The organism is Mycobacterium sp. 94-17, assembly GCF_035617725.1.
Taxonomy (GTDB): domain Bacteria; phylum Actinomycetota; class Actinomycetes; order Mycobacteriales; family Mycobacteriaceae; genus Mycobacterium.
In genome coordinates this window covers 1-56,717 of the sequence record NZ_JAPIYN010000027.1, presented here as the reverse complement: position 1 = coordinate 56,717, position 56,717 = coordinate 1, and the positions used below count along the sequence as shown (strand labels likewise).

General features: G+C 68.4%; 54 protein-coding genes, 1 tRNA gene and 1 pseudogene (1 of these 56 running past the window's edge). 23 read left to right on the top strand and 33 right to left on the bottom strand.

Annotated features, from left to right (window positions below; genetic code table 11):
• The 3 genes from xseA to OQ789_RS23555 all read left to right on the top strand — a co-directional run.
• Positions 1-1,188 carry the 3' portion of an exodeoxyribonuclease VII large subunit gene (gene xseA / locus OQ789_RS23565; RefSeq protein WP_324688589.1) on the top strand. It extends 72 nt beyond the left edge of the window, so 1,188 of the gene's 1,260 nt are visible here — the last part of the coding sequence; its start codon lies beyond the left edge, outside the window; the stop codon is at positions 1,186-1,188.
• On the top strand, positions 1,178-1,447 hold the full coding sequence (locus OQ789_RS23560; protein ID WP_324688588.1) for an exodeoxyribonuclease VII small subunit: 270 nt from the start codon (positions 1,178-1,180) through the stop codon (positions 1,445-1,447). The genes xseA and OQ789_RS23560 overlap by 11 nt, the downstream gene beginning before the upstream one ends.
• Before the next feature lie 83 nt (positions 1,448-1,530).
• The gene (locus OQ789_RS23555; RefSeq protein WP_324688587.1) at positions 1,531-2,619 is read left to right on the top strand and encodes an NAD-dependent epimerase/dehydratase family protein; all 1,089 of its coding nucleotides are present in this window, start codon (positions 1,531-1,533) and stop codon (positions 2,617-2,619) included.
• Here the strand turns inward: OQ789_RS23555 and OQ789_RS23550 are convergent.
• From OQ789_RS23550 to OQ789_RS23540, 3 genes are read right to left on the bottom strand one after another with little or no spacing between them, the layout of a single operon-like run.
• Positions 2,616-4,160: a carboxylesterase/lipase family protein gene (locus OQ789_RS23550; RefSeq protein WP_324688586.1), complete on the bottom strand. Its 1,545-nt coding sequence runs from the start codon at positions 4,158-4,160 to the stop codon at positions 2,616-2,618. The two genes, OQ789_RS23555 and OQ789_RS23550, sit on opposite strands and share 4 nt — an antisense overlap.
• Positions 4,161-4,186: 26 nt before the next feature.
• The gene (locus OQ789_RS23545) at positions 4,187-4,984 is read right to left on the bottom strand and encodes a dienelactone hydrolase family protein (RefSeq protein ID WP_324688585.1); all 798 of its coding nucleotides are present in this window, start codon (positions 4,982-4,984) and stop codon (positions 4,187-4,189) included.
• 32 nt (positions 4,985-5,016) lie between these two features.
• The gene (locus tag OQ789_RS23540) at positions 5,017-5,715 is read right to left on the bottom strand and encodes a DUF4245 domain-containing protein (protein WP_324688584.1); all 699 of its coding nucleotides are present in this window, start codon (positions 5,713-5,715) and stop codon (positions 5,017-5,019) included.
• Positions 5,716-5,770: 55 nt separating this feature from the next.
• On the opposite strand from OQ789_RS23540, the gene glpX reads away from it, so the two are divergent.
• The 3 genes from glpX to OQ789_RS23525 are packed head-to-tail and all read left to right on the top strand — an operon-like array spanning position 5,771 to position 9,385.
• Positions 5,771-6,850, top strand: coding sequence for a class II fructose-bisphosphatase (gene glpX / locus OQ789_RS23535; protein WP_324688583.1), 1,080 nt, complete (start codon positions 5,771-5,773; stop codon positions 6,848-6,850).
• A gap of 24 nt (positions 6,851-6,874) precedes the next feature.
• On the top strand, positions 6,875-8,287 hold the full coding sequence (locus tag OQ789_RS23530; protein WP_324688582.1) for a class II fumarate hydratase: 1,413 nt from the start codon (positions 6,875-6,877) through the stop codon (positions 8,285-8,287).
• A gap of 54 nt (positions 8,288-8,341) precedes the next feature.
• The gene (locus tag OQ789_RS23525) at positions 8,342-9,385 is read left to right on the top strand and encodes a hypothetical protein (RefSeq protein WP_324688581.1); all 1,044 of its coding nucleotides are present in this window, start codon (positions 8,342-8,344) and stop codon (positions 9,383-9,385) included.
• A gap of 16 nt (positions 9,386-9,401) precedes the next feature.
• On the opposite strand, the gene OQ789_RS23520 is transcribed toward OQ789_RS23525, so the two are convergent.
• From OQ789_RS23520 to OQ789_RS23500, 5 genes are all read right to left on the bottom strand, one after another.
• The gene (locus tag OQ789_RS23520; RefSeq protein ID WP_324688613.1) at positions 9,402-10,844 is read right to left on the bottom strand and encodes an adenylate/guanylate cyclase domain-containing protein; all 1,443 of its coding nucleotides are present in this window, start codon (positions 10,842-10,844) and stop codon (positions 9,402-9,404) included.
• A 156-nt stretch (positions 10,845-11,000) separates the two neighbouring features.
• The gene (locus tag OQ789_RS23515) at positions 11,001-11,876 is read right to left on the bottom strand and encodes a polysaccharide deacetylase family protein (RefSeq protein ID WP_324688580.1); all 876 of its coding nucleotides are present in this window, start codon (positions 11,874-11,876) and stop codon (positions 11,001-11,003) included.
• A gap of 56 nt (positions 11,877-11,932) precedes the next feature.
• Entirely contained in the window at positions 11,933-13,234 is a 1,302-nt protein-coding gene (locus OQ789_RS23510) for a PhoH family protein (protein WP_324688579.1), read from the bottom strand.
• A 212-nt stretch (positions 13,235-13,446) separates the two neighbouring features.
• The gene (locus OQ789_RS23505) at positions 13,447-14,274 is read right to left on the bottom strand and encodes an acyl-ACP desaturase (protein WP_324688578.1); all 828 of its coding nucleotides are present in this window, start codon (positions 14,272-14,274) and stop codon (positions 13,447-13,449) included.
• A 117-nt stretch (positions 14,275-14,391) separates the two neighbouring features.
• Positions 14,392-15,861 (bottom strand): glycine hydroxymethyltransferase, encoded by a 1,470-nt coding sequence (locus tag OQ789_RS23500; protein WP_324688577.1) that lies wholly within the window; start codon positions 15,859-15,861, stop codon positions 14,392-14,394.
• Positions 15,862-15,974: 113 nt separating this feature from the next.
• On the opposite strand from OQ789_RS23500, the gene coaA reads away from it, so the two are divergent.
• A complete protein-coding gene (coaA, locus tag OQ789_RS23495) occupies positions 15,975-16,913 on the top strand; it encodes a type I pantothenate kinase (RefSeq protein WP_324688576.1) in 939 nt (312 codons plus the stop codon).
• A 17-nt stretch (positions 16,914-16,930) separates the two neighbouring features.
• On the opposite strand, the gene OQ789_RS23490 is transcribed toward coaA, so the two are convergent.
• Together OQ789_RS23490 and OQ789_RS23485 are read right to left on the bottom strand one after the other, a co-directional pair.
• On the bottom strand, positions 16,931-17,353 hold the full coding sequence (locus tag OQ789_RS23490) for a hypothetical protein (protein WP_324688575.1): 423 nt from the start codon (positions 17,351-17,353) through the stop codon (positions 16,931-16,933).
• 183 nt (positions 17,354-17,536) lie between these two features.
• A complete protein-coding gene (locus OQ789_RS23485) occupies positions 17,537-18,907 on the bottom strand; it encodes a hypothetical protein (RefSeq protein ID WP_324688574.1) in 1,371 nt (456 codons plus the stop codon).
• A 127-nt stretch (positions 18,908-19,034) separates the two neighbouring features.
• On the opposite strand from OQ789_RS23485, the gene OQ789_RS23480 reads away from it, so the two are divergent.
• On the top strand, positions 19,035-20,879 hold the full coding sequence (locus OQ789_RS23480; RefSeq protein WP_324688612.1) for a long-chain fatty acid--CoA ligase: 1,845 nt from the start codon (positions 19,035-19,037) through the stop codon (positions 20,877-20,879).
• A 3-nt stretch (positions 20,880-20,882) separates the two neighbouring features.
• Here OQ789_RS23480 and OQ789_RS23475 read toward each other — a convergent pair whose 3' ends face one another.
• The gene (locus OQ789_RS23475) at positions 20,883-21,671 is read right to left on the bottom strand and encodes a (2Z,6E)-farnesyl diphosphate synthase (protein WP_324688573.1); all 789 of its coding nucleotides are present in this window, start codon (positions 21,669-21,671) and stop codon (positions 20,883-20,885) included.
• Between the two features lie 168 nt (positions 21,672-21,839).
• On the opposite strand from OQ789_RS23475, the gene trhA reads away from it, so the two are divergent.
• Positions 21,840-22,613 carry a PAQR family membrane homeostasis protein TrhA gene (gene trhA, locus OQ789_RS23470; protein WP_324688572.1) on the top strand — a complete coding sequence of 258 codons (774 nt, stop codon included), beginning with the start codon at positions 21,840-21,842 and terminating at the stop codon, positions 22,611-22,613.
• Here trhA and OQ789_RS23465 read toward each other — a convergent pair.
• The 4 genes from OQ789_RS23465 to mca are packed head-to-tail and all read right to left on the bottom strand — an operon-like array spanning position 22,610 to position 26,194.
• Positions 22,610-22,993, bottom strand: coding sequence for a nuclear transport factor 2 family protein (locus OQ789_RS23465; protein ID WP_324688571.1), 384 nt, complete (start codon positions 22,991-22,993; stop codon positions 22,610-22,612). The genes trhA and OQ789_RS23465 overlap by 4 nt on opposite strands.
• 21 nt (positions 22,994-23,014) lie before the next feature.
• On the bottom strand, positions 23,015-25,033 hold the full coding sequence (locus OQ789_RS23460; RefSeq protein ID WP_324688570.1) for a thioredoxin domain-containing protein: 2,019 nt from the start codon (positions 25,031-25,033) through the stop codon (positions 23,015-23,017).
• Entirely contained in the window at positions 25,020-25,325 is a 306-nt protein-coding gene (locus OQ789_RS23455) for a hypothetical protein (RefSeq protein ID WP_324688569.1), read from the bottom strand. Before OQ789_RS23455 ends, OQ789_RS23460 begins: the two co-directional genes overlap by 14 nt.
• Complete coding sequence (gene mca / locus OQ789_RS23450) at positions 25,322-26,194, bottom strand: mycothiol conjugate amidase Mca (protein WP_324688568.1); 873 nt, start codon at positions 26,192-26,194, stop codon at positions 25,322-25,324. Before mca ends, OQ789_RS23455 begins: the two co-directional genes overlap by 4 nt.
• A gap of 112 nt (positions 26,195-26,306) precedes the next feature.
• Between mca and OQ789_RS23445 the strand changes: the two genes are divergently transcribed.
• The gene (locus tag OQ789_RS23445) at positions 26,307-26,741 is read left to right on the top strand and encodes a DUF4307 domain-containing protein (protein ID WP_324688567.1); all 435 of its coding nucleotides are present in this window, start codon (positions 26,307-26,309) and stop codon (positions 26,739-26,741) included.
• Between the two features lie 217 nt (positions 26,742-26,958).
• On the top strand, positions 26,959-27,453 hold the full coding sequence (gene greA, locus OQ789_RS23440; protein WP_324688566.1) for a transcription elongation factor GreA: 495 nt from the start codon (positions 26,959-26,961) through the stop codon (positions 27,451-27,453).
• A 96-nt stretch (positions 27,454-27,549) separates the two neighbouring features.
• Here the strand turns inward: greA and OQ789_RS23435 are convergent, their stop codons facing one another.
• The 4 genes from OQ789_RS23435 to OQ789_RS23420 form a co-directional block, all read right to left on the bottom strand.
• Positions 27,550-28,716 (bottom strand): cystathionine gamma-synthase, encoded by a 1,167-nt coding sequence (locus OQ789_RS23435; protein ID WP_324688565.1) that lies wholly within the window; start codon positions 28,714-28,716, stop codon positions 27,550-27,552.
• An 11-nt stretch (positions 28,717-28,727) separates the two neighbouring features.
• Positions 28,728-29,465, bottom strand: a complete 738-nt coding sequence (locus OQ789_RS23430) for an RDD family protein (RefSeq protein WP_324688563.1) — start codon at positions 29,463-29,465, stop codon at positions 28,728-28,730.
• A 101-nt stretch (positions 29,466-29,566) separates the two neighbouring features.
• Positions 29,567-30,973: a cystathionine beta-synthase gene (locus OQ789_RS23425; protein ID WP_324688562.1), complete on the bottom strand. Its 1,407-nt coding sequence runs from the start codon at positions 30,971-30,973 to the stop codon at positions 29,567-29,569.
• A gap of 61 nt (positions 30,974-31,034) precedes the next feature.
• Positions 31,035-32,102 carry an alpha/beta hydrolase gene (locus OQ789_RS23420; protein ID WP_324688561.1) on the bottom strand — a complete coding sequence of 356 codons (1,068 nt, stop codon included), beginning with the start codon at positions 32,100-32,102 and terminating at the stop codon, positions 31,035-31,037.
• A 241-nt stretch (positions 32,103-32,343) separates the two neighbouring features.
• On the opposite strand from OQ789_RS23420, the gene OQ789_RS23415 reads away from it, so the two are divergent.
• Positions 32,344-33,306 carry an SGNH/GDSL hydrolase family protein gene (locus tag OQ789_RS23415; RefSeq protein WP_324688611.1) on the top strand — a complete coding sequence of 321 codons (963 nt, stop codon included), beginning with the start codon at positions 32,344-32,346 and terminating at the stop codon, positions 33,304-33,306.
• 93 nt (positions 33,307-33,399) lie between these two features.
• Positions 33,400-34,617, top strand: coding sequence for an acetyl-CoA C-acetyltransferase (locus OQ789_RS23410; RefSeq protein WP_324688560.1), 1,218 nt, complete (start codon positions 33,400-33,402; stop codon positions 34,615-34,617).
• A gap of 159 nt (positions 34,618-34,776) precedes the next feature.
• Here OQ789_RS23410 and OQ789_RS23405 read toward each other — a convergent pair whose 3' ends face one another.
• Positions 34,777-35,628 (bottom strand): Bax inhibitor-1/YccA family protein, encoded by an 852-nt coding sequence (locus OQ789_RS23405; protein ID WP_324688559.1) that lies wholly within the window; start codon positions 35,626-35,628, stop codon positions 34,777-34,779.
• Positions 35,629-35,853: 225 nt separating this feature from the next.
• Here OQ789_RS23405 and OQ789_RS23400 point away from each other — a divergent pair, with 225 nt between their 5' ends.
• Genes OQ789_RS23400 through OQ789_RS23390 form a run of 3 tightly spaced genes read left to right on the top strand, consistent with a single transcriptional unit; the run spans position 35,854 to position 39,481 of the window.
• The gene (locus OQ789_RS23400) at positions 35,854-36,891 is read left to right on the top strand and encodes an enoyl-CoA hydratase/isomerase family protein (RefSeq protein ID WP_324688558.1); all 1,038 of its coding nucleotides are present in this window, start codon (positions 35,854-35,856) and stop codon (positions 36,889-36,891) included.
• Positions 36,892-36,904: 13 nt separating this feature from the next.
• The gene (locus OQ789_RS23395; RefSeq protein WP_324688557.1) at positions 36,905-37,696 is read left to right on the top strand and encodes an enoyl-CoA hydratase; all 792 of its coding nucleotides are present in this window, start codon (positions 36,905-36,907) and stop codon (positions 37,694-37,696) included.
• Positions 37,697-37,705: 9 nt separating this feature from the next.
• Positions 37,706-39,481 carry an alpha/beta hydrolase gene (locus OQ789_RS23390; RefSeq protein WP_324688555.1) on the top strand — a complete coding sequence of 592 codons (1,776 nt, stop codon included), beginning with the start codon at positions 37,706-37,708 and terminating at the stop codon, positions 39,479-39,481.
• Here the strand turns inward: OQ789_RS23390 and OQ789_RS23385 are convergent.
• Together OQ789_RS23385 and OQ789_RS23380 are read right to left on the bottom strand one after the other, a co-directional pair.
• Positions 39,478-39,906: a rhodanese-like domain-containing protein gene (locus OQ789_RS23385; protein WP_324688554.1), complete on the bottom strand. Its 429-nt coding sequence runs from the start codon at positions 39,904-39,906 to the stop codon at positions 39,478-39,480. The two genes, OQ789_RS23390 and OQ789_RS23385, sit on opposite strands and share 4 nt — an antisense overlap.
• Positions 39,903-40,463 (bottom strand): cysteine dioxygenase, encoded by a 561-nt coding sequence (locus OQ789_RS23380; protein WP_324688610.1) that lies wholly within the window; start codon positions 40,461-40,463, stop codon positions 39,903-39,905. The genes OQ789_RS23385 and OQ789_RS23380 overlap by 4 nt, the downstream gene beginning before the upstream one ends.
• A 167-nt stretch (positions 40,464-40,630) precedes the next feature.
• On the opposite strand from OQ789_RS23380, the gene OQ789_RS23375 reads away from it, so the two are divergent.
• Both OQ789_RS23375 and OQ789_RS23370 read left to right on the top strand, forming a co-directional pair.
• Complete coding sequence (locus tag OQ789_RS23375; RefSeq protein WP_420716187.1) at positions 40,631-41,098, top strand: lipoprotein LpqV; 468 nt, start codon at positions 40,631-40,633, stop codon at positions 41,096-41,098.
• A gap of 102 nt (positions 41,099-41,200) precedes the next feature.
• Positions 41,201-42,271 (top strand): patatin-like phospholipase family protein, encoded by a 1,071-nt coding sequence (locus tag OQ789_RS23370; RefSeq protein WP_324688553.1) that lies wholly within the window; start codon positions 41,201-41,203, stop codon positions 42,269-42,271.
• Between the two features lie 23 nt (positions 42,272-42,294).
• Here OQ789_RS23370 and OQ789_RS23365 read toward each other — a convergent pair whose 3' ends face one another.
• The 9 genes from OQ789_RS23365 to OQ789_RS23325 form a co-directional block, all read right to left on the bottom strand.
• On the bottom strand, positions 42,295-43,161 hold the full coding sequence (locus OQ789_RS23365) for a patatin-like phospholipase family protein (protein WP_324688551.1): 867 nt from the start codon (positions 43,159-43,161) through the stop codon (positions 42,295-42,297).
• A gap of 24 nt (positions 43,162-43,185) precedes the next feature.
• Positions 43,186-44,076 carry a class II glutamine amidotransferase gene (locus OQ789_RS23360; RefSeq protein ID WP_324688550.1) on the bottom strand — a complete coding sequence of 297 codons (891 nt, stop codon included), beginning with the start codon at positions 44,074-44,076 and terminating at the stop codon, positions 43,186-43,188.
• Between the two features lie 10 nt (positions 44,077-44,086).
• Entirely contained in the window at positions 44,087-44,569 is a 483-nt protein-coding gene (locus OQ789_RS23355; protein ID WP_324688549.1) for an SRPBCC family protein, read from the bottom strand.
• 19 nt (positions 44,570-44,588) lie between these two features.
• Positions 44,589-46,214 (bottom strand): long-chain fatty acid--CoA ligase, encoded by a 1,626-nt coding sequence (locus OQ789_RS23350; RefSeq protein WP_324688548.1) that lies wholly within the window; start codon positions 46,212-46,214, stop codon positions 44,589-44,591.
• Between the two features lie 158 nt (positions 46,215-46,372).
• Complete coding sequence (locus OQ789_RS23345) at positions 46,373-47,491, bottom strand: YncE family protein (RefSeq protein ID WP_324688547.1); 1,119 nt, start codon at positions 47,489-47,491, stop codon at positions 46,373-46,375.
• A gap of 408 nt (positions 47,492-47,899) precedes the next feature.
• Positions 47,900-48,676, bottom strand: coding sequence for a DUF427 domain-containing protein (locus OQ789_RS23340; protein WP_324688546.1), 777 nt, complete (start codon positions 48,674-48,676; stop codon positions 47,900-47,902).
• A 7-nt stretch (positions 48,677-48,683) separates the two neighbouring features.
• Positions 48,684-48,956 (bottom strand): DUF6295 family protein, encoded by a 273-nt coding sequence (locus OQ789_RS23335; protein WP_324688545.1) that lies wholly within the window; start codon positions 48,954-48,956, stop codon positions 48,684-48,686.
• Between the two features lie 9 nt (positions 48,957-48,965).
• Positions 48,966-49,721: a dienelactone hydrolase family protein gene (locus OQ789_RS23330; RefSeq protein WP_324688544.1), complete on the bottom strand. Its 756-nt coding sequence runs from the start codon at positions 49,719-49,721 to the stop codon at positions 48,966-48,968.
• A 58-nt stretch (positions 49,722-49,779) separates the two neighbouring features.
• Positions 49,780-50,589, bottom strand: a complete 810-nt coding sequence (locus tag OQ789_RS23325) for a hypothetical protein (RefSeq protein WP_324688543.1) — start codon at positions 50,587-50,589, stop codon at positions 49,780-49,782.
• 348 nt (positions 50,590-50,937) lie between these two features.
• Here OQ789_RS23325 and OQ789_RS23320 point away from each other — a divergent pair, with 348 nt between their 5' ends.
• The gene (locus OQ789_RS23320; protein WP_324688542.1) at positions 50,938-51,786 is read left to right on the top strand and encodes an alpha/beta hydrolase; all 849 of its coding nucleotides are present in this window, start codon (positions 50,938-50,940) and stop codon (positions 51,784-51,786) included.
• A gap of 146 nt (positions 51,787-51,932) precedes the next feature.
• Here OQ789_RS23320 and OQ789_RS23315 read toward each other — a convergent pair.
• Positions 51,933-52,006: transfer RNA gene (locus OQ789_RS23315), tRNA-Leu, on the bottom strand.
• Between the two features lie 31 nt (positions 52,007-52,037).
• Positions 52,038-53,264: a methyltransferase domain-containing protein gene (locus OQ789_RS23310; RefSeq protein ID WP_324688541.1), complete on the bottom strand. Its 1,227-nt coding sequence runs from the start codon at positions 53,262-53,264 to the stop codon at positions 52,038-52,040.
• A 34-nt stretch (positions 53,265-53,298) separates the two neighbouring features.
• On the opposite strand from OQ789_RS23310, the gene OQ789_RS23305 reads away from it, so the two are divergent.
• The 4 genes and pseudogenes from OQ789_RS23305 to OQ789_RS23290 form a co-directional block, all read left to right on the top strand.
• Positions 53,299-53,781 (top strand): DUF732 domain-containing protein, encoded by a 483-nt coding sequence (locus OQ789_RS23305; RefSeq protein ID WP_324688540.1) that lies wholly within the window; start codon positions 53,299-53,301, stop codon positions 53,779-53,781.
• Between the two features lie 566 nt (positions 53,782-54,347).
• The gene (locus tag OQ789_RS23300) at positions 54,348-55,265 is read left to right on the top strand and encodes a PPE family protein, SVP subgroup (RefSeq protein ID WP_324688539.1); all 918 of its coding nucleotides are present in this window, start codon (positions 54,348-54,350) and stop codon (positions 55,263-55,265) included.
• Between the two features lie 63 nt (positions 55,266-55,328).
• Positions 55,329-56,495 (top strand): PPE family protein, encoded by a 1,167-nt coding sequence (locus OQ789_RS23295; protein WP_324688538.1) that lies wholly within the window; start codon positions 55,329-55,331, stop codon positions 56,493-56,495.
• Between the two features lie 159 nt (positions 56,496-56,654).
• A pseudogene (locus tag OQ789_RS23290) lies at positions 56,655-56,717 on the top strand (WXG100 family type VII secretion target); the annotation flags it as partial.

Here is a 56,717-nt window from a genome sequence, read left to right as displayed (position 1 = left end):
GTTGCGGGCTGGATCGACAAGCTGGGCACCGTCTGGGTCGAGGGCCAGCTCGCGCAGATCTCGATGCGGCAGGACGCCAAAACCGTGTTCATGGTGCTGCGTGACCCGGCCGCCGACATGTCGCTGAGTGTGACGTGCCCGCGCGATCTGGTGCTGAGCGCGCCGGTGCAGCTGGCCGAAGGCACCCAGGTGGTGGTGCGTGGCAAGCCGTCGTTCTATACAGGTCGGGGCACATTCTCGTTGCGGCTCAGCGAAATTCGCGCTGTCGGGGTGGGTGAGCTGCTGGCCCGCATCGACCGGCTGCGCCGGCTGCTGGATGCCGAGGGCCTGTTCGATCCTCGGCTCAAGCGACCGATCCCCTTCTTGCCCAACATGATCGGGTTGATCACCGGCCGGGCCAGCGCCGCCGAACGCGACGTGACAACCGTGGCGGCCGCTCGCTGGCCCGGGGTGCGGTTCGCGGTGCGCAACACCGCGGTCCAGGGCCCGGGCGCGGTCGCCCAGATCGTCGAGGCGCTGGGCGATCTCGATCGCGACGCCGAGGTCGACGTCATCGTGATCGCCCGCGGCGGGGGCAGCGTGGAGGACCTGCTGCCGTTTTCCGACGAGACGCTGTGCCGCGCCATCGTTGCGTGCCGCACCCCGGTGATCAGCGCGGTCGGCCACGAACCCGACAACCCGCTGTGCGATCTCGTCGCCGACGTCCGCGCGGCGACTCCCACCGACGCGGCGAAGAAAGTGGTGCCCGATACCGGCGCCGAGCAGCGGGGGGTCGACGACCTGCGCCGGCGCAGCGCGCAGGCGTTGCGCAACTGGGTGGCCCGCGAGCAACGGGCGCTGGCCCAGGTCCGCAGCCGTCCGGTGCTGGCCGAGCCGCTGGCGGCGTTGACGGCGCGCGCCGAGGAGGTGCACCGCGCGCGGTCGGCGATTCGCCGCGACATCGCCCGGCTGGCCGCTAGCGAGAGTGAGCGTGTCGGCCACCTGAGCGCGCGGTTGGCCACGTTGGGGCCGGCGGCCACGCTGGCGCGCGGTTACGCCATCGTGCAAATCACCGTGCAAGCCGTCGGGGCGATCAGCAACCGGGTGCTCCGGTCGGTCGACGACGCCCCGGCGGGCACGCGCCTGCGGGTACGCGTGGCCGACGGCGCGGTGGCCGCCGTCAGCGAGGGAGGGACGGATGGCGGGTAAAGCGAATGGCGGCGGCGACCCTGCCGCCCCGCACGAGGGCGAGTCGATTACACCCATTAGTCATTTGGGTTATGAAGCGTGCCGGGATGAACTGATCGAAGTCGTGCGGCTGCTGGAGCAGGGTGGCCTGGATTTGGACGAGTCGCTGAAATTGTGGGAAAGAGGAGAGCAGCTGGCTAAACGCTGCGAACAACACTTAGCTGGCGCACGCAAGAGAATCGAAGACGCGCTCGCCGCCGGCGGCGCCGAGGACGCCTGAAATCGGAAACCCGGAGGTCGCTGGTGGAAAAATTGATGGCAAACTGGAACACGTTACATTTCTTCGGCTAAGCTAGCCGGACTATGGGTGATGTATCGCTGACGGCCGAACTGGGCCGTGTCCTGGTCACCGGGGGCTCCGGATTCGTCGGCGCCAACCTGGTGTCCACCTTGCTCGACCGCGGGCATCAGGTCCGCTCCTTCGACAGAGTGCCCTCGCCGCTGCCACCACACCCGCAGCTCGAGGTGTTGCAGGGCGACATCACGGACACGGCCGTGTGCGCCCAGGCGGTCGACGGCATCGACACCGTCTTCCACACCGCGGCGATCATCGATCTGATGGGCGGCGCGTCCGTGACCGACGAATACCGGCAGCGCAGTTTCGGGGTCAACGTCGGGGGCACCGAGAACCTGGTCCGCGCCGGGCAGGCGGCCGCGGTGCAGCGCTTCGTCTACACCTCGTCCAACAGCGTCGTGATGGGCGGCCAGAACATCGCCGGCGGCGACGAGACGCTGCCCTACACCAACCGGTTCAACGACCTGTACACCGAGACCAAGGTGGTCGCCGAGCGATTCGTCTTGGGGCAGAACGGGGTCGACGGCCTGTTGACGTGTGCGATCCGGCCCAGCGGGATCTGGGGCCGCGGCGACCAGACCATGTTCCGCAAGCTCTTCGAAAGCGTGATCGCCGGCCACGTCAAGGTGCTGATCGGGCGCAAATCGGCCCGGTTGGATAACTCGTACGTGCACAACCTGATTCACGGTTTCATCCTGGCCGCCCAGCACCTGACGCCCGGCGGCACCGCGCCCGGGCAGGCGTACTTCATCAACGACGCCGAACCGATCAACATGTTCGAGTTCGCCAGGCCGGTGGTCGAGGCCTGCGGGGAGAAATGGCCCCGCGTGCGGGTGAACGGCCCCATGGTACGCGCGGCGATGACAGGTTGGCAGCGGCTGCATTTCCGGTTCGGGATACCCGCACCGCTGCTCGAGCCGCTCGCCGTCGAGCGACTGTATTTGGACAACTTCTTCTCGATCGCGAAGGCGTCGCGGGATCTCGGGTATCAGCCCCTGTTCACCACCGAGCAGGCGCTGTCGGAATGCCAGTCCTACTACGTGGAGATGTTCGACCAGATGAAGCGGAAAGCTTTGACGGACAAGGCATCCGTCTAGCGGAAGCTCACCATCTCGCTGCCCCAGGCCGCGCGGATGTCGGCGTCGACGTCGTGCGCGAGGGCGTCACCGCGGCCGATGATCAGGCAGGAACGGTCGTCGTGTGTGTACGGCGTCCATTCCGGCTCGCCGGGGGGACCCGCGGGCGTGGCGTGCGCGGCGAAGTTGATCCATCGGGTGCGCACCCGCTTGGATACCGCCTTGGCGGTCTTGGCGCCGCCGAGCTTCAGCGTGGGATCCTTGGGCCCGCCGAGATTGCCCCAGACGAACGGCAATTCGGTGGCGTGCGCCGCGCCGACCATCAACAGCCGCAGCAGCGGGGTCGCGTAGTCGAACCGGTACAGATACACCGGCGCCACGCGGGAGTGCCCCTCGGCGAGCCACACCGACGGCATCCGGAAGCCGACGTCGGTCGCGATGCTCAAACTCCTTGCCTTGCGCCGTCTTCGCGAATACGTGGTGCCGATCTGCTCCTCGGTGGGCAACTGCAGATCGGGTTGTTCGGCGGCGATCTGGTCGAACATCGACGTGATCGCGCGCGGAGTGATCGGCACCAGCGCGGACCTCATCAACCGGAAGAGCGCCGCCTCATGCTTGTTGGTACCGATGATCAGCGGGACCGGATGCGAACGGCCCTCTTGGGCCAGCTTGACCGGGTAGTCGCTCAGCACGTCGCCGTCGACTATCGGGACGAACGCCACCCTTCCCGGGTTACGCACCGGCACCTCGTCGAACACCCGTTGTGTCGCGGCCAGAATCGCGGCCATCGGCATCTCGAGCAGTCGACGGGGTTCCGACGGGGCGATGCCGAGCCGGTCGACAAACGCCCGGGCCACCCGGCCGGCGCTTTCGCGGTCGTACACCGAGGTGGCCGGCGAGCTCTGCGCGATCGCCCGGGCGAACAAACCTTCGGCGGCGGGGCTGGCCAGCAGCGTGGTGACGAGCCCGCCCCCGGCGGACTCGCCGAACAGCGTGACCCGCCGCGGATCACCGCCGAAGGCGGCGATGTTGTCGCGCACCCACTCCAGCGCCGCCACCACGTCGCGCAGTCCGACGTTCGAGTCGAAATGCCGCCCCGCGGTGTCGAATGACGACAGGTCGAGAAAGCCGATCACCCCGAGCCGATAGTTGACGGTGACCACGACGACGTCGCCGTGGCCGACCAGCCTGCGGCCGTCATAGAGCGTCTGGCTGCTCGACCCCAGCACGTAGGCGCCGCCGTGCAGCCAGACCAGCACCGGCTTGGCGTCACCGGGCCGGACGTCCGCCGAAGCCCAGACGTTGAGCCGCAAGCAGTCTTCGCCCTGCGGCGCGCCCAAATCCATTGGCATGTTGGGAAATACCGGTTGCGGGCAGGCCGGCCCGAAAGCGGTGGCATCGATGACCTCGGCGCACCGCGCGGGCGGTTGGGGCGCCCGGAACCGCAGCTCGCCCGCGGGGGCCGTCGCGTACCGGATGCCCTTCCACGCCTTAACGCCGCCGTCTTGGATGCCGCGGACCGGGCCGTAGCTGGTTTCGACCACCAGGTCATCGATCGCCATGCGCGCGCACAATCTCCTTCAAGACTCTAGAAAAGGCGTTGCGTGAGGAACTCGACCACTCGCTTACGGGCTTCGTACGCGGGGTGGCCGTCGACTTCGCGGACCTCGTCGGTGAGCACCGAGTGCGCCATCTTGCCGAAACCGTGCTGATTGCCGGCGCCCGAATCGATGTCGATCACCTCGAACGCGTCGCCGAGGCGCTCCTTGAGCGTCACGAACCGCTCGCCGGGCGCCATCTTGTCCTCGCTGAACCGCAAACCCATGGCGCACAGGCCGTCATTGGCGCACCGATCGACCACGGTGGCCAGCTCCGACTCACTCATGCCCGGGTCTCGGCGCCGCGCGGCGCCCAGCGGGAACGGGACCGACGGCTGCGAGAGCACCGGCGCCAGCACGCTGTCGTCGACCGCGGCGGCCAGTGCGAACCCGCCGGTGAAGCACTGGCCGATCACGCCGACGCCTTTGCCCGGCGTCGACGCGTTCAGATCACGCGCCAGCGCGCGCAGGAACAACGCCACCGGCCGCTGCTTGTTCAGCGCGAGCGCCGCGAATTCCCTTGCCACACAGGCCCGCCCGAGGGCAGTCGCAGCGTAACCGGCCGTCTTGGCCTTGCCCGGTTCGCCGAACAGTGACGGCATGGCGACGGTGAGGCCGTTGTCCACCAGGTGATTACCGAGGGCGAGCACGCCGGGATGAATCCCCGGGATCTCGGGAATCAGCACCACCCCGGGGCCGGCGCCCTTGCGGTAGACGTCGTGGGTGTATCCGCCGCCGCTGAACGGTGCCGCCGACCATCCGGACAGATCAGCCTCTGGTGCAGTCACGTTGACAGGGTCCCCTTGGGTGGGCGAGTGGGCTAGCGGCTCGGCAAGGGCGGTTGCGATTGCGTCGCCGCCGCCAGCGTACGGAACTGGTCGGCGTTCCCGGCGCCGGTTACCGCAATCTGGGTGGCGCCGCCCGCAGCGCCCAGGCGGGTCGTCCACACCGGCTCGGCGTCGACGCCGTCCTGGCCGGAACCCTGGTAGACGACCCACCTGGTCCCGTCGACGTCGACCGTTCCGGTCGGGTAGGCCGACGGATGAATCGAGTTGACGAGCTTGTCCTCGTCGGCGTTGCTCTGGGTCAGGCTCAGGTACATGCCGGTCGGACCGATATAGCCGACCACCGAGACCGGCGCGTTCACCCGTTGACCGCTGGCCGGGTCGACCCGCCCACCCTCGATGCCACTGCGGTGGCCGGAGTTGGCCTGCCAGCCGGCGGGCAGCCGCGGCTGGCGGATCGGAAAGCCGAGCGCGGAAGCGTCGGCACGCAGGGCCGCCCCGGCGTCGTAGGACGGGACGGTGCCTCGCTGGCTACCGAGCTGGAACGAGCACATGCCCAGCATGCCCGCCAGCGCAACGCACCCGATCACCAGCGGAATCAGGGACCAGAACATGTCCCGGCCGTCCTGCAGCAGCCGGGGCTTCGCCGGCCTGGGGACCGGGCCGGCCTGCGGAGAGCGCGGGCCGGCTACGTTCCCATCGAGCTGGGCATTCGGCGGCGGCTCCTGCGTCATCCCCCGAGTATCCCAGTTCCAGCGGACCGATCCGCTTCTGGGACAATCACCAACCATGACAGTTGAGGGCGACCGCTCGACCGCCACCACCGGCCGGGCTTCGGCGCAGGGCCGACCGCGCGGTGAGGCACCAGACCGCAACCTGGCCTTGGAACTGGTACGCGTCACCGAGGCCGGCGCCATGGCCGCAGGTCGCTGGGTGGGCCGCGGCGACAAGGAGGGCGGCGACGGGGCGGCCGTCGACGCGATGCGCGAGCTGGTCAACACGGTGTCGATGCGCGGCGTCGTGGTCATCGGCGAGGGCGAGAAGGACCACGCCCCGATGCTCTACAACGGCGAGGAGGTGGGCAACGGCGACGGCGCCGAGTGCGACTTCGCCGTGGACCCGATCGACGGCACCACGCTGATGAGCAAGGGCATGCCCAACGCCATCTCCGTGCTGGCGGTCGCCGACCGCGGCGCGATGTTCGACCCGTCGGCGGTGTTCTACATGAACAAGATCGCCGTGGGGCCCGACGCCGCGCACGTGCTGGACATCACCGCGCCGATCGGCGACAACATTCGCGCGGTCGCCAAAGTCAAAGGGCTGTCCGTGCCGGACATGACGGTGTGCATCCTGGACCGGGCGCGGCACGCGCAGCTGATCCAGGACGTGCGGGACACCGGCGCCCGGATCCGGTTGATCACCGACGGCGACGTGGCCGGCGCGATCTCGGCGTGCCGTCCCGGTTCCGGCACCGACATGCTGGCCGGCATCGGCGGCACCCCGGAGGGCATCATCACCGCCGCGGCCATCCGCTGCATGGGCGGCGAGATCCAGGCCCAGCTGGCCCCCAAGGACGACGAGGAACGCCAGAAGGCGCTCGGCGCCGGCTACGACCTCGACCAGGTGCTGACCACCAGGGACCTGGTGTCCGGCGAGAACGTCTTCTTCTGCGCGACCGGAGTGACCGATGGCGACCTGCTCAAGGGCGTGCAGTACTACCCCGGCGGTTGTACCACGCAGTCGATCGTGATGCGGTCGAAGTCGGGCACCGTCCGGATGATCGAGGCCTATCACCGGCTTTCGAAGCTCAACGAATACTCCGCCATCGACTTCACCGGCGACAGCAAAGCCGCCTACCCGCTCCCCTAACCCAACGAAGAGGAACGCAAATACATGGCCCCGGACGCACAAGACGCCGAATACCGCATCGAGCACGACACCATGGGCGAGGTCCGGGTACCCGCAAAAGCGTTGTGGCGGGCGCAAACCCAGCGCGCGGTCGAAAACTTCCCGATCTCCGGTCGCGGCCTGGAGCGCACTCAGATCCGCGCGCTGGGCCTGCTGAAGGGGGCCTGCGCACAGGTCAACAAGGACCTCGGTTTGCTCGCACCCGAGAAGGCCGACGCGATCATCTCCGCGGCCGCCGAGATCGCCGACGGCAAGCACGACGACCAGTTCCCCATCGACGTCTTCCAGACCGGCTCGGGCACCAGCTCCAACATGAACACCAACGAGGTGATCGCCAGCATCGCGGCCGCCAACGGCGTCACCGTGCACCCCAACGACGACGTCAACATGTCGCAGTCGTCGAATGACACGTTCCCCACCGCGACCCACATCGCGGCCACCGAAGCCGCTGTGCGCCATCTCATCCCGGCGCTAGAGGTGTTGCACGACGCGCTGGCCGGCAAGGCCCGCGAGTGGCACACCGTGGTCAAGTCGGGCCGCACCCACCTCATGGACGCCGTGCCGGTGACGCTCGGCCAGGAATTCAGCGGATACGCCCGGCAGATCCAGGCAGGCATCGAGCGGGTGCGCGCGACGCTGCCCCGGCTGGGCGAGCTGGCCATCGGCGGCACCGCCGTGGGCACCGGCCTCAACGCCCCCGACGGCTTCGGCGCCAAGGTGGTCGAAACGCTGATCGCGTCCACCGGTTTGAGCGAATTACGCACCGCCAGTAACTCTTTCGAGGCTCAGGCCACGCGCGACGGACTGGTCGAGGCTTCCGGCGCGCTGCGCACCATCGCGGTGTCGCTGACCAAGATCGCCAACGACATCCGCTGGATGGGGTCGGGGCCGCTGACCGGCCTGGCCGAGATTCAGCTGCCCGACCTGCAGCCGGGCAGCTCGATCATGCCGGGCAAGGTCAATCCCGTTCTGCCCGAGGCGGTTACCCAGGTCGCCGCGCAGGTGGTCGGCAACGACGCCGCGGTGGCCGTCGGCGGCCTGTCCGGTGCCTTCGAGCTCAACGTCTACATCCCGATGATGGCCCGCAACATCCTCGAATCCTTCAAGCTGCTGAGCAACGTGTCCAAGCTGTTCGCGGAGCGCTGCATCGTCGGGCTCAAGGCCAACGTCGAGCACCTGCGCGAGTTGGCCGAGTCGTCGCCGTCGATCGTGACGCCGCTGAACTCGGCGATCGGTTACGAGGAGGCCGCCGCAGTGGCCAAGCAGGCGCTCAAGGAACGCAAGACGATTCGTCAGACCGTGATCGATCGCGGCCTGATCGGCGAGAAGTTGTCGGTCGAGGAACTCGACCGACGGCTCGACGTCCTGGCGATGGCCAAGGTCAAGCCCGAAGACTGAGCCGGCCGTCATCCGGTGACGGCGGTAGGTCGACGAGAGTAAGGGTGGTTTTCCATGACGGCTCCTCCGAGCGGTCCCTATGGTCAGGGGCCCTACGGCAGCAACCCCTATGGGCAGGAGCCGGATTGGGGTGGCCAGCAGCAGGGTGGCCCCGGCCCTTACCCGCAGGGTGTCCCCTACCCGCCGGGTAGTACGGGTCCCTATCCGCAGGGCGGCCCTTACGCGCCGGGCGGCACCGGCCCGTACCCGCCGGGCGGTACCGGCCCCTACCCGTATCCGCCCCCCGGTGGCGCCCCCTACCCAAATCCGCAGTATCCCCAACCCGCACTGCAGTTTCCGCCTGGCGGCGGCCCGGGCGGGCCCTACCCGCCAGGACCGCCGCCGGGCGGTTCCGGCTCGAAGCTTCCGTGGCTGATCGTGGCCGGTCTGGTCGTGCTGGCGGTCATCGCGCTGGTGGCGACGCTGCTGGTGATGCGAGGCGGCCACGACAACAAGGCGTCCACCGCCCCCGCGACGACGAGCACCTCGGTCGCGCAGCCGAAGAACTCTGCGCAGAACGCGACCGACTGCACCCCGAACGTGTCGGGTGGCGAGATGCCCCGTACCGACTCGATCGCCGCAGGCAAGCTGTCGTTCCCGGCCAGCGCGGCGCCGGGGGGGTGGACGGTGTTCTCCGATGACCAGGGACCGAACCTGATCAGCGGGCTGGGTGTGGCGCAGGACGTGCCCGGCGCCAATCAATGGATGATGACGGCCGAGGTCGGCGTCACCAATTTCGTCTCCAGCATGGACCTTACGGCCCAGGCCACGAAGTTGATGCAATGCATCGTCGCGGGTCCCGGCTACGCGAACGCGCAGCCCACACTCGGGCCGACGAAGACGTCATCGATCACCGTCGACGGCACCAAGGCCGTCCGTGTCGACGCCGACGTGACGATCGCCGATCCCAGTCGCAACGTCAAGGGCGACTCCGTCAGCATCATCGCCGTCGACACCAAGCCGGTCACCGTCTTCATCGGCAGCACACCCATCGGTGACACGGCCTCGGCGGACCTCGTCGGCAAAATCATTGCCGCGCTGAAGGTCTCGAAGTCCTGACGCGCAGCGCGCCCGGCTAACCGGCCGGGCCCGCCGGCGCCGAGATGTGGGTGGCCTCCGACCGCCCGCGCAGCACCGTGGAATAGCACTCGGCCCACTGGCCGCGCTCGGCCTCGCCCGCGGCATCGATAGCGGCCGCCGAGCACAGGATCCGCCGGTCGGAGGTCTTAGCGAGGTCGGCCAGGCGCGCGGCCTCGTTGACGGCGTCACCGATCACGGTGTATTCGTAGCGGTTCTCGGCGCCGATGTTGCCGGCGAACACCCGTCCCGCCGAGACCCCGATGCCGAAATCGACGGGTAGCCGCCGCAGTTGAGAGCCGAGCGCACGGGCGGTCGCCAATGCCGATGAGGCGGGCTCGCTGGTCGGCAATGGCACCCCGAAGACCGCCAGCGCGGCGTCGCCGGCAAACTTGTTGATCAGCCCGTGATGTTCGTCGACGGCGTCCACGACGATCCGGAAGAAGTCGTTGAGCACCTCCGCGACTTCCTGCGGGGGCCGGCTTTCCGCGAGGTGGGTGGATCCCACCAGGTCGATGAAGAGCACCGCCGCCTCGACCACGTCTCCCGACAGGGACGCCCCCTCGGTGAGGGCGCGCTGCGCGACATCGGCCCCGACGTGCCGCCCGAACAGGTCGCGCAGCCGATCCCGCTCGGCGAGCCCGGCCACCATGCGGTTGAATCCCGTTTGCAGACGCCCTATCTGGGACCGTTCGTAGGCCCCCACATACGTCTCCATGCGGCCGTGCTCGATCTCGGCCATCGCGTCGACGACCTCGCCGACCGGATCCGAGATGGACCGCGAGGTCAGCATCATGGTGGGCAGCCCGAGTACCAGCGCCGCAAGCGATACCACAAGAATCGGCCCGTCCAGCGATGCGGACTTCTCGATCAGCCACCCGTAGGAGCGGAGAACGACCAGCGTCGCGATGACGAAGAGGGGGAATGCGCTGCACAGGAACCACAGCAGAACCAGCCGGGCGTATACGCTCGGCACCGCCAGTCGCGGCTCGGCCCCCAGCGTGGCGGCGCGCATGATGGGCCGCAGCGTGCGTTGCGCGAGCAGCATCCCGGTGCCTGCGGCCGCCGATCCGCCGAGGAGCACGCCGAGCACGACGGGCAGCAGCAGCTGCGGCCCGCCAGACAGATTCAGCAGGATGAAGATCCCACCGGTCAATGTCCAGGACGTCACCATGATCGCCGACTGATGCCCGGGCAGCTTCATCACGGCTTCGCGTTGTTGCGGGGAGGGTTCGTCGCCCGCGACGTACCAGCGCGCGGTGGGGGCCAGGCTGACGGCGCCGCCCACCGCGACACTGACGATCCCCAGCACGATGAGCAGCACCACCGTCACCGTGTTCTGCCGCGCGAAATCGGCGTTGGCGCCGACGGATGTGTGGCCCCGCAAGGGAATCAAGATGGCTGCCGCTGCGACGGCGGCCAGAACGTAGGACAGGCTCAGATCCAGCCCGTACTGAAACAGCCACCGTCGGAAAGACTTTGGTTGTTCCTCGGCGGGCTGCCGCGCCGGGCCACGCCATGGTCGCGAAACCCGATCCCGAAGCCAGCTCACGGTGATCACCTTACGAAGGTATCCGCGTGCGGCCCGAAATTTGCTCTAAGCACCGTTGTTAGGCCCGCCGGAGTTCTGCCCGGGGATGTCGGTGATCGGAAAGTTCGGCATCGGTTTCGGCGAGGGCGTGTTGGGCAACGTGGGGATGTCGCCGGGTGGGATGTCGTGCAGGCCGTTGACAGGCGGGCCGTTCTCCCGGCTGCCGTAGCTGCTGCCGGGAGCGCGCGGCCCCAGCAGGTCGCTGACCGTCACCAGCCGGTAACCGTTGGCCTTGAGCACCGGGATGAACTGGTACACCAGGTCGACGGTGCTCGAGTAGGTGCTGTGCAGCAGCACGACGGAGCCCGGCTTGATGTAGGTCATCAGCATGTAGCGCGTCGCCGCCGTGTTGGAGTCGTTCGCCCAATCGAAAGGTATTACATCCCAGAGGATTTCGGCCAGACCAAACTGCCCGGCGGTCTGGCGCACCACCGGGTCTGACAGGCCGCCCGCCGGGCGGTACAGGTTCGGGGTGCGCCCGGTCGCGGCGGTGATCGCGTTGTTGGCCTTGGAGAACTGGGCGGCGATGTCCTCACGCGGGATCGTGGTCATGTTGGGGTGTTCCCAGGTGTGGCTGCCGATCTCCATCCCCGCGTCGGCAATGCGCTTGGCCCCGGCCGGGTTGGCGGCAACCTTGTTGCCGATTAGGAAGAAGGTGGCCTTGGCGTCGTTCTCCTTCAGGATCTGCAGCAACCGCTCGTCGAATGGTCCCGGCCCGTCATCGAAGGTCAGTGCGACGCACTTGACGACCGAGCAGCTCAGGTCGTCGGCACGCGTCACGTGGCCCGTCAGCCCGCCGATCACCAGCACGGCGACGGCCGCCGCCACACCGACCACCGTGCGCCAGTAGCGCCAGGCCTGGGTGTCGGGTCGTTTCGCCACCGTGGAAGTTTATCGAAGTGACGCCCACCCGGGATCGAGCGCGCCGGCCGGCCCCCTCACTGCGGTCCGGCGATCTCCTCGAGCATCTCGGTGACCAGGGCGGCGATCGGCGACCGCTCGCTGCGCAACAGGGTGATGTGGGCGAACAACGGATGGCCCTTGAGCTTCTCGATCACCGCCGCGACCCCGTCGTGGCGACCCACCCGCAAGTTGTCGCGCTGCGCGATGTCGTGCGTCAGCACCACCCGCGATCCGGCACCCAACCTGGACAGCACGGTGAGCAAAACGTTGCGCTCCAGCGACTGCGCCTCGTCGACGATGACGAACGAGTCGTGCAGCGACCGGCCCCGGATGTGGGTCAGCGGCAGCACTTCGAGCATGCCGCGGGACAGCACTTCCTCGAGCACCGCCGGGCTCGCCAGACCCTCGAGGGTGTCGAAGACGGCCTGCGCCCACGGGCCCATCTTTTCGCTCTCGCTGCCGGGCAGATACCCCAGCTCCTGGCCGCCGACGGCGTAGAGCGGGCGGAAGACGACCACCTTGCGCTGGGTGCGCCGCTCCAGCACCGCCTCCAGCCCCGCGCACAACGCGAGCGCCGACTTGCCGGTGCCGGCCTTGCCGCCCAGCGACACGATGCCTACCGACTCGTCGAGCAACAGGTCGAGCGCGACGCGCTGCTCGGCGGAGCGGCCGCGCAGTCCGAACGCCTCGCGGTCGCCGCGCACCAGCTGAACGCGTTTGTCCGCGTTGACCCGGCCCAGCGCGTGTGAGCTGCCGCCGAGTAGCCGAACACCGGTGTGGCAGGGCAGGTCTCGTGCCTCCGCCAGATCGATCTCGCCATCGGTGAACAGCGCGTCGATGTCCTCGGTGGCGGTCTCGATCTCGCGCATCCCCGACCATCCCGAGACGACGACGTCCTGTGCGTGGTATTCGTCGGCGGCCAGCCCCACTGCGGCGGCCTTGACCCGAAGCGGAATGTCCTTGCTGACCAACGTAACTCGCTTGCCTTCGGCCGCGAGGTTGGCGGCGCAGCTCAGGATCCGCGAGTCGTTGCTGTCGCCGCGGAAGCCCGCCGGCAGCACCGAGGGGTCCGTGTGGTTGAGCTCGACGTGCAGCGAACCACCTTGTGTCCCAACGGGAATAGGCTGATCCAGCCGTCCGTGTTCCAGGCGCAGGTCGTCGAACAGACGCAGCGCCTGGCGGGCGAACCAGCCCAGCTCGTGGTGATGGCGTTTGGCCTCCAGCTCGCTGATCACCACCAACGGAACCACCACCTCGTGCTCGGCGAACCGGCTGCACGCCCAGGGGTCGGACAGCAGCACGGAAGTGTCGATCACGTAGGTCCGGATATCGGTCACGTAGCGCTCCTCGAGCGGGATGAGCCCGCGCGGACCCGCACAGGCATGTTGACGGGAACCGCAGCACCAGGACCGGGGCCGGTCCTTCCGTGACGGGAGGTGCCGCCCTGGCAGCAGAGCATGACGCTGACCATCGAGAAACGACGCTACTCCCGTGGCCGCACCCCCGCTGTGCAGGCGCGCCGAGACCCTAACGCGCGCGAAACGACTCCCTAGCTGACGATGAAGCGCCGCAATTCGGGCTCGTCGGCGAGCCCCCATGCGGTGATGCGGTCGGAGATCGCCTGACGCAGCTGCTCCGGGCCGAAAATGCCTGCCTTCTCAACGTTGCGCACCTTGTCCCGGTACGCGTCGATATCGGCGCCCGGCACCTGCAGGTCGGCCGCACGGGCCGCGATCGCCGCGATCGTCTCGTCGCGGGTGTACTCGAGGCAGTGCGCGACGAGGTTGGAGAAGAACAGCTCGTGGCGGCGCTCGTCGCGGGCGATCCGGTCGACGAGGCCGGCCAGGATCGGCTCCTCGAGCTGTGCGGCCAGGTTTTCGCAGAACACGGCGTGGGTGCGTTCGACCAGCGCCATATGCACCAGGATCTCCACCTGCGAGTAGGTGTCGGCGCGGTAGCCCTTCATGACGTACTGGACGCGTGCCTCTTCGTTGGCGGTCGGGTCGACCTCGCGGGTCACCACCAGATACTCGCGCAGCGCGATCGCGTGCAGGTGCTCCTCGGCGGTCCAGCGGCCCAGCCAGCGGCCCCAGTAGTCCTCCAAGATGAAGTGCTCGACCAGCTCGCGGTGGTGCGCGGCGAGGTTGTCCTTGAGCAGCAGCATGATCTCGCAGGCGTCGGTCAACGGCCTCGGCAGCGTCATCGACGACGGGTCCCAGTCGCGTCCACCGAGGAAGGCGAAGTTCTCGCCCCGTTCGAACGGCACGTAGTCGTGCGCGAACCAGAGTTCTTCGGTGGACAGGTGGCGGTCGACGTTCGCTTCGACCACCGGCTCGAGTTCCAGGGTCAGCGCGTTAGCGACAGGTCTTTCAGCCATGAAGTAACTGTAACCGACGGACACAGACGTATGAAACTGCCCGGGTCGTGTCGCGGCCCTCGGCCGGATTAGCGGGCGGCCGGGCTCCACTCCCAGAGCCCCTCGTACGGCGGAGACCTAGAGCGCGAGGCCCGGGTAGAGCGGGTTGGCGTCCAACAGTTCGGCCGCGGCCGCGCTGACCCGTTCGGCGGTGCCATCGACCAGCGAGTACTTGGCCTTGGAGGTACCTTCCGGCTTCGTGTTGGCCAGAACATCGACTATCAGCTCGGCCACCCGGTCGAAGTCCGCCGGACCGAAGCCGCGGGTCGTGAGCGCCGGGCTGCCGAGCCGGATGCCGCTGGTGTACCAGGCGCCGTTGGGGTCGGCGGGGATGGCGTTGCGGTTGGTGACGACGCCGGCGTCCAACAGGGCCGACTCAGCCTGGCGCCCGGTCAAGCCGAACGATCTGACGTCGAGCAGCACGATGTGGTTGTCGGTGCCCCCGGTGACCAGCTGGGCATCGCGCTTGAGGAAGCCGTCGGCCAGGGCCTGGGCGTTGTCCGCAACCCGCTGCGCGTAGGCCTGGAACGAGGGCTGCCTCGCCTCGGCGAGCGCGACCGCCTTGGCCGCCATCACATGCGACAGTGGCCCGCCGAGCACCATCGGGCAGCCCTTGTCGACGGCGTCGGCGTACTCGGGTTGGCACAGGATGAGGCCGCCGCGCGGACCGCGCAGCGACTTGTGCGTCGTCGTGGTCGTGACGTGGGCATGCGGCACCGGATCCTCGTCGCCGGTGAACACCTTGCCCGCCACCAGGCCGGCGAAATGCGCCATGTCCACCATCAGGGTGGCACCGACCTCGTCGGCGATCTCACGCATCGTCGCGAAGTTGACCCGGCGCGGGTAGGCGGAGTAGCCGGCCACGATGACGAGCGGCTTGAATTCACGCGCGGCGGCCGCGACGGCGCCGTAGTCGATGAACCCGGTGTCGCGGTCGGTGCCGTAACTGCGCTGGTGAAACATCTTGCCGGAGATGTTGGGCCGGAAGCCGTGGGTGAGGTGGCCGCCGGCATCCAGCGACATGCCCAGCAACCGCTGGTTGCCCAGCTTGCCGCGCAGCTCCTCCCAGTCGGCCTCGGACAGGTCGTTGACGTGCTTGGCTCCGGCCTCGGCCAGACCGGGCGCCTCGACCCGCGTTGCCAGGATCGCCCAGTACGCGACCAGGTTGGCGTCGATGCCCGAGTGGGGTTGCACGTACGCATGGGGCGCGCCGAACAGCTCGCGGGCGTGCTCGGCGGCGATTCGTTCGACGGTGTCGACGTTCTGACATCCGGCGTAGAACCGATGTCCGATGGTGCCCTCGGCGTACTTATCCGAGAGCCAGGTGCCCATGGTCAGCAGCACGGCCGGCGACGCGTAGTTCTCACTGGCGATCAGCTTCAGCGAACCACGTTGGTCGGCAAGCTCTTTGCGCGTCGCCTCGGCGATGCGAGGTTCGACGGACTCGACGACCTGCAGTGCCGCCTGGTATGCGGCGCTCGCGGTATCCGCGTATTCGGCGCCTGGTGATGTGGTCGAGTTGGCGGTGCGGGTCAAGTCGGCTGACATGAGGACGAGACTAGTCGGCCGACTAACCGACAGCGAGGGCGCTCGCGCTATCCAGCGCCACTTTTAGCCAGCCCAGCCGCCGGGCTCCTGCGCGCTCCTGCGACACTTGCACCATGCCGCGGCTTAGCGAGCCGAGCCCTTACGTAGAGTTCGACCGGAAGCAATGGCGCGCGCTTCGCATGTCGACGCCGCTGGCCCTCACCGAGGACGAGCTCGTCGGCCTGCGGGGCCTGGGTGAACAGATCGACCTGCTGGAAGTAGAAGAGGTCTACCTGCCGCTGGCCCGGCTCATCCACCTGCAGGTCGCCGCGCGCCAGGGCCTGTTCGCGGCCACCGCCGAATTCCTCGGTGAACCCCAGCAAAACCCGGACCGGCCCGTGCCGTTCATCATCGGGGTGGCCGGCAGCGTCGCGGTCGGCAAGTCGACGACCGCCCGCGTGCTGCAGGCGCTTTTGGCACGCTGGGACCATCACCCCCGGGTGGACCTGGTCACCACCGACGGTTTCCTGTACCCGAATGCCGAGCTGGATCGGCGAAACCTGATGCACCGCAAGGGCTTTCCGGAAAGCTACAATCGTCGGGCGTTGATGCGGTTCGTGACCTCGGTCAAGTCCGGTTCGGACTACGCGTGCGCGCCGGTGTACTCGCACCTGAAATACGACATCATCCCCGGGGCCAAGCATGTGGTCCGCCACCCCGACATCCTGATCCTGGAGGGCCTCAACGTTCTGCAGACAGGTCCGACCCTGATGGTGTCGGACCTGTTCGACTTCGGCGTCTACGTCGACGCCCGAATCGAAGACATCGAGCAGTGGTACGTCTCGCGATTCCTGGCCATGCGCAGCACCGCCTTCGCGGATCCCGAATCGCACTTCCACCACTACTCGGCGTTGAACGACACCAAGGCGGTGGCCGCCGCTCGCGAGATCTGGCGGTCGATCAACCGCCCCAACCTGGTCGAGAACATCCTTCCGACCCGGCCGCGCGCCACCTTGGTGCTGCGCAAGGACGCCGACCATTCCATCAACCGGCTGCGGCTGCGCAAGCTTTAGCGAACCGCGTGGGCCGGTCACGCCTCGAGGCGGCGCAATCCCAGGTACTGCAGGGCCGCGAACGCCGCGGTGTACCCGCCGGCGGCCAGCGTCAATGCGACGCCGGTCAGCGTCAGCGGCAGTGCTGCCGCGGCCACGATCGAAACGAGCGTGAACGCGACGTTGGCCACCATGACGCTGACACCGACGCGGCGCAGCTGCGGCAACGCTCCGAGGCTGAACACCAGCAGGCCCGCCAGCACGAAGAAGGCGCCCACGCCGTATTCCTGGAAGGACGTCAGGCCGGTCAGCGACGCGATCGGGTCGGCGAAAAACGCGATGACCAACCCGCACAACCCCGTCAGGGTCGCGTCGGCACGCACGGCAAAACGCAACAGCGAGTCCGTCGAGTCGTAGAGGGGCCGGGTGGGAATGCTTGATACGCCGGTAATCGAGCTCATGTGCTTACTCCTCGCGATGGCGGGTTGGGTCGAACAGCCTTCAGGGTGCCGCCGGTGCACTGCCAGATCGACTCGTGGCGCTGCCAACTGATGCCACGGATTAGAAGACGAGGCAATTCGCCCGACTATTCCCGCCGGACGGATAAATATTTGACACGCGCCAGTCTGGCGGCCGGTGCCGTCCTAGTCGCTGGGGACCGGGACCCGGCCGCGAAGGTCCGTGGCGATCAGCCGGGCCGCGGCGTTCTGCCAATTGTGCAGCGATCGCTGCGGCACCTCGGTGACGAACCACTGCCACGCCTGCCGCGCCGTCGGATCCAGGCCCGAGGCGGTGGCGTTCTGCGCGTAGGCGCGCACCCCGACGACGTAGGGGAAGTACAGCGAGTTGTAGTGCCGCCACTCTTCGGTGGTGCCGAAGTCGCCGCCGTCGCGCGGTTTGAGCCGCGCTATGCCGTCGGCCAGCACGGCCTTGAGTTCGTTGGCGCGCTCGATCGGATGATCGGGGGCTCCCCGGGCGGCCAGCCGCTCGTCGATCACCGGCAGCGCGGTCAGCGGGCTGGCGACCAGCTTGGTCAGGTCGCCGTAGTGGCCCAGGGCCCGCCGGGTGAGCCTGGCGAAGGTGACGTCGTCGACGCCGGCAAGCGGATGCTCCTGGCGCAGCGGCAGCGCCGCCCCGGTATGCCGCAGCGCGGCCCGATCTGCCCGCAGCGCAGGCGATTTCGAGAACGCCAGCCGGTCGAGCACGCCGGCGAACGGATCGGCGAGCACCTGTACGGCGATCGCGATCGCCAGGCTGGTGAACAGCAGTACCGTCAGCACCGTCCGCGCGCCGGAATCACCGCGGGTCACCGCCAGACCGATCAGCGCCTGGCCGCCGAACAGCACCGCGACCGCCGCCGATCCGGCGAACGAGCGGAGCATGTCGTTGCGCAACGCGTGACCCTCGTCGAACGCGTCCCACAACGCGACGGCGACGCCGAGCCCCAGGACGTCGCAACTGGTCGACGCCAGCGCAACCCAGCTGGGCACCAGGCCCAGCGGAATGATCAGAATCGCGTTACTCAGCGCGAAAAACAGGGTGGCGGTGACGGCGAGTCCGACGGCCGGCCGCGGCCGCCGCGGGCGGCGCAACGCGACGGCCATCGCGCCGAGGGTGGACGCGGAGATCACCACGAACATCAGCCAGTGGCCCGGCCGCAGCGGCCCGTCGACACTCCCGGCCCACGCCGCCCCGGCCAGGGCCAGCGCGGCCACCCCGGCCACGAGCGACAACTCGCGGGCGCGCGACCGCCCGCCGTCACCGGGCCGGGACAGCTCGACGAGCACCGCGAACCACGCGACGCCGGGGACGGTCGCCAGGTACACCTCGACACGGCTCAACGCCTGGGCATACGCGGGACTGGCGGTCCTCACCGCGTCCAGCCCCACCACGAGCGCGAATCCACACAGACCCACCGCCGCCAGCGTCAGGACGGGCTTGCGCGGATCGCGGGCCGCCAGATAAAGGCCCAGCCAGGCGCTCAGCGTGAACACCACCGCCGACAGCGCAGCCATGCACCCAGTGTGGCATGCGGGTGGGCTCCCCCTTAAGACCGTTGCGCCGCCCGATCGCCGGATTACGATCCACCTCGTGGACGATCCGGCCATCCCGTCGGGACGGAACGAAAAGGGCGGAAAAATCATGAGCCAAGACGACCTGACGGTGGTGCGGCATCAAAGCGGAGCGCGGGTATCCACGCTGCCGCAGGCCTTTCAGGAGACCGCGGCCTTACGACCGGACGCGGTGGCCATCCGGACGGTCGGCAACGAGGTCGCCATCACCTGGCGCCAATACCGCGACCGGGTGCGCAAGATCGCCACCGGGCTGGCCGCGCTCGGTGTCGAACGCGGGCATACGGTCGGTCTGATGCTGCGCAACCGGCCCGAGTTCCACCTGGCGGACGCCGCCGTCATGCATCTCGGCGCGATACCGTTCTCGGTCTACAACACGTCGGCGCCGGACCAGATCCGGTACCTGTTCTGCAATGCCGGAAACACGATCGTCTTCACCGAGAAGGACTTCCTGCCCGCCGTCAAGGCGGCCGGAACCGGCCTCGCCCACGTCATCGTCGTCGACGCCCATGCCGACGACGCGGACGACTACCTCACCCTCGACGACCTCGAATCCCGTTGCGCCGAAGCCGGGTTCGATTTCGACGCGGCGTGGCGGGCGGTGCGGCCGGACGACGTCGCGACGCTGATCTACACCTCGGGAACCACCGGGCCGCCCAAGGGCGTCGAGCTCACCCACAGCAACGTGATCGCCGAGTTCTCCGCCATCGTCGACCTGGTCGACATGCGGCCCGACGATCGGATCACTTCATACCTGCCGCATGCACACATCGCCGACCGGGTCAGCGGTCACTACGCCAACATGGTGCTCGGAGTGCTGCTGACCGACGTCGACGACCCCTCCGCGATCGCGCAGGCGCTGCCCGATGCCCGCCCGACGCTGTGGTTGGGCGTGCCGCGGGTCTGGCACAAGATCAAAGCGGGCATCGAGGCCAAGCTCGGTGCGGCGAGCGGGGCCAAGGGGCGGTTGGCGCGCTGGGCCATCGACACCGGTGTCCGCGCCGCCCGCCAAACATTGGCGGGCGAGCCACTGTCCGCCTCGCTCGCGTTGCGCCGCGCGATCGCCGACCGCCTGGTGCTGGCCAAACTGCGTTACGCGCTCGGCCTGGACCAGTTGCGCTGGGGAGTGACCGGCGCGGCACCCATACCGGCCGAAACGGTCGAATTCTTCTGGGGCCTCGGCATTCCCGTCTATGAAGTGTGGGGGATGTCGGAGAACACCGGAGGCGCGACGGCCAACGGGCCCGGCGCGAACAAGGTCGGTTCGGTTGGCAAGGCGCTGCCCGGGGTCGAGGTCACGCTGGCCGGCGACGGCGAACTGCTGGTGCGCGGGCCCGTGGTGATGCCGGGCTATCGACGTCAGCCGGAGAAGACCGCGGAAGCGATCGACGCCGAGGGCTGGCTGCACACCGGCGACATCGGCACCATCGACGCCGACGGCTTCGTCAAGATCGTCGACCGGAAGAAGGACCTGATCGTCAACGAAGCCGGCAAAAACCTTTCACCGGTCAACATCGAGATGGCGATCCAGGCCGCGTCGCCGTTGATCGGTCAGGTGGTGGCCCTCGGCGAGGCCCGCCCGTACGTGACGGCACTGCTCGTCCTCGACCCGGACGCCGCGGCGGCGCAGGCGGCCGCGCTCGGCATTCCCGAACCGACGGCCGCTGCGTTCGCCCAACGAGCCGAGGCGCGGGAGACGCTGACGGCCGCCGTCCGCGAGGGGAACTCGAAGCTTTCCCGCGTCGAACAGGTCAAGCGTTTCCTCATCGTCGGCACCCCGTGGGAACCGGGCGGAGACGAACTCACCCCAACGATGAAACTCAAGCGCAAGCCGATCACCGAGAAGTACTCCGCCGAAATCGACAAGCTCTACGCCGCGACGCCCGGGCCGGACATCGTCGACCTGTCCGCCTGAGCGTTACTTGCCGTGCCGGCGATCCCGCCGGGTGTAGTCGCGCAGCGCGCGCAAGAAGTCGACGCGCCGGAACGCGGGCCAGTGCGTTTCGCAGAACCACATCTCCGAATACGCGCTCTGCCACAGCAGAAATCCCGACAGCCGCTGCTCGCCCGAGGTGCGGATGACCAGGTCGGGGTCGGGTTGCCCTGAGGTGTAGAGGTTTTCGGAGATGGCGTCGACGGTGACCGCGTCAACGAGGTCTTCGCCGGTGACGCCATTGGCGAGTGCCTTATTGAGCAACGCGCGCACCGCACCGACGATCTCCTGCCGCCCGCCATAGCCGACGGCCACGTTGACGTGAAAGGACGCGACGCTGGGGGTGGACTCGACGGCGCCGCGCAACCGGCGGGCCGGCTCGTCGCCGAGCAGTTCGAGGTCCCCCACCGTGCGCACGCTCCAGCGGTTGGCCGGTGCGCAGATCTCCTCGACGACGTCGGTGATGATTTCGATCAGCCCGGCCAACTCGTCGGGATCGCGTTGCAGATTTTCCGTGGACAACAGGTACACGGTGGTCATTTCGACGCCCGATTCCTGGCACCAGCGCAGCATCTCGGCGATCTTGGATGCGCCCATCCGGTAGCCGTAGCTGACGTCGTCGTATCCCGCGTCGCGGGCCCACCGCCGGTTCCCGTCGCACAGCACGGCGATATGCCGCGGCAGCTGGGACTTCGAGGCGGCCAGGCCCTGCCGCAGGCGCAACTCGTAGACGCGATAGAGCGGGTCTTTGAGGCGCGGCGGGATAATTTCCACGAACGTCTACCCTACTGCCAGCGGTGATCTATTCACCCTGTTCGTTTGGCGTTCGTTTGGCGCTCGTCGAGATTGTGTGGCAACCATTCCTGGCTACTGTGGATCGTGAACAACGCCGGGTGACTTTTTCGTTGGCATCCCTCGTTGCGAGAACAAGACACAGGAGACATGAGCAACCAGACGAGCACCGTCCCCAACTCAGAGCCCGAACCCGAGTCGATCGTTCCGGGCAATACAGTCGGGCAGATCGTCGAGGGCGCCGCCCAATTGTTGGGCAAGCCCCGCATGCGAGGCTGGATCCACTTCGTATCGGCGTGGCTGGCCATCATCACAGGCGCCACGCTGGTGTCGGTGTCATGGGCGGTCGCCTCGCCGCGGGCCGGCCACTCGACGCTGGTCTACGCCGCGGCGACGGTGGCGATGTTCGCGGTCAGCGCCACCTACCACCGGGTGCACTGGAAGTCGGATGCCGCGCGCAACCGGATGAAGCGGCTCGACCATTCGATGATCTTCGTCTTCATCGCCGGTAGCTACACGCCGTTCGCGCGACTGGTCATGCCGCAGCGGACCGGCGTGCTGGTGGAGTGCATCGTCTGGGGCGGCGCCGCCGCCGGCATCGCGCTGAAGATGTGCTGGCCGAGCGCGCCGCGCTGGGTCGGCGTGCCGCTGTACCTCCTGCTGGGCTGGGTGGCCGTCTGGTTCGCCCCCACGATCCTGCACCAGGCCGGGGTGGCCGCGATGGTGCTGCTGGCGGTGGGCGGAGTGTTTTACAGCGTGGGCGGCATCTTCTACGGACTGCGCTGGCCCGATCCGTGGCCGAACACGTTCGGCTATCACGAGTTCTTCCACGCCTTCACCGCGATCGCGGCCATTCTGCACTACATCGCCATGTGGTTCGCCGTGTTCTACACGGCCGACCAGGCCTGGCTGGCGGTCCGCTAAGCCGGGGTGACGTCGTCCTCCGGCGACCAGTAGGCCTTCATCGAGGCGATCTTGCCCTGGCCGTCGAAGACCATGACGTCGATCGGCTCGATCACCATCCGATGCTCGCCCGCGGTGACGGTCAGCCGGAACTGGAAAGCCGCCTCGTTGCCGGCGACGCGGAGCGTCACCAGTTCGCATTCGCGCTGCACGTCGTTGACCGCGGAGTAGAAGCCGTGGATCGCCTGCCGGCCGATGTGCACCTCGCCGCCCACCGGGTCTTCGACGGTGGCGTCGTCGGCGTACAACTCGACCAGGTCATCGGCACTGCCCTCGGCGACCAGTGCGATATAGCGGTTGACCGTGTCTTTGATCGCTTCGGTCTTGGCGGCGTTTGGCATGGGACGCAGGGTAACCCCGTACTAGTGACCCGCGACACCCAGGGCGGCGGCCAGTTCGGTCCCGCCGGTCACCGGCAGGTCGCACACCTGGCCGCGGCACACGTAGGCGGTGTCGGCGCCGCCCACTCGGGGCCGGCCGGCCAGCAGCGCCGACGAATCCACCTCGCCGCCCACCACGATGGCCCCGCCCGGCGCCAGCCGTCGCGCGTCGGCCAGCAGCGTCGAGGCCGACGGGTCGCAGGCGACCGCGATCTGCAGCGGTCCGCGCACGGCCGCTTCCGCGACGGCCAGCCAATGCCCGGCCGAGCGCGGCGCGCGGTCCAGCAGCACCGAGTGCGCGGCGAGCGTTTCGGTGGCCGCGCGCAGATACCGCTCGGCGCGGTCACCGTCGACCAGATGCGCGGCGGTCAGCAGAGCCTCGCTGATCGACGACCCTCCCGACGGCGTGGCGCCGTCCAGTGGGTCCGCCGGCCGCAACACCAACCGCTCGGCGTCGTCGGCGGTGTCGAACCAGCGGCCGGGCCGTGACCGATCGGCGAAGTGCTCCACCGCGGTGTCCAGCAGGTCGGTTGCCGCCGACAACCAGATCGCCTCGCCGGTCAGTTGATACAGCGCGAGGAGCCCGGTGGCCAGCATCGCGTGGTCCTCGAGGATGGCCGCGCCGTCGCCGACCACGCCGCCCAGGCTGGCGCGGCGCAACCGACCGTCCACGACATGCAAATCCAGCAGCGAACGCGCGCAACGCCCGGCGGCCTGAACCAACGCGGGCTCGTCGAGCGCCACAGCGGCCTCGGTCAGCGCGGTGATCGCCAACCCGTTCCAGGAGGTGATCACCTTGTCGTCGCGCCCGGGCTGGGCCCGGGTGCGCCGGGCCGCCAGCAGTGCCGACCGCACGCGATCCAGCCGCTGCGGATCCTGCGGGTCGGCGGGAAGCTGCAGCACCGATGTGCCGTGCTCGAACGTGCCGCTGCCGGTCACCGCGAAAACACTTGCCGCCCAAGGGCCGTCGTCGGGTCCGAGCACGTCGCTCAGCTGCTCCGGCGTCCAGACATAGGTCGAGCCCTCGCGGCCGTCGGCGTCGGCGTCCAGCGATGAGGTGAACATGGCGCCGTCGGTCATGTCGTCGAGCAGGAACCCGGCGGTCTGGGCGGCGACCCGTCGCGCCAGTGGGTCCCCGGTGCGTCGAGCCCAGTGCGCGTAGGCGCGCAACAGCAGCGCGTTGTCGTAGAGCATCTTCTCGAAATGCGGTACCACCCAGGCGTTGTCGACGCTGTATCGGGCGAAGCCACCGCCGAGTTGGTCGTAGATGCCGCCGCGGGCCATCGTGTTGCCGGTGTGCTCGACGGCCGCTGACGCCGCCGCCGATCCGGTGCGCTCGAAGTTGCGCAGCAGCGCTTCGAGCAGCGCCGACGGCGGGAATTTGGGCGCACCGCCGAACCCGCCGTGCACCGTGTCCCGGTCGGCCAGCACCGCGGCGACGGCGTGGTCGCACAGCTCGGGTGCGACGTCGGGCCCGCCATGGGCGGGCAGCCCCGAGGCGATCTTGCGCAGCTCGCCGGCGATATGGTCGGACGCCTCCTCCACCTCACCGCGGCGTTCCCGCCAGGTGGCGGACACCGCCGAAAGGAGTTGCAGAAAGCCCTCTTTGGGATAATAGGTGCCGCAGAAGAAAGGGCGGCCGTCCGGCGTGAGGAAACACGTCATCGGCCAACCGCCGTGCCCGTTGAGGGCGACCGTGGCGTTCATGTACACGGCGTCGATGTCCGGGCGTTCCTCGCGATCGACCTTGATGCAGACAAACCCCGCGTTCATCGCGGCGGCCACCTCGTCGTCTTCGAACGATTCGTGGGCCATGACGTGGCACCAGTGACAGGCCGCGTAGCCGACCGACAGCAGGATCGGTACGTCGCGGGCGGCGGCACCGGCCAACGCCTCGGGAGTCCACTGCTGCCAGTGCACCGGATTGTCGGCGTGCTGGCGCAGATACGGGCTGGCAGCCAGCCCAAGGGTATTCGTCGACGCGGGATCAGCCGGGCTCATCGCCGGGCCCAGGCGATCTCGGCGACCCGTCCGTCCGGTCCGGGGCATCCCCCTGCTCGACCGCGTCGGTGCCCTCGTCGGCGGCCTGATCCGGTTCGGGATGTTTGGGATCGAACGATTCCGGCACCTTCTTCAGCTGCCGGTTCATCGACCGCAGCAGAAACATCGTGCTGATCAACAGCAGCACGACGATCAGCAACCCGACCGGGCTGGCCTTGCCGAAGTCGGGGCCGGTGTGGTGCGGCGGCCCGTCGGCGTGCCAGCCCGCGACGGTCAGATACAAACGATTCACTCGTCGCTCTCGATTCCGGCGAACAGGTCGTCCTCGGGCAGCCGGGCCGGGACCCGCGAGCGCGCCAACTCGAATTCCTCAGTGGGCCAAAGCCGTTGCTGCCACGCGATGGGAGCGGCGAAGAAGTCGTGGTCGGGGTCGATTTGTGTGGTGTGCGCCCGCAGCGCGTCGTCGCGCTGACTGAAATACGCCGAGCACTCGACCCGCGTGGTGACCCGGGACTCGAACGGATCGTGCTTGGCGTCCCAGTGCTCGAGCCACTTCTTGAACGGGGGCTGCTGACCGTGCTTGATGGCCTCGTCGTGCAGCAACTGCATCCGGGCGCGCAAGAAGCCGTGGTTGTAGTAGAGCTTGGGCACCGTCCACGGCTCGCCGGCGTCGGCGAAACGCCGGTAATCGCCGGCCGCCTCGAACGCCCCGACCGAAACCTGGTGGCAGCGAATGTGATCGGGATGTGGATAGCCGCCGTTTTCGTCGTAGGTGGTCATCACGTGCGGGCGGAACTCGCGGACCACGCGGACCAGCGCCCCGACCGCCTCGTCCAGCGGCACCAGCGCGAAACAGCCCTCTGGCAGCGGTGGGGGCGGGTCACCCTGGGGTAGCCCGGAGTCGACGAACCCCAGCCAGGTGTGCTCCACGCCGAGTATCTCGGCGGCCTTGGCCATCTCGTCACGGCGGATTTCGGCGATGTGTCCGTGCACCTCGGGCAGGTCCATCGCCGGGTTGAGAATGTCGCCGCGCTCACCGCCGGTCAGCGTCACCACCAGCACCCGATGGCCTTCGTCGGCGTAGCGGGCCAGGGTGGCCGCGCCTTTGCTGGACTCGTCGTCGGGGTGGGCGTGCACCGCCATCAACCGCAACTCGCTCACATGCCCCCTTGTCACCTCTGGTGGTCGCCCGGTCTGACCCTATAATTCCAGTTCCGAGTTCGTTGCATGCCGGCGGCGCTGCCGCGCGGCCGACAACCAGGCATAACCAGGAATGACCGAAACCCCGATTACGCGTCCGGAGTCCCGCTACGGGCGCTCCGCGCTGTCGCGTGTCCCCCGCCGGGGGGTGGCGGTCACGCTGGGCGCCCTGGTGGTCGTGACCGGTCTGGTCATTGCCGTCATCGGCTATCACCGGTTCGGCACCAGCGACGTCAAGGGGACGACGGCCGGCTACCGGGTGATCGATGACCAGACGGCGTCGATAACGATCAGCGTGACGCGATCGGATCCGTCGCGGCCGGTGGACTGCATCGTGCGCGTCCGCTCGAGGGACGGCAGCGAGACGGGCCGCCGCGAACTGTTGGTTCCGCCGTCGGACGCGACCACCGTGCAGGTGACCACCACGGTGAAATCCTCCGAGCCGCCGGTGGTGGCCGACATCTATGGCTGCGGTACCGATGTGCCCGCCTACCTGCGCCCGGCATGACCTCCCAATCCACGGCGAACTGCGAATATGGGGTCATCAACTGTTAGCGCGGTGGTAACATGGATGAACACACGGTTCCGGTTGGGACCGTGTTGCTGCATTAGCGGCCGTGAGCGAACGGAGCGGCAGCACACGGGGCGGCACCCGCACTGCGGGGCGGTGGAGCTAACAGGATTCAACGCGGACTCGCGGAACAACATACGAGGAGCACGACGAGATGACGGACACTTCCGTTACCTGGCTTACCCAGGAGTCACACGACCGACTCAAGGCCGAGCTGGATCAATTGATTGCGAATCGTCCGGTTATCGCCGCGGAGATCAACGACCGCCGCGAGGAAGGTGACCTGCGCGAGAACGGCGGCTACCACGCCGCCCGCGAGGAGCAGGGCCAGCAGGAGGCGCGTATCCGCCAGCTGCAGGACCTGCTCAACAACGCGAAGGTCGGCGAGGCGCCCAAGCAGTCCGGCGTCGCGCTGCCCGGCTCGGTGGTGAAGGTCTGCTACAACGGCGACGAGTCCGACACCGAGACCTTCCTGATCGCCACCCGCCAGGAGGGCGTCAACGACGGCAAGCTCGAGGTGTACTCGCCGAACTCACCGCTGGGCGGCGCCCTGATCGACGCCAAGGTGGGCGACACCCGCAGCTACGTGGTGCCCAACGGCAACACGGTCGAGGTGAAGTTGCTCAGCGCGGAGCCCTACCACGAGTAATCAGCCTCGTTTCGGCGGGCGCCCGGCTGCCCGGGCACTCGCCGTCCCGTGCCCGGCCCGCCGGGCGTTCGGGCTGCGCTAAGCCGGCTGGCGCGCTCAGCCGAGCGCCTGATCGAGATCGGCCAGCAGGTCGGCGATGTCTTCGATGCCGACCGACAGGCGCACCAGATCGGCGGGGACTTCCAGTTGCGACCCGGCCGTCGAGGCATGCGTCATGGCGCTGGGGTGCTCGATCAGCGACTCGACCCCGCCCAGCGATTCCGCCAGGATGAACACTTTGGTCCCGGCGCACAGGGCGCGGGCGGCGTCGCGCCCGCCGCGCATGCGGACCGACACCATGCCACCGAAGCCGCGCATCTGCCGCGCGGCGATGTCGTGTCCGGGGTGTGCGGGCAGGCCGGGGTAGAGCACCGCTCTCACCGCCGGGTGCCCGGCGAGGAATTCCGCTACGGCGGAAGCGTTTTCGCTGTGCCGCTGCATGCGCAGCACCAGCGTCTTCAGGCCGCGCATGGTCAGGTAGGCGTCGAACGGGCCGGGCACCGCGCCCGCCCCGTTCTGCAGAAACGCGAACGCCTCGTCCAGCTCCTGGTCGTTGGTGACCAGCGCACCGCCGACCACATCGGAGTGCCCACCGATGTACTTGGTGGTGGAGTGCAGCACGATGTCGGCGCCCAGCGTCAACGGCTGCTGCAGCGCGGGCGAGGCAAAAGTGTTGTCCACCAATACCTTTGCCGAGTTACGCCGACCCAGTTCGGCCAGGGCGGCGATGTCTGCGATGGACAGCAGCGGGTTGGTCGGGGTTTCCACCCAGATCAGCCGGGTTCGCGGCGTTATCGCGGCGGCGACGGCGTCCGGCTCATGCAGCGCCACCGGCGTGTAGTCGACGTTCCACTGGGTGAAGACCTTATCGATCAACCGGAAGGTGCCGCCGTACGCATCGTTGGGGATCACCACGTGGTCGCCGGGCCGCAGCACCGCCCGCAACGCGCAGTCGGTGGCGGCCATGCCCGAACCGAACGCCCGCCCGTAGGCGCCGTTTTCGACGGCGGCCAGCGCCGCTTCCAGTGCGGCGCGGGTCGGGTTGCCGGTGCGCGCGTATTCGAACCCGCCGCGCAGGGAGCCCACGCCGTCCTGGGCGAAGGTGCTGCTGGCGTAGATCGGAGCGTTCACCGCGCCGGTCGCCGGATCCGGCCGATAGCCGGCGTGAATCGCCTTGGTGGCCAGTCCGGTGAACTCGGGGTGCCGATCGCGGTCGTCGCTCATCGACGATCAGCCTAGGTGACGGCCGGCCCCTCGGCGCCGTCGATCGGCAGGCACACCGTCGTCATGATCTTGTCCGCCAGCGTTTGACGCTTCGAATCCCACAGCGGGAAAAGGAAACCGATGAAACAAATGATCGCGTCGACGAAGTGCGCCAGCGAGCGCAGCACCGACATCCCGAAGCCCAGCGGTTGGCCGGTGACCTCGCTGACCACCTTGAACTTCAGCACCGATTTGCCGACGCTCGACCCGGTGGTGCCCTGGCGGAAGCCGAAGTTCCAGATCAGATAGAACAGTCCGATCACCGACGCCAACCACTGCGCCACCAGGCCGGTGGTCGAGTTCTGGGTGGCGCAGTACTGGTTGACGGCGTATTGCGTAACGTCGGTGATGCAGGCGGTCTGCTGCGTCGCCACCAGAATCGCGGTGCCGATGCCGTGCACGACGACGTACGGGAGGATGTCGACGACGAAGGCCAGCGCGCGGGTGAGCCACGGCGTGTAGTCCTGGGTCGGCAGGGTGCGGATCGCCGGTCCGGGCGGCGGCGGCGCGTACCCCCCCGCCGCGGGCGGGGGCGGCGGGTACGACCCACCGGGCGGCGGCGGGGGTGGCGGAGCGGACGCGCCGGCGGACACCTGCGCGGGCGGCGCGACCTCCGGCCCACCCGAAGGCGGCCGCTGCTGCCCACCGGCGGGCCCGGGTGACGAAGGAGGCGGTGGATAAGCGCCGCCGGGCGGCGGTTGATCGGTCATGGGCAACCTTCCACTCGGGGTCCAGCCGAACTAGGCCGAAAGAGTACCCGAGCGCGTCGCGGCCGGACGAGATGAGAGCCGGAGGCGTGCGGCCCTGCGGGCTACCGGCGCCCGGAGGCCCCGCGGGGTCCGTCGGAGAGGAAACCCAGTAAGTCGTAGCGGGTGATCACGCCCACCGGTTTGCCTTCCTCGACCACCATCAGCGCGTCCCAGTCCCGCAACGCCTTGCCGGCCGCGCTGACGGACTCCCCCGCACCGATCATCGGCAGCGGCGGGCTCATGTGCAGCGCGACCGCGTCGGCCAACTTCGCCCGGCCCTCGAAGACGGCGGACAACAGTTCGCGTTCGGAGACGCTGCCGGCCACCTCCCCGGCCATCACCGGGGGCTCGGCGCCGACCACCGGCATCTGGGACACCCCGTACTCGCGCAGGATGCCGATCGCGTCGCGGACCGTCTCGGACGGATGGGTGTGCACCAGGTCAGGCAGCTCACCGGACTTGCGGCGCAGCACGTCTCCGACCCTGGACTGGTCGGTGGAACCGTCGAGGCGGCTGCGCAGGAACCCGTACGACGACATCCAGGCGTCGTTGAAGATCTTCGACATGTAGCCCCGGCCGCCGTCGGGCAGCAACACCACCACGATCGAGTCGGGGCCGGCCTCCTCGGCGACCTTGAGCGCGGCGACCACAGCCATCCCGCACGACCCGCCGACCAGCATCGCCTCCTCGCGGGCCAGCCGCCGGGTCATGTCGAAGGAGTCGGAGTCGGACACGGCGATGATCTCGTCGGGCACCGTGCGGTCGTATGCCTGCGGCCAGAAGTCCTCGCCGACCCCCTCCACCAGGTACGGGCGGCCGCTGCCGCCCGAGTACACCGATCCCTCGGGGTCGGCGCCGATGATGCGCACCCGGCCGTCGGACACCTCCTTGAGGAAGCGGCCCGCCCCGGTGATCGTGCCGCCGGTGCCGATGCCGGCGACGAAGTGCGTCACCTTGCCGTCGGTGTCGGCCCAGATCTCCGGGCCGGTGGTGGCGTAGTGGCTGGCCGGACCCTCCGGGTTGGCGTATTGGTCGGGTTTCCAGGCGCCCTCGATCTCGGTGACCAGCCGGTCGGAGACGCTGTAGTAGCTGTCGGGGTGCTCGGGCGGCACGGCGGTCGGGCAGACGACGACGTCCGCCCCGTAGGCAATCAGCACGTTTCGCTTGTCCTCGCTGACCTTGTCGGGGCAGACGAACACGCACTTGTAGCCGCGGTGCTGGGCGACGAGGGCCAGCCCGACGCCGGTGTTGCCCGAGGTGGGCTCCACGATGGTGCCGCCGGGCCGCAGCTGCCCGCCGGCTTCGGCCGCGTCGATCATCTTGACCGCGATCCGGTCCTTCGAACTGCCGCCGGGATTGAGGTATTCGACCTTGGCCGCCACGATGCCTGCGCCGTCGGGGACGACGGAGTTCAGGCGCACCAGCGGTGTGCCGCCGATGAGGTCACTGATGTGCTGCGCGATCCGCATGCGTTCATCGTCTCAGGCGGTTTCGCGCGGTGCACAACGACTCCGCGCGGAATTCGCGCATCTACTCCGTTGCCTCGCGGATGTAGTCGCCGATCTGTCGCAGCGAACGCATCGCCTCGGGCACCACCGGGGCGGCCAGCTGGAAGTCATGGATCTGCCCGGGCCAGACCCGCACCTCGGCAGGCACGCCCACCGCGGCCAGCCTGCCGGCCGCCAGCCGCGCGTCGTGCAACAGCACCTCGGAACCCGACACGTGGATCAGCGTGCGCGGCAGGCCCGGCTTGATGTGTTCCAGCGGCTCGTAGATCTCTTCGGGCTTCCCGTCGACGATGTTCTTTTCGGCCGCGGCGGCCACCAGTTGGGTGAGCGCATCGAACGCCCCGGCCGTGAACATCGCATCCGTCTCGATGTTGGGGTGGGCCTGCTTGGGTTCCTTGGCCAGCTGCAGCAGCGGCGAGATGGCCACCAGCGCCGCGGGCTCTTCCCCCTCCTCCTGCAGGCGTTGGGCCAGGGTGAGAGCCAGGTAGCCGCCCGCGGAGTCACCGGCCAGCACGATCTGGTCGGGTTCGTAGCCGTGCCGGCGCAGCCAGCGGTACGCGTCGTGGCAGTCGTCGAGCGCCATCCCGACCGAATTCTTCGGCAGCAGACGGTAATTGACCACCAGGATGGGCGAGTCGGCGAACTTGGAGAGCGCTTCGACGAGCCGCCCGTGCGAATTCGCTCCACAGGTCAGAAAGGCACCACCGTGCAGGTAGAGGATCACCCGGCGGGTGCCGTCGGCGGGCAGCACCCCCGGCGCGCGCACCAGCTGCGCCGACGCATTGGGCAGCTGCACCGTCTCGCGGACCGTGGCCGACACCGGGATCACCACCCGGGCAGTGAGATCGATGAGACCCCAGGGCCATGGCAGGTTGGGGACGTGGCTGCCGACGGACAGGATCGGCCGGATGGTCAGCCGCGAGGTGAGATTCGCCAGTCGGGCGGCGACGCTGGGACCGGATTCGAGGACCTCGACCGGTGCGCCGTCGCTGATCGCGAACTTGCGCGCCTGGGCTCGACGCGCCCGCAGAACGTCGTGGGGCCGAAGGGTATTTGCCGCTGACCCCGATTCCTTGCTAGGTGCAGTCATGCTCGCCACTTCCTACGCCGTCGTAGTGCGATACAGCATGCGGAGGCGCCCAAGCGTCCGGTTCAGCCGTTTGCCATGGCGCTCAGACGACCCCGTGCTGTCAGCTTGACAGGTATTGCTTAGTACAACGTATGAAATAGCTGATTCGATACCAGTTTTGATTCGCACCGTGACCACTTCGTTTTCCAGGCGCCCGCGCAAACCTGCCGGCCGCTCTAAACTTGATCGCGTGACCATGCGGGTGCCACGTCGTTCGGCGATCGCGCTGGCCACAGCGGGCGCGCTGGCCTCGACGGGAACGGCCTACCTGGGGGCGCGGAGTCTGCTGGTCGGCCAGGCCACCCACGCGCGCACGATCATCCCCAAGTCGTGGGACATCCCGCCCCGCGCCGACGGCGTGTACATGCGCGGCGGCGGCCCGGTGGAACGGTGGCACCGCGGCGTGGCCGTCGACCTGCAGCTGATGATCTTCGGTGACTCGACCGCCGCCGGATACGGCTGCGTGAGCGCCGAGGAAGTGCCCGGGGTGCGGGTCGCCCGGGGCCTTGCCGAGCAGACCGGGAAACGAATCCGGTTGAGCACCAAGGCGATCGTGGGCGCCACCTCCAAGGGCGTGTGCGGTCAGGTCGACGCGATGTTCGTGGCGGGCCCGCCACCGGACCTCGCGGTGATCATGGTCGGCGCCAACGATGTGACCGCCCTCAACGGCATCAGCCAGTCGGCGCAGCGGCTGGCGACGACCGTCCGCAAGCTGCGCACCCGCGGCGCCGTGGTGGTCGTCGGCACCTGCCCGGACCTCGGGTTGATCAGCGCCATCCCGCAGCCACTGCGGTCGCTGGCGCACGAGCGTTGCCTGCAGCTCGCCCGCGCCCAGACGGCGACGGTCCGGTCGGCCGGCGGCGTGCCGGTGCCGTTGGCGCAGCTGATGGCGCCGCAATTCCGCGCCACCCCGGACGCCATGTTCTCCGCCGACGGCTACCACCCGTCGGCGCCCGCCTACGCGCTGGCGGCCGACGCGCTGCTGCTCGCGCTCTGCGATGCGCTGGGCGAGGACGTGCAGGGGTTGCCGCCGAGTGCTCCGATGCCGGTGGCGGCGCCGATGCTCGGTCAGCGGCACACCCGAACCAGCGTGATGTCGCGGCTGTGGCGGCGTCCGATGCCCGGACCTGCCCCGACTTCGTGCCCCGAGGTCGGCAGCGACTAGATTTGTTCTCGCCCGTCGGCGTGGACCCACCGCCCGAAGGTGAAGCGAGCCAGCCCCATCCGTGGGATCTGCAGGGATCTGAAGGGAACCACCATGCCTGAAGCCGTCGTCGTCTCAACTGCTCGCTCGCCGATCGGCCGCGCGATGAAGGGGTCGCTGGTCAACATGCGCCCTGATGACCTGACCGTGCAGATCGTGCGCGCCGCGCTGGACAAGGTGCCCGCCCTCAACCCGCACCAGATCGACGACCTGATCCTGGGCTGCGGCCAGCCCGCCGGGGAATCCGGCTACAACCTGGCCCGGGTCGTCGCCGTCGAGCTGGGCTTCGACTTCCTGCCGGGCACCACGGTGAACCGGTACTGCTCGTCGTCGCTGCAGACCTCGCGGATGGCGTTCCACGCGATCAAGGCCGGTGAGGGCGACGCCTTCATCTCCGCGGGTGTGGAAACCGTGTCCCGCTTCGCCAAGGGCAGCGCCGACTCGTGGCCGGACACCAAGAACGCGCTGTTCGATGCGGCCCAGGAGCGCTCGGCCGCCGCCGCGCAGGGCGCCGACGAGTGGCACGATCCCCGCGCCGACGACAACATTCCCGACGTCTACATCGCGATGGGACAGACGGCCGAAAACGTGGCGCTGTTGACCGGCATCAGCCGCGAAGACCAGGACCACTGGGGGGTGCGCAGCCAGAACCGCGCCGAGGAGGCGATCAAGAGCGGGTTCTTCGAGCGCGAGATCACCCCGGTGACGCTGCCCGACGGAACCACCGTGAGCACCGACGACGGCCCGCGCCCGGGTACCACCTACGAGAAGATCAGCCAGCTCAAGCCGGTGTTCCGGCCCAACGGCACCGTCACCGCGGGCAACGCCTGCCCGCTCAACGACGGCGCCGCCGCGGTGGTGATCACCAGCGACACCAAGGCCAAGGAACTGGGCCTGACGCCGCTGGCGCGCATCGTGTCCACCGGGGTGAGCGGCTTGTCCCCGGAGATCATGGGCCTGGGACCGATCGAAGCGACCAAGAAGGCGCTGGCGCGCGCCAAGCTGTCGGTCAGCGACATCGACCTGTTCGAGATCAACGAGGCGTTCGCCGTCCAGGTGCTGGGCTCGGCGCGCGAACTGGGCATCGACGAGGACAAGCTGAACGTGTCCGGTGGCGCGATCGCGCTGGGCCACCCGTTCGGCATGACCGGCGCGCGCATCGCCACCACGCTGCTCAACAATCTGCAGACGTACGACAAGACGTTCGGCGTGGAGACCATGTGCGTGGGCGGCGGCCAGGGGATGGCGATGGTGTTCGAGCGGCTCAACTAGGCCGCTCGCCCGCGCTCGGTCGGCGCCGAACGTAGGGTCCGTGAACGAATTAACCGTGGTTTTCGTACTTGAGGCCCACGCTCGGCGCGCCTGAATCCGCGTCAGCGCACGAAAAAACCGGCACGCCGATCGGCGTGCCGGTTTTTCTCCGGGACAACGCTAGTCGTTCTGCAAATAACTCAGCAGGCGCAGGATTTCGATGTACAGCCAGACCAGCGTCACGGTCAGGCCCAGCGCGATACCCCAGGCCGCCTTCTCCGGCGCGCCGGCGCGGACCATCTGGTCGGCCGCGTCGAAGTCGATCAGGAAGCTGAACGCGGCGATGCCGATGCACACCAGTGAGAAGATGATCGCCACCGTGCCACCGCTGCGCAGGCCCAGGCCGGTGCCCCCGTTGACGTGGAACATCGCCAGCACGAAGTTGCCCAGCATCAGGGCCAGCACGCCGAACATCGCGGCGACCAGCATGCGGGTGAACTTGGGCGTCACCCGGATGGCGCCGGTCTTGTAGACGACCAGCATGCCGAAGAACACCCCGAAGGTGCCCATTACCGCCTCACCGATCAGCGCCCCGGCGTTGGCGTTCGACACCGAGAAGTGAGCGAACACGAACGAGATGGCGCCCAGGACCAAACCCTCGAGCACGGCGTAGCTCAGCACGATGCCGGGGTTGTCCTGCTTGCGGCCGAAGGTGGCCACCAGCACCAGGACCAGGCCGCCCAACCCGCCGACCAGGGCCAGCGGCATGGCCAGCGCCACGTCGCGGGCCACCACGAAGTAGGAGACCACGGCGGACAGCGCCAGCACGGCCAGCGTGATGCCGGTCTTGGTGACGACGTCGTCGATGGTCAGCGGACGCGAGGCTTTGGCCTCCTGGTACGGGGCCGGGTAAGGAGCCGCGTAGGGGTCGGCACCGTAGCCCTGCATGGGGGGCGCTGCAGTGCCGAATTGCGCGTATCCGCCCCTCTGCTTAGGCAGCGAACGAAATACCGGGTTGCTTGTCTCCCGCACCGTCGGATCCTCTCTGATTGGCTTCGAGCTGTGCGAACACAATCTCAACGATCGGCGCTGCCCGCTGGTTCCCAGCGGACCTGGGCTTTTTGCGGTGCATAGGGCCGGCGCCGTTGTCGTCGCGTTAAAGATAACCCTTACCCGCGGGTACCGCGCCGGTCGTGACGATCTAGATTTCTTCCTCGGGGCCGGACCGGCCTGGATCGGCTCAAGGGAGGCGAGGGCGTGACCGACGAATCCGATGAGGTCCTGACCGAAGTCGAGGAAGGCATCGGCTTGATCACCCTCAACCGGCCCAAGGCCATCAACTCGCTCAATCAGCACATGGTGGACGCGCTGAGCGCCATCCTCACCGGCTGGGCGGACGACGACGCGGTGCGCGACGTGGTGCTGTCCGGCGCAGGCGAGCGCGGACTGTGCGCCGGCGGCGACGTGGTCTCGATCTATCACAGCGCGCGCAAGGACGGCGTCGACGCGCGACGGTTCTGGCGCGACGAGTATCAGCTCAACGCGCAGATCGCCGATTTCCCCAAGCCGTACGTGGCGTTGATGGACGGCATCGTGATGGGTGGCGGCGTGGGCGTCAGCGCGCACGCGAACACCCGGGTGGTCACCGATACCTCCAAGATCGCCATGCCCGAAGTCGGCATCGGCTTCATCCCCGACGTCGGCGGCGTCCATCTGCTGTCGCGGGCTCCCGGCGGCCTGGGCCTGCACGCCGCGCTGACCGGGGCGCCGTTCTCCGGGGCCGACGCCATCGCCATGGGCTTTGCCGACCACTACGTCCCGCACTGCGACGTCGAGGCGTTCCGCCGCGCGGTCATCGGCGACGGTGTCGAGCGGGCGCTGGCCAAGCACGCCGTCGAACCGCCACCCAGCGAGCTTGACGCGCAACGCGACTGGATCGACGATTGCTTCGCCGCCGACACCGTCGAGGACATCGTCGCCGCTTTGCGCGGCCACGACGCGGGGCCGGCCAACGCGGCCGCCGACCTGATCGCGACCCGCTCCCCGATCGCGCTGTCGGTGACACTGCAGGCAGTGCGCCGCGCCGCCCACCTCGAGACACTGAAAGACGTTCTGGTGCAGGACTATCGGGTGTCTTCGGCGTCGCTGCGCTCGCACGACCTGGTGGAGGGCATCCGCGCGCAGCTGATCGACAAAGATCGAAATCCGCAGTGGTCGCCGGCGCGGCTGTCCGCGGTCACCGCGGCCGACGTCGAGGCGTATTTCGCCCCGGTCAACGACGACTTGAACTTCTAGAAAGGCGTCCTGGATGACAGACCCGACTCCCACGAACTACGAGACCATCCTCGTCGAGCGCGATGAGCGTGTCGGCATCATCACCCTGAACCGGCCCAAGGCACTCAACGCGCTGAATACTCAGGTGATGAACGAAGTCACCAGCGCAGCAGCGGATTTCGATGACGACCCCGGCATCGGCGCGATCATCATCACCGGCTCGGCCAAGGCGTTCGCCGCCGGGGCGGACATCAAAGAGATGGCAGACCTGACGTTCGCCGACGCCTTCGGCGCCGACTTCTTCGCCCCCTGGGGCAAGCTCGCCGCGGTCCGCACGCCGACGATCGCCGCGGTGGCCGGGCACGCTCTGGGTGGCGGCTGCGAGCTGGCGATGATGTGCGACGTCCTGATCGCCGCCGACACAGCGAAATTCGGCCAGCCCGAGATCAAACTCGGTGTGCTGCCCGGCATGGGCGGCTCCCAGCGGCTGACCCGCGCCATCGGCAAGGCCAAGGCCATGGACCTCATCCTGACCGGCCGCACCATCGGCGCCGAGGAGGCCGAACGGAGCGGTCTGGTCTCGCGAGTGGTGCCGGCCGACGACCTGCTGACCGAGGCCAAGGCCGTCGCGACCACCATTTCGCAGATGTCGCGCTCGGCGGCCAGGATGGCCAAGGAGGCCGTCAACCGCGCGTTCGAGTCCACCCTGGCCGAAGGACTTCTCTACGAGCGCAGGCTGTTTCACTCGACTTTCGCGACCGAGGACCAGTCCGAAGGAATGGCGGCCTTCGTCGAGAAGCGCCCGCCGAACTTCACCCACCGCTAGGACGCGGCCATGAGCGAACCGGGTTCGGCGACAAACACGGACGCAGGCGAGCAGCCGGCGGACGTCGCCGGGGATCCCGTTCCCGAGGCAGCGGCGCCACCGGCACCGCGGGCAGAGCGCACGACACCCACCCTGCCCTGGACTGAAAAGCCTTGGTGGGTGCGGCATTACACGTTCACCGGCACCGCGGTCGGCCTGGTTTTCATCTGGCTTTCGCTGACTCCGTCGCTGCTGCCCCGCGGGCCGCTGTTCCAGGGACTGGTCAGCGGGTTCTCAGGAGCCATCGGCTACGGGCTGGGCGTTTTTTCGGTCTGGCTGGTGCGGTTCATGCGCGAAAAGGAGCACAGCCCGCCGCCGCCGCGCTGGGCGTGGAAGGTGCTGATCCCGATCGGCGTGGTGGGCCAGGTGCTCATGGCGATCTGGTTTCACGTCTGGCAGGACGACGTGCGGGACCTGATGGGTGTCGAGCACCTCAACTGGTACGACTACCCGCTGTCCGGGGTGCTGTCGCTGGTGGTGTTGTTCACGGTGGTCGAGCTAGGCCAGTTCACCCGCTGGCTGGTCAGATTCCTGGTCGGACAGCTCGACCGCATCGCACCGTTTCGGCTGTCCGCGACCATCGTGGTGGTGGTGCTGATCACCCTGACCATCGCCGTGCTCAACGGCGTCGTGCTCAAGTTCGCGATGCGCACCATGAACCACACCTTCGCCTCGGCCAACAACGAGATGAATCCCGACACCGCTCCGCCGAAGACCCCGCTGCGCTCCGGGGGGCCGGAGTCGCTGGTGTCGTGGGACTCGCTCGGCCGCGAGGGCCGCGTGTTCGTCGAGGGCGGTCCGACGGTGGAGCAGCTCGGCTCGTTGAACGGGACCCCGGCGCTCGAGCCGATCCGGGCCTACGCGGGACTGGACTCATCGAAGGGCATCACGGCGACCGCCGAGCTGGCGGCCCGGGAATTGCAGCGCACCGGCGGGCTGCAGCGCGCCGTCGTCGCGGTGGGCACCACCACCGGCACCGGCTGGATCAACGAGGCGGAAGCCTCGGCGCTGGAGTACCTGTACAACGGCAACACCGCGATCGTGAGCATGCAGTATTCGTTCCTGCCGAGCTGGCTGTCGTTCCTGGTGGACAAGGAGAATGCGCGGCAGGCGGGGCAGGCGCTCTTCGAGGCCGTCGACAAGCTGATCCGCCAGATGCCCGAGGCCCAGCGGCCCAAGCTCGTCGTGTTCGGGGAGAGCCTGGGGTCGTTCGGGGGCGAGGCGCCGTTCCTGAGCCTGAACAACGTGCTGGCGCGCACCGACGGCGCGTTGTTCAGCGGACCGACCTTCAAAAACACCATCTGGACGGACCTGACGTCGACGCGCGACAGCGGATCGCCGGAGTGGTTGCCGATCTACCAGGACGGCCGGTACGTCCGATTCGCCGCCCGCGCAAAGGATTTGACGCGTCCAAACGCGCCGTGGGATCACCCGCGGGTGGTGTATCTGCAGCACGCCTCGGATCCCATCGCGTGGTGGACGCCGGAGCTGTTGTTCAAGGAGCCCGACTGGCTGCGCGAACCGCGCGGGTATGACGTGCTGCCTCAGACACGCTGGATTCCGGTCGTCACCTTCCTGCAGGTGTCGGCCGACATGGCCGTGGCGTTGGACGTGCCCGACGGGCACGGCCACCGCTACATCGCCAACGTCGCCGACGGCTGGGCGGCCGTGCTGTCACCACCCGGCTGGACGCCGGACAAGACGGCGAAACTGCGTCGGCTGCTGCACTCCGACGAGACGGACTAGACCCAGCGAGGGCTGACGTCGCCGGCGTCCGCGAATACCCGGCCGCCGGCCAGCTCGCTCAGCACGCCGGCCCCGGCCAGCGCGTGATAGCCGCCGATGACGTCGGTGGCCCGATGCAGGCCGATGTCCAGCAGGGCGGCGGCCGCCAGGCTGGACGTATAGCCCTCCGAACACAGGATCACCCATTCGACGTCGTCGCCGACGGCCTCGGGCAACCTCGCCTCGCTGGTGGGATCGCAGCGCCACTCCAGCACGTTGCGTTCGATCACCAGGGCCGCAGGCACCTCCCCCTCGCGAGCGCGCTGGTCCTGCGGCCGGATGTCGACCAGCACCGCGCCGCGCCGCAGCGCCTCGGGCACCTCGCCGGCGGGCAGGCGGCGATACCGGCGCCGGGCGGATCTCAAGACGACGTCGATGCGGCTCATGACGATCCTTCTGGCTGGTCGGTCAGTTCGGTGCGCTCGCGGCGCAACGTCTTGCGGTCGGTGATCTGGTAGTACGACATCGCGGTCAGCGGCGGCGAGTAGGCGTGCACGCTCAGGGTGGGCTGCACCGGGGCGGCGGCGCTCGGCGCCGCGCCCGGCAGGCGGGCGGGCACCGTGACCGGCCGCGGCGCCCAGACCACGTCGTGCACCCAGCCCAGCGGGAATCCGGCCTGATCGCCGGCGTCGAGCCGGCGGCGTCGCAATGCCCTACCGTCCCAACGGTATTCGTTCAGCGATCCGGAAATGACGGTCAGCGCGCCCAGCGACCCACCGTGGTCGTGCAAATCGGTCGGCTCGCAGGGCACCCAGCTGATCAGCCAGATGTCGAGTTCCTCGTCGCCGTGGATGCGGGCGAACCAGCGCCGCGACTGCGGTATGCCGCCCGCCGGTAACAGGTGGTCGCAGCGCCCGCTGAGCACGTCGTCGGCGGCCTGGTCGGTGGCGTAGAGCAGGTCGGGCACCCGCAGCCGGGTGGGGCCGGAGGACGGGGTTCGCAGGCGGGGGGCGACCGGGGCGGGGACGCGCACGGGTCCGGCAAGGGGCAATGACACGGTGGGCAACTTTCGCGCGAAACGGACAGGGCAAGCGGCGGCGTCAGGGCCGACAACACTCGCAAAATCCGAAGCGCTCCATCACGGGCGCCAGTGTTGCATACATTGAGACCGTGCGCTGCAGCGGTGATTGGTCCCGGCGGTCGTACCCCGCCCTGGTGACGGCCACCGCGATGGCCTTCGCGGTGGCCGTGCTGCCGGCGACGGCGGGGTGCTCGCACGGAAGCCCCAGTGGTGCGCCCCCGGCGCCGTCGGCGCGGCAGTCCGGCACTTCCCACGGCCCGGGTGCGCCGCCGCCGGGCTCGATCGGGCTGTCTCCCGCCGGCGTGACGACCAGGGTGGACGTGCCCGCGAATTCCACCGAAGAGGAGTACTACCAGGCCTGTCACGCCGCGAAGGAGTGGATGGACGCGCAGCCCAAGACGGGCACGTCGCCCTTCGAGCCGTATCTCTCGATGGTCCAGTCGTCCCCGTTGGGCACCGCGGGCAGCTGGAACTCCCCCTGGTCGGCGTTGACGCCGGCCCGGCAGGCCGCCGTGATCGTCGCCGCGCGGGCGGCCGTGAACGACGAATGCGGGTAGCGCCGCGCCGCGGGCGCTTTTCGTCGCCGCCTAATTGGGATCACGGCTGAAAAAACTGCCGCGCGTATCCGTTGCGGAACCTCGTCCGCGCAGAATGGTGTGGTGCCCGACCCTATTGCGCGCCGACCGGAATCGATCCGGGTGGCCGTCGCGCTGGGCAGCGGTGGCGCCCGTGGCTACGCCCACATCGGGGTGATCGAGGCCTTGGCGGCGCGCGGCTACGAGATCGTCGGCGTTGCCGGCTCGTCGATGGGCGCGCTGGTCGGCGGCCTGCAGGCGGCCGGGCGGCTCGACGAGTTCGCCGAGTGGGCGAAGTCGCTGACCCAGCGCACCATCCTGCGGCTGCTGGACCCCTCCATCAGCGCGGCCGGGGTGATGCGGGCGGGCAAGATCCTGGATGCGGTACGCGACATCCTGGGCCCGGTCGCCATCGAAGAACTGCCCATCCCCTACACCGCGGTGGCGACCGACCTGCTGACGGGCAAGTCGGTGTGGTTTCAGCGCGGCCCGCTCGACGAGGCGATCCGGGCGTCCATCGCGATCCCCGGGGTGATCGCCCCACACGCCGTCGAGGGACGACTGCTCGCCGACGGCGGCATCCTGGATCCGCTGCCGATGGCGCCGCTCGCCGCCGTCAACGCCGACCTGACCATCGCGGTCAGCCTGTCCGGCAGCGAGGCGATCGCCCACCGTGAAGCGGAGCCGGGGGCCACCGTCGAGTGGTTGACCCGCATGGTGCGCAGCACCTCCGCGCTGCTCGACACGGCCGCCGCCCGTTCGCTGCTCGACCGGCCGACCGCGCGGGCGGTACTGAGCCGGTTGGGCGGGCCGGACAGCTGGTCGGACGGTCCGGACGACGAGCAGGGCGACGAGCAGGGCGCGGCCGATGGCGACGCAGGCGAACTAGCCGGGACGGGAACCGAGGTGCCCAAACTGGGCAGCTTCGAGGTGATGAACCGGACCATCGACATCGCCCAGGCCGCGTTGGCGCGCCACACGCTCGCGGTGTATCCGCCCGACCTGCTCATCGAGGTCCCGCGCTCGACGTGCCGGGCCCTGGAATTTCACCGGGCGGTGGAGGTGATCGCCGCGGGCCGCGCGCTCGCGGACGACGCGCTGGACGCCCTCGAAGCGGGGGATGACCAGGACGCCCCACCGGCGATCGAGCGCTGAAAACGCTTGTGCGCCAAGCGCTGTCATAACCCCAGGAAGCGGGCGAGGGACGCGGCCTCGCGGCGGCCCTGCTCGCGTCCGGCCAGGGCCGACGGGATGCGGCAGCCCGGGTCCAGCGCGTTGGGCCCGAACGCGGCCAGCGAAGCGGCGTCGGCGAAGACCGCGAACGCCGCGCCGGGAAAGGACGAGACCTCGGCGAGCGGGCCGGCACCGAACGGCGACGGAGCGTCGACGCCCGAGGGCACCAGCACCACCGCGGCGGCACAGTCGATGGCCACCACGAGGTTGACCGAGCTGGCGATGCCACCGTCCATGTAGTGGCGGCCCCCGATCAGCACCGGCGGCCACGCCCCGGGCACCGCGCAGCTGGCCGCGACGGCGTCGACCAGGTCGACGCCGTCGCGGTCGAAAACGGTCAATTCGCCGGTTCCGACGTCGATCGCGGTGAGCCGCAGCTCCCGGTCGGGCCAGTGATGCGACGGCAAGCGTTGCGCGATGACGTCGCGGCGCACCGGCGCCGGAACGGTCTCGGTGGACAGCGCCACGGCACCGATGCGCCGCATCTGTTGCCGGGTCTTGTCCAGCGTCTTTTCGTACGGCTCACCGAGGGCGGTCAGGAACAGTTCGGTGATGGTCTCGATGTCGAGCCCCGAGTCGATCTCGGCCGACGACTCGGCGACCTGCCGGTCGAACAGCTCGTCGAGGGTCTGGCCGCTGCTCAGCTGCGCGGCGACCGCCGAGCCCGCCGACGTCCCGACCAGCACGTCTGAGGAGGTCAACAGCTCCGCCGCCGCGGGTGACTCGTCGGCGATCCCCCGCAGAACACCTGTCTCCCAGGCGATTCCCGCTATTCCTCCACCGGCAAGCACCAGCGCGCGTTTGGTTGTCACGCTCACCAACTCTGCCAAACGGCGTCAGGCCAGCTGCCGGGTGTTCGGCAGGGCGTGCTGCGACTCCTCCACCGGCGAACTCAGATCCTCGCGACGCAGCAGATGTCGGGGCGGGTCTGGCAAGACCATGCTGCGATGGATTTGCAGACCGGCATCGACATGGAAGAGTTCGCCCGCGGGCAACAGCCGCCAGCGCGGTTCGTCGTCCATCACCTCAGTGGCGAACACCACCGACGGCCGCGCACACAGGTGTTCCGATACGGCGTGAATCCGCTTGGTGCACAGGTCGAATTCGTGATCTGGCGGCTCCGTGTCGTCGCTCCGGTCCAGGATGTAGAGCTGATGAGTTTCGGGGTAGCGCAGCGCCCACATCTCGGTGGCCGTGCTCAACAGCACGTTGACCGCATAGATCGCGGCGTGCTCGGCGAGCCAGCGCATGGCGTCGGTGAGGCCGGCCGTGACCTCGCCGCCGCGCGCCCGGATCGCGCCGGTGATCAACGCGAAGACCCGTTCGGAGTCGGTGTCGCCCAACACCAAGTCGTCGGTGCCGAGCTCACGCAGCCGCGCGTCGATGACGTCCAAACCTTCGAGGACGCCGTTGTGCGCGAAGATCCGCCCGTCCTGCAGGAACGGGTGGGTGTTGCGGACGTCGAGCGAGCCGGTGGTCGCGTATCGGACGTGGGCGATGACGGTCGTGCCGGTCATCCGGTGCGCCTCGGTCGCGAATGCGGCGTCCCGCCAGGCCGCTATCGGCTCCTTGTACAGGTGCGGGGTGCCGTGTTCGTCGAAGACGCCCAGGCCGGTCCCGTCCGCGTTCCTTTTGCTCTGCCGGGCCAGGCTGTCCGGGGCATCCAGCAGCCAGAAGGTCGCGGTGCACGCGTGCGTCCCGGCGTGCAGGCCAAAGAGTCGGCACATGACGTCCCCGCTAGCGGCCGGAGCCGGTCAGCTCGGCAGACAGGTCCCGCAGCGCGCGGCGCGCATAGCCCTTCCACGCCCTGCCCAGCAGCGGCAGCGCCCAGGCCGTCAGCGCCGAGCGCGGATAAATATCCCAGCGCCACGTGATGTCGGTGCCGCTCCCGGCCGGGGCGAAGGTCCATTCGCCGATGACGTGGTCGATCAGCAGCGCCATCGGGCCGGTGAACTCGCGGAGCCGGTAGCCGAACGAGTGCGGCGGGTCGACGCTGGTCAGTTCCTCGCGCATGGTGGCGCCGCCGACCAGGTGCACGACGCGGGTCTGGCCGACCGCGTCCCAGGCGCCGGTCTGCTCGCGCACTTCCCTGATCGGCGGAAACGGTCCGTACCAACGGGCGAAGAGCGTCGGGAGTGGGATGGGCAGGGTCCGGTGAAAGGCGTCGGTGACCGCGACCGGGGTCACCAGGGATTGATCGACGACGAGTGAATGTGCCACTGCGGTAAAGCCTTTCAGCTCAGTGCGCCTCGATGACCTGGTATTGGTCGTCGGCGTATCGCGACCGGATGGTCTTCTTGTCGTATTTGCCGACGCTGGTGCGGGGAATCTCGTCGGCAAACGTCCACCGTTCGGGCAGCCACCATCGAACAACCTTGTCGGTGAGGAAGGTTCGCAGCTGATCGGCGCTCACCGAGGCGCCGTCCTTGGCCACGATCACCGCGAGCGGCCGCTCCTCCCAGCGTTCGTCGGGCACGCCGACGACGGCGGCTTCGACCACATCCGGGTGGCCGATCAGCAGGTTCTCCAACTCGACCGAGGAGATCCACTCCCCACCGGATTTGATGACGTCCTTGGCGCGGTCGGTCAGGGTGACGAATCCGCGCTCGTCGATGCGGCCCACATCGCCGGTGCGCAGCCAGCCGGAGTCGAACTTCGACTCGTCGCGGGCCAGGTAGTAGGAGCCGGCGATCCACGGTCCGCGCACCTCGACCTCGCCGACGGCCTCGCCGTCGTTGGGCAGCACCTTTCCCTCGTCATCGACGATGCGCATCTCCACCCCGCAGACCGGCTGGCCCTGCGTCCCGCGGAAGGCCCAGTGCTGGTCCTCGGGGGTACCCGGCGGGGGCCACGACATGGTTGCCAGCGGCGACGTCTCCGTCATGCCCCACAGCTGCCGGATCTGTACCCCGTGCTTTTCCTCGAAGGTGCGCATCAGCGATACCGGGACGGCCGAGCCGCCGCAGACCACCAGCCGCAGCGACGACATGTCGTGATCGGGGTCGTCCTCGAGGTGGTGCAGGACGCCGTTCCAAATGGTCGGCACCGCACCGGTCACGGTGGGCTTCAAGTCCTCGACCATCGCGACCAGCGACGCGGGGTCGAGGTGGCAGTCGGGCAGCACCAAATCGGCGCCGGCCATCAGCGCCGCGTACGGCAACCCCCAGGCATTGGCGTGAAACATCGGCACGATGGCCAGCACGCAGTCGGTGGACCCGACGCCGATGCCGTTGGTGGTACACGCGCCCATGGTGTGCAGGAAGCTCGAACGATGGCTGTAGACAACGCCTTTCGGGTTTCCGGTGGTGCCGCTGGTGTAGCACATCGCGGCGGCCGAGTTCTCGTCGACGGACGGCCAGTCGAACTCGGTGGGCTCGCCGTCGAGGACGTCGGCGTAGCGCAGCACGGTCTGGCCGCTGCCCTGCAGCGACTCGGTGTCGTCGCCCACCACGATCACGGTGTGCACGGTCTTGAGCTCGGGCAGCACGGGGGCGAGCAGTTTGGTCAGTGAGCCATCGACCAGCACCACCTGGTCTTCGGCTTCGTTGGCGACGAAGGCGATCTGCTCGGGGAACAGCCGGATGTTGAGGGTGTGCAGGACGGCACCCATCGACGGCAGCGCGAGGTATGCGGTGAGGTGCTCGGCGTTGTTCCACATGAACGTGCCCACCCGCTGGTCGCCGGTGACGCCGAGCCGGCGCAGGCCATTGGCCAGTTGCGCGGCGTGGCGCCCCAGTTCCCGGTAGGTGGTGCGCCGGTAGCCGTCCCCGGTGGCGGTCGTGACGGTCCGTTCGCCGTGCACCGTGCAGCCGTGGCGCATGATCGCGGTGATGGTCAACGCAAAGTCCTGCATCGTGCCATCCATTGGGCTACCGCCTTAGTGTCGGCGCAGCACCGCGTGTGCCGCCGGCCGTCTCCCACCCTAAGCCGGAATTCGGCGAGAGTGGCAGCACCTGACCGGACTGACGGTCGATGGCGTGGATTCCGTTCGGCCGGGGCCGCTTTGGACCGGCGGCACGGGCGCTAGGCCAGGACCGGCTCCCACGCGTGAAGCTCGGGCAGCCAGCCCGCGAGCGACAGGTCTCCGACGCTCGCGATGGCGTGGGTTTGCGCCGGGGCCGCCGGGGTGATCCGCGCCGCGGTGACCACGCCGAGGTAGTCGGCGACGTACAGATGGCTGCCGTCGGGGCTTTCCACCACGCATGACGGCTGCTGCGACACCGTGATGTCGCCGGCGACCTCCAGCCGGTGGGTGCTCACCACCGTGATGCGGTCGTCGCTGACCAGGTAGGCGCGCGCACCGTCGCGACTGAGGGTGATGCGCGTGAGCGGGCCGGTGATCTCCGGGATCTTGTGGGTGCTGACGATCCTGTTGACCCGGGTGTCGACCACGTCGAGCACCGCGCCGGCGACCGGATCGCAGCTCGCCACGTACGCCGTCGCGCCGTCGTCGCTGAGCGCCACATCGCGGACGGGCAGGCCGACGTCGAGGCGGCCGACGATGCGCGACCGGCCACCGACCCGGCGATTGTCGGACCGCGTCCGGGTTTCGATTATCGCCAGGGCGCCGCCGGTCGGGGCGTTCATGCCGACGTACAGCCGGCGCCCGTCGGCGCTGATCCGCACACACGCGGTCGAGATCCCCGGCGCGGTCGCCAGATCGACGACCTCGAGCTCACCGCTGGTGGTGTCGAGCACTGTCACGTCGGCGCCGCGGACCGCGTTGCGGCTGGCGTAAAGGTACCTTCCGTCCGGACTCACGGTCAGGTCGCTGACGCTGTTCGCGAGCGGGTGCGTGGCGATGCGCCAGTTGGTGACGACGTCCACGACTTCGATGGCGTCGTATCCGGCGCTCGCGGTGCTGACATAGGCATAGTTCGAGTCCGCACTGCTCATGGCGACCGCGAACGGCTCGGCCGGCCCGGCGATGGTGCTCGCGACCCGGCATGTCTTGGCGTCGATGACCGAAAGCACGTTGCGGCCGTAGTGCGTTGCCACCAGCCGGCGCCCGTCGGGGCTGATGTCGATATCGCTGATCGCACCGTGGTGCAACGGGACTCGCACCACCGACGTGGTGTCGAGTTCGGGGAACAGGCCGTCTCGATGGTCGTGCGCGGCCTTAGGGCCGTTCAAGTCGTTCACGTTGGCACCGCCTTTGCTGTGTTTGTCGATGCGGGGCGACGTCGCGGAAAAGGCATGCGACGAACCGGCCCCGGACGCACCGGCTTTCAGCACCGAAAGGCACTGACGAGACTGGTTTTCGGTAGTCTAATGGCCAAATATCGCCCCCACCGGTCCGGAATTGCCTGACGTTAGCTACGTCACTCCGCGCCCTTAGGTTCCGCTCAGACTTCCAATCACGCTGTACCGCCGTCGCGTACCCGTAGCGAATGCAGGCAAACGCGCTCCCGGCCGGTTTCCCTTCGGCCGCTAACAGCGCACGTGAGGCGATGTCGGCGCAAAATTAAGGGATTCTCAGGTTTTTCGAGCCGAGGAGGGATAAATCACACCGGGCTTCGACGCGCCGCCGCTGGCTGAAATGCGCCGCGGCTAGCTGAAATGCGTGCGCGGCCGCGCCAACCTCACGCCGTCGACGGCGATGTCCAGCTTTTCGTTGTAGAACGCGATCAGGCCGGCGATCGGCGCGACCGCCGGAAGCGGATAGTGGTAGGTCCATGCCAGATCCTCATGGATCACTTGCTCACCCGGGGAACCCACCCGCACCGACCAATACCCCGATGTCACTCCCTTGTAGGGACACAACGTCTGCGTCGCGCTGGGTGTCAGGTGCCCGAAGGAAACATCGGTCGGATCGATGTAATACCTTGTCGGCAGGCCCGTTTCGAAGAGCAGTACGGGAGAATCCGTGTCGGCCAAGACAATTCCTTCGAGCTCGACCCGGACGTGCCGGCGTGAGCGCAAGGCGTCGACGCGCGCATACGGGTTGCGCGGGTGACCGTAGATCGGCTCGTCTTCTTCGAACCAGCGCAACGAATCCCACTCGAATCGCACGGTGCCGGCCAGCGGGCCGTCGCCGTCGGCGTCGAATACCCGCGCGGCGGACTCCCGCGTTTGGTCCGAACCGACCAGCGAATACAGCCGCGACGGTCCGAATTGCACTGTCTGGGCATGGTTTTCGTCACGCAGGAACCCGGGCCGGACGTCGTCGAGCGGGATGTAGTACTGCGGGTAATACGGGACTTCCCACACGTATCGGGCGGCGGTGGTGTCGAACACCAGCGCATCGCCGAGATAACCGCGGACCCGCCGCGGGGCGGGTTCGATCCGGCCCCGTGCGGCGGCCATCTGCGGGTAGTCGGTGCTCATCGCCGGCCTACTGATCCTTGGAGGCCAGTCCGGCGGGTGCGTGACGGATCGCCCTGCGGATGGCGTCGGCCAGCGCGAGCGCGCTCTCCTCGGTCATTTCCAGGGCCACCCGCGCCGAGGGGCCGAGCTGGGGGTTGATCACGTCGATGTTGACGGTGTGGCCGTAGGGCGCATGGACGGGATGGTCGACGTACACGGTCGCGCGGGCGGCGTCGAACCATCCCGTCGCGCCCTTGGCGCTGCCGTCGATCTCGACGTGTTCGGTGAGGTAGATGCACACGGGCGTTGCCTAGCCTTTCAGGTGGGTGGAGAAGAACTCGTCGATGCGGCGCCAGCCGTCCACCGCGGCCTGCGGCCGGTACGCGGGCCGGTCGACGGAGAAGAACGAGTGGCCCGCGCCCTCGTAGGAGTGGAACTCATGCGGCTTGTCCAGCTTGTCGAGCTCGGCGTCCAGGGTGGCCACCGCAGCGGGGGCCGGAAAGCGGTCGTCGAGTCCGAACAGGCCCAGCAGCGGGCAGCCCAGGCCCGGGGCCAGGTCGAGGATCGGCTTCATGGCCTTGGGCATGCCCTCGGGTGGGTCCTCGACGATGAAGGCCCCGTAGCAGTCCACCGCCGCATCGAACGGCAGCGAGCAGGCCGCCAGGTAGGCGTGCCGCCCGCCCGAGCAGTGCCCGATCACCCCGAACTTGCCGTTGGCTCCGGTCAACGAGCGCAGGTGCTCCACCGCGCCCGCGACGTCACCGACCAAACGCTCGTCGGGCACCCCGCCCGCGGCCCGGGCCGCGGCGGCCGCGTCGTCGGGTGCGGCGCCAGGGGCTTCGCGCGAGTAGAGGTTCGGCGCGACCGCGTGGTATCCGCTGACGGCGAGCCGGCGGACGAACTCCTTGGTCTCCCGGTCGTAACCGGGCATGTGGTGGATCCACACGACGCCGCCCCGCGAGCCCGGCGCGAGCGGCACGGCCCGGTATGCCTCGATCTCGTCGCCGCCGTGGCCGGTGATGGTGATGGTTTCTGCGCGGATGGCGTCTGCGCTGGGTGCGTTCACTCATCGCTCCTTGTCTCGGCTTCGCCGAGACCCAACGTAGCCGAACCGCCGGGCGGGTTCAGCGCCGCTTGTCGCGCACCTTGTACGTCGAGGGCCACGACTTCCGGGACTCGTCGCCGGTCAACGGCGTGCCCATCCCGCCGACCTTGACGGAGTACGCCTCCTTGCCCGGACCCACCTCACGGTTGGCGTGTTCCTGGGCCAGGAAGTAGAGCTCGTCGATGGTGGCCTCGTCGTAGGCGACGAACGACGTTTCCCGGGCGAGGTCGTCGATGCCGGCCAGCATCCGGTCGGGCAGCAGCCGCGACGCCACCGCCGCCAGCCCCAGCAGGCCGAAGGGAATGACCCAGTAGCACAGATACGACAGCGGGGTCTTCGTGTCCAGCATCAGGGCGGCGGCGGTCCCGGCGGGCCCGCGGTCGCGTCCCGCCACGATGGCCGGGACGGCCGCCGACGCCGTCATCGCGGCGAACGTCGCGACCCACAGCCAACTCAGGATCGTGACGATCCGGCCGAACAGTCCGGTGTTGACCACGTCGGGAGCCTGTTCCGCCGCGGCGAACTCGGCCACGAAGGGCTTGCGCGCGAGCAGCCCGATGAGCGTCACCAGCAATATCCCGGCGTAGCTCAGCGGCAGGATCCAGCGCTGCAGGAACGACTCACCGAGCGCGACGGACAGCGCGGTGATAACCAAAAGCGCTGCGGCGGATGCCAAATCAAAGAGCTGCCACTTCCGGCCCACCGCGCCGCCCACGCCCAGGCCGACGGCGGCGATCGCCAGCGCCACCACTGCGGCCACGGCGAACGGAACATTGCCGACGAGTACCCAATAGACGATCCACGGCGCGAGGCCGAACAGCATGCCCATGGTGGGTGAGTGTATGAGTGCCGGTTCGCGGCGCCGTCGGCGGCAAGCCCAAACTATTGGTCCGGCTTCCATCATCTTGCGGCTCGGCGCGCGAGGCATCGGGCTGGTAAGCCCGCACCGGTTGATTGTTGTCGGGCCATCGTTCTACGCACAGCTTGGTTCGTCGTATGGATAGACATCCGGAAATGACGACTCGGTCATACCGGGCGGCCATATTTGTCACATTGCGCAAACGGGCGGTGTCTAAAGGCCATCAACGACGAGCCTGGCGAAGTGCGCCACCACTGATTGGTTGGCGATGGCCGCCACCCCTGGCTCGGGCGCGATGGCACCGAAGCGAAGGAACTCATGACCGCCAAGCAGCCACTTCTGCTCCTGCACGGCCTGATGATGTCCGCGGGAGTGTGGGCGGACGTCATCCCGCTACTCGCCAGCCGCCATGACCTCATCGCGCCCACCGCCCTCGGCCATCGCGGCGGACAAACGCTCAAATGCAGAGCCACCGTTGCGACCCTCACCGATGAAACGGAGCGTCTCCTGGATGCCCGAGGACTCGATCGCATTCACATCGCCGGTAATTCGATGGGTGGGTGGATGGCCATCGAACTGGCCCGCCGAGGCCGTGCACTCAGCGTCTTCGCCTTCTCACCAGCAGGATTCTGGACGCACGGTACAAGCGACGAAACTAATGCCAGCAACAAGATTCGACGCGCCAGACGTCGGGTGCAGCTGGTCCGGCCGGTTGCACCGAGGTTGCTCCGCTTCGCATATCTTCGTCGAATGGCGATGCAGGACGCCGCCGACCACGGTGAGCGCCTCACCCCGGCGCAGGCCCTCGATGCGCTCCTCGACGTTGCAGGATGCGCCGCCGCCGAAGACATGCTGCAACCATCCGAGAGCGTCGAACCTCTCGATCCGCTGCCCTGCCCAATCACCCTGGCATGGTCGGGCAACGACCGCATTCTTCCGCCGCACGTCTACGGCACCACCGCCCGAGAACGGCTCCCCGGAGCCGAGTACCTGCTGCTCCCCGACGTCGGTCACGTGCCGATGATCGACAATCCGCGCCTATGCGCCGATACGATCCTCGCAACCACACGGGCACTCGCTGCGGCGCCGAGACTTCGAGCGTTCTCCGGCCGGGTGGGGGCGGTGTCGACCGAAATGCCCGACGCATCCGGGTCAGCCGGTCGGTGACCGACGCGCCCGGCAAGGGTCTCACCGAAGGACGCACGAAGAACCACGGTGCCCGTAGCGTGCCGCTACCGAAGTTCTTGTGCCGCTGTTGATCACCGAGATCCAGGGCTGCCCCGACCTAAACCGGGCTGAGCTGGCTGTTCGGGTGCCCCCAGTCGGACTCGAACCGACACTTGGCGGATTTTAAGTCCGCTGCCTCTGCCAATTGGGCTATGGGGGCCCGGTCGCGAATGTAGCCGACGGTGCGCCGGTTATTGGGCGGCCCCGGTGCTCAGCGCCATGGCCAGAAAGTCCAGACGCCACAGCCCCCGGAACAACTGCCGCGCGAAATCTCGCATCAAGGCTCTGTGCTCGTCGGGGACGCCGCTGTCCTGTGCGACGGACTCGATGATCTCCGCGACGGTGCGGCGGCCATCGACGCGCTGGATGAAGGGCAGCTGGGCCGGGTTGAGCTTTTGCTGCCCGCCCGGCCAACGGATTTCGTCGGCGGATAGCCGGCACGCCGTGCGCAGCAGCGGCACGTAATCGAGGGAAGCCGGCGAGGCGAAATCGATGACGTACTGCTCCCTGGGACGTTCCGGGCGGCAGGCCACAAAGAAATGCGTGGCGTTCGCCGGCTGCAGCCGTTCCATCACGGACCACAGTTCGGCGTCGGGCAAGTTGTTCAGCGCCGATTGGAATCCACTCGCCGGCGTGAGCAGGTCGTGCGAGTAGTACGGCGAGTTGTGAAACCATCCCTGGAACGCGAGTCCCGCCGCGGCGACCAGGTCCAGGCATTCCGCGACGGTGTAGCTGCGCGCACGGCTGTGCAGGAACGTGTCGACCAGCGCGCCGTCGGAGACCAGGTCGCGCGCGGCATTCAGGTAGCTGCGTACCGGGTGATCGGGCGGCAACATCGCTATGGCGTCCTTGACCAGTTGGACCGACGTTTCGTCCTGCGCCAGCTTGAGGTCGCGAAACACCGATTCGAGCATCTCGACGCCGATCCGGCCGTACTTCGCGTAGAGCATGACCGCCAGGGCCCCGTCACTGCGCAGGCACCGGCCCAGCGCGGTCATGCCGACGAGGGGGTCCGCCATGTGATGCAGGACGCCACTGGAGACGATGAGGTCGAAGTCGCGCCCGAGCGTTGACACCTCCTCGATCGGCAGCAAGCGCAACTCCAAATTCGTCAGCCCGTGCCTGTCTTTCAGCTGCCTGTGGTGATTCAGCGCATTCTGGCTGACGTCGATGCCTACCACCGTGGCGTCGCGGTTGGTGAATGCGAACAGGGCCGCCTGAAAGGTGCCGCACCCTGCGATCAGAATGTCGAGGTCAGGTTGGTATTCCCGGTTCGGCCACAACACTCGATGGGCCCAGAATGGGTCAAACCAGTCCCAGTGGGTCTCGCTCCACGCCGCGAGGTCGACCACCGGGGGCGGATAGTCCCACCGGTCGTATTGGCGGGAGACACCGTCACCGCGCGGGTCGTCGGTCACTTCGGCGCTGGCTCCTTCGCGACGGGTGGGTCTTATGGGCGATGTGTTGCTGATCGCGACAAACTTACAAGGATCCGTCGTTGTCGGGCGCGGTGAAACCGCTGGTGAGCTCGTCGAGACAGAATTGCCGGAGACAATTAAAATTCGCCTTCTGCACGCAGGCATGGCCACGGAGGAGTCGAGAGTGAAGAACACGGCACGTTGGGCCGGCCCGGTAGCTGCCGCGGTAGTCGGTGTCGTTGGGATCGCCGCCGCGCCCACCGCGGGTGCCGACCCGGCCGACGATCAGTACCTGAACAGCCTGCAACAACATGGGATCGGCTGGCCGAGCGGCTCGGAGGAGGCAATGATCCGGGTCGGGCACGCCGTTTGCCAGGATTGGGCGGGCGGGGACACGCTGGCCCAGACCGTGGGCGATGTGCAGAAGACACTCGGGCTCAGCAACAACGGCAGCGGCACGATCATCGGTGCCGCGACAGCCGCGTACTGCCCGGAATTCCGAAGCAAGATTCCTTAGCCGCGCACCGCCGGATCTGTGCCGTCCGGCGCTGGGCGGGGCGGATGACGAACGCGGGCCCCCGCCGCCGGCCCAGTTTGCCCACTTACGGTCCCGGCTGGATAGCGGTGCAACCGTGTCCCGCGTGGATCGAAGACGGCCACTATCCCCGGCTCGCAGCCGAAGTCCTACCGGCGCTGGGGATTTGACACTGCCGGCAGCGCCGATCGAACCTTCCGCGGCTGGCGCGTGCGACTCACGAATACGTGCCGCCGGCGCCTCGAAGACATTAGCCAGATGCCTGACATGCAAGGCGAACCAGCGTCTACTACTATGCGCGCGCCGCGCGCGTTTTCTTTTTGCCGCCGCGTCGATTCAGGTGACATCGCGGTATCGCCCAGCAGTGGCTTGTTAAAACTACCGGCCTCAGCGTTAAAAAAGCGTAAACGGCTGTCACGTGCGCCTTTTCGGCGGGAATGTGGAGGCCGCGGGTAGTTAGCCTCTAGCCGACGCACAGCGGACGTGACGCGAACACACAGGCCGGCCTCCCGACGGGGGCCGGTCAGTTCCAACACTAGGAGCACTTGATGTCATTTCTGACAACACAAACTGAAGAAATGTTAGCCGCGGAGCAGGCGCTCAGCGGAATCAACGCCAGCCTGGCAGCGCAGAACGCGGGCGCCGCGTCGGCGACCACTGTGATCGCTCCCGCAGCGGCCGATCCGGTGTCGATTCAGCAGGCGACCATCTTCTCGACGTACGGCACGACGTACCAGACCGTCGCCGCGCAGGCGCAGACGTTGATGGAGCAGTACGCGAGCACCCTGGGGATCAGTTCCGGTGCCTACGGCGACACCGAGGCCGTCAACGCGAGCCAGGCCGTGCTGTCGAGCGCCTCCCCCCTCGACGCGGTCTCGAGCGCGACCACCAGTTCCGGCACCCCCCTGGACTGGCTCTCCTACCTACTCGGTAGCACCGGCAACAACACCAACCCGGCCATGCTCGGCGGGATCTTCGGCCTTTCGAGCAACGGCGCCAACATTTTGAACATCGGTGCTGGTAACTGGGCCTCCGCCGGATCCGACCTGATCGGACTGGCCGGTGGTGGTCTGCTCGACACCTCCGGCGATGCTGCCGGCGCCGGCCTGGCCGCGGACATCGCCGCATCACCGGAGCTGGGCGTTACAGGTGTGGCGGCCGGCGGCACGGTTGGTGCGGTCGGCATGGGCGGGGTGGGCGCGATGCCAATGGCCTCGATGGGCTCGGCCACCATGGTCAACAGCCTCGCGGTGCCGCCCAGCTGGGCGGGCGCCTCCGCTCCGGTCGCTGCGCCCGTCAGCGCGATCCAGACGGCGGGCTGGACCGCCGCCGCACCGCAGGCCGGCGTCGGCTCGGTCGTCCCCGGCATGCCCGGAATGGCCACGGCGGCGCGTAGCAGCGCCGGCTTCGGCGCGCCGCGCTACGGCGTCAAGCCGATCGTCATGCCGAAACCGACGGCCGTTTAGACAGCGGTCGCGGCCACACCACCAGACACCGAATTCGAATAGACAAAGGGAGCGGGACAAGAAATGGTTCTTAGTTTTGCCGCAGTACCTCCGGAGATCACCTCCTCGCTCATTTACACCGGACCGGGCGCCGCACCCCTGATGGCCGCCGCAACGGCATACGCCAACCTGGCGGCCGAGGTGAGCACCACTGCCACACAGTGGGAATCCATCATTTCGCTGCTGACCACCGAGCAGTGGACCGGTGGCGGGTCGACAGCGGCAGCGGCCGCGGCCCAGCCCATCGTGTCCTACCTCACGCAGACGGCGGCTGCGCTTGAACAGGCGAGCACTCAGGCCACTGCGTCGGCGGCCGCGTATGAGGCCGCGTTCGCGGCGACGGTGCCCCCGCCGGTGATTGCGGCCAACAGGACGCTACTGGCGACGCTTATCGCGACGAACTTCTTGGGGATCAACTCAGCCGCAATCGCCGCGACCGAGGCCCAGTACGCCGAAATGTGGGTACAAGACGCCACCATGATGGCCACCTATCAGGCGGCCTCTGCGGCGGCCGGCACTCTACAGCCGGTGACACCGCTGACGTCGACGACCGACCCGGCCGCGGCCGCGACGGTCGACAACGCCGCACTCGCCGGTAACACGACAAACGGCACAATCCAGGCCCTGGATTCGCCAGTCTCGAGCGCGCTCTCCTCCCTGCCGGATGCCAACAGCAACTGGCTGGACTCGATTGACAACTTCCTTGGCACGCCGGCGGTCTACAACGCCATCAACGGCGGGGTCAACACCGCGGCCTGGTTCACCATGAACACCATCCCAACCGCGGTATCGCTGGGCCACACCCTTGGCGCCGTGCCGGCCATCGCCGTCGGCGACGTGGCTCCCGACGGTGTCGCGGGTATCACCGAAGGCACCATGGTGAGCAGGGTGGCGCCGACGGCCGGTTTGGGCGCCGCATCCTCGGCGGCGATGGGAGAGGCGTCCATGGTCGGCCGCCTGTCGGTGCCGGCCACGTGGTCTGCCGCCGCACCGGCGCAATTGGTTTCGGCCAGCTCCCCACTCGGGGGCTCGGGCTGGACCGTCGCCTCCGAAGCGGCGGCGGCCGAGCCGGTCACCGCGATGCCCGGTATGCCCGGCATGGCCGCGGCAGCAAAGGGCGCCGGCGCCTACGGCAGCGGACCGCGCTATGGCGTCAAGCCGATCGTCATGCCCAAACAGGTTGTCGTCTGAGAGGGCCCGCTGATATGGGAAAAAGGGGGTACATGTCACCCACTTGAGGCGAGCAATCCACCAGCGGGCCGTCATTCGTTTCCACCGCGGCCACCAGCGCATCGATTACAAATGTTAAAACTTCGGCAAACTGAACCATCAAGATAGGAGACAGCCGACATGGCAACACGTTTTATGACCGACCCGCACGAAATGCGGGCGATGGCGGGCCGCTTCGAGGTG

Bases quoted from the DNA above. Each gene is read 5' to 3' on its own strand.
- OQ789_RS23560 (WP_324688588.1), top strand. From the start codon at position 1,178: ATGGCGGGTAAAGCGAATGGCGGCGGCGACCCTGCCGCCCCGCACGAG.
- OQ789_RS23555 (WP_324688587.1), top strand. From the start codon at position 1,531: ATGGGTGATGTATCGCTGACGGCCGAACTGGGCCGTGTCCTGGTCACC.
- OQ789_RS23550 (WP_324688586.1), bottom strand. From the start codon at position 4,160: ATGGCGATCGATGACCTGGTGGTCGAAACCAGCTACGGCCCGGTCCGC.
- OQ789_RS23540 (WP_324688584.1), bottom strand. From the start codon at position 5,715: ATGACGCAGGAGCCGCCGCCGAATGCCCAGCTCGATGGGAACGTAGCC.
- glpX (WP_324688583.1), top strand. From the start codon at position 5,771: ATGACAGTTGAGGGCGACCGCTCGACCGCCACCACCGGCCGGGCTTCG.
- OQ789_RS23530 (WP_324688582.1), top strand. From the start codon at position 6,875: ATGGCCCCGGACGCACAAGACGCCGAATACCGCATCGAGCACGACACC.
- OQ789_RS23525 (WP_324688581.1), top strand. From the start codon at position 8,342: ATGACGGCTCCTCCGAGCGGTCCCTATGGTCAGGGGCCCTACGGCAGC.
- OQ789_RS23505 (WP_324688578.1), bottom strand. From the start codon at position 14,274: ATGGCTGAAAGACCTGTCGCTAACGCGCTGACCCTGGAACTCGAGCCG.
- OQ789_RS23500 (WP_324688577.1), bottom strand. From the start codon at position 15,861: ATGTCAGCCGACTTGACCCGCACCGCCAACTCGACCACATCACCAGGC.
- coaA (WP_324688576.1), top strand. From the start codon at position 15,975: ATGCCGCGGCTTAGCGAGCCGAGCCCTTACGTAGAGTTCGACCGGAAG.
- OQ789_RS23490 (WP_324688575.1), bottom strand. From the start codon at position 17,353: ATGAGCTCGATTACCGGCGTATCAAGCATTCCCACCCGGCCCCTCTAC.
- OQ789_RS23485 (WP_324688574.1), bottom strand. From the start codon at position 18,907: ATGGCTGCGCTGTCGGCGGTGGTGTTCACGCTGAGCGCCTGGCTGGGC.
- OQ789_RS23480 (WP_324688612.1), top strand. From the start codon at position 19,035: ATGAGCCAAGACGACCTGACGGTGGTGCGGCATCAAAGCGGAGCGCGG.
- trhA (WP_324688572.1), top strand. From the start codon at position 21,840: ATGAGCAACCAGACGAGCACCGTCCCCAACTCAGAGCCCGAACCCGAG.
- OQ789_RS23465 (WP_324688571.1), bottom strand. From the start codon at position 22,993: ATGCCAAACGCCGCCAAGACCGAAGCGATCAAAGACACGGTCAACCGC.
- OQ789_RS23460 (WP_324688570.1), bottom strand. From the start codon at position 25,033: ATGAGCCCGGCTGATCCCGCGTCGACGAATACCCTTGGGCTGGCTGCC.
- OQ789_RS23445 (WP_324688567.1), top strand. From the start codon at position 26,307: ATGACCGAAACCCCGATTACGCGTCCGGAGTCCCGCTACGGGCGCTCC.
- greA (WP_324688566.1), top strand. From the start codon at position 26,959: ATGACGGACACTTCCGTTACCTGGCTTACCCAGGAGTCACACGACCGA.
- OQ789_RS23435 (WP_324688565.1), bottom strand. From the start codon at position 28,716: ATGAGCGACGACCGCGATCGGCACCCCGAGTTCACCGGACTGGCCACC.
- OQ789_RS23430 (WP_324688563.1), bottom strand. From the start codon at position 29,465: ATGACCGATCAACCGCCGCCCGGCGGCGCTTATCCACCGCCTCCTTCG.
- OQ789_RS23425 (WP_324688562.1), bottom strand. From the start codon at position 30,973: ATGCGGATCGCGCAGCACATCAGTGACCTCATCGGCGGCACACCGCTG.
- OQ789_RS23420 (WP_324688561.1), bottom strand. From the start codon at position 32,102: ATGACTGCACCTAGCAAGGAATCGGGGTCAGCGGCAAATACCCTTCGG.
- OQ789_RS23410 (WP_324688560.1), top strand. From the start codon at position 33,400: ATGCCTGAAGCCGTCGTCGTCTCAACTGCTCGCTCGCCGATCGGCCGC.
- OQ789_RS23395 (WP_324688557.1), top strand. From the start codon at position 36,905: ATGACAGACCCGACTCCCACGAACTACGAGACCATCCTCGTCGAGCGC.
- OQ789_RS23390 (WP_324688555.1), top strand. From the start codon at position 37,706: ATGAGCGAACCGGGTTCGGCGACAAACACGGACGCAGGCGAGCAGCCG.
- OQ789_RS23385 (WP_324688554.1), bottom strand. From the start codon at position 39,906: ATGAGCCGCATCGACGTCGTCTTGAGATCCGCCCGGCGCCGGTATCGC.
- OQ789_RS23360 (WP_324688550.1), bottom strand. From the start codon at position 44,076: ATGTGCCGACTCTTTGGCCTGCACGCCGGGACGCACGCGTGCACCGCG.
- OQ789_RS23350 (WP_324688548.1), bottom strand. From the start codon at position 46,214: ATGGATGGCACGATGCAGGACTTTGCGTTGACCATCACCGCGATCATG.
- OQ789_RS23340 (WP_324688546.1), bottom strand. From the start codon at position 48,676: ATGAGCACCGACTACCCGCAGATGGCCGCCGCACGGGGCCGGATCGAA.
- OQ789_RS23325 (WP_324688543.1), bottom strand. From the start codon at position 50,589: ATGGGCATGCTGTTCGGCCTCGCGCCGTGGATCGTCTATTGGGTACTC.
- OQ789_RS23320 (WP_324688542.1), top strand. From the start codon at position 50,938: ATGACCGCCAAGCAGCCACTTCTGCTCCTGCACGGCCTGATGATGTCC.
- OQ789_RS23305 (WP_324688540.1), top strand. From the start codon at position 53,299: ATGGGCGATGTGTTGCTGATCGCGACAAACTTACAAGGATCCGTCGTT.
- OQ789_RS23300 (WP_324688539.1), top strand. From the start codon at position 54,348: ATGTCATTTCTGACAACACAAACTGAAGAAATGTTAGCCGCGGAGCAG.
- OQ789_RS23295 (WP_324688538.1), top strand. From the start codon at position 55,329: ATGGTTCTTAGTTTTGCCGCAGTACCTCCGGAGATCACCTCCTCGCTC.